Annotated in this window: 52 protein-coding genes and 1 pseudogene (2 of these 53 only partly in view); 23 read left to right on the forward strand and 30 right to left on the reverse strand. The window is 63.2% G+C overall.

Features of this window, described 5'->3' with window-relative positions:
- The 3 genes from cpaB to M1D43_RS12810 form a co-directional block, all read right to left on the reverse strand.
- On the reverse strand, positions 1-781 hold the 5' portion of the coding sequence (gene cpaB, locus M1D43_RS12800) for a Flp pilus assembly protein CpaB (protein ID WP_017269038.1). Its footprint begins 29 nt before the window's first position; only the first 781 of its 810 coding nucleotides appear in the window; its start codon is at positions 779-781; its stop codon lies beyond the left edge, outside the window.
- Positions 782-902: 121 nt separating this feature from the next.
- Positions 903-1,412, reverse strand: coding sequence for an A24 family peptidase (locus tag M1D43_RS12805; protein ID WP_107607859.1), 510 nt, complete (start codon positions 1,410-1,412; stop codon positions 903-905).
- 103 nt (positions 1,413-1,515) lie between these two features.
- A complete protein-coding gene (locus M1D43_RS12810) occupies positions 1,516-1,704 on the reverse strand; it encodes a Flp family type IVb pilin (RefSeq protein ID WP_107607858.1) in 189 nt (62 codons plus the stop codon).
- 251 nt (positions 1,705-1,955) lie between these two features.
- Here M1D43_RS12810 and M1D43_RS12815 point away from each other — a divergent pair, with 251 nt between their 5' ends.
- The 6 genes from M1D43_RS12815 (at position 1,956) to upp (ending at position 6,977) form a co-directional block, all read left to right on the forward strand.
- Positions 1,956-2,372, forward strand: coding sequence for a pilus assembly protein N-terminal domain-containing protein (locus M1D43_RS12815; protein ID WP_003536154.1), 417 nt, complete (start codon positions 1,956-1,958; stop codon positions 2,370-2,372).
- A gap of 246 nt (positions 2,373-2,618) precedes the next feature.
- The gene (locus tag M1D43_RS12820) at positions 2,619-3,233 is read left to right on the forward strand and encodes a TadE/TadG family type IV pilus assembly protein (RefSeq protein ID WP_010968377.1); all 615 of its coding nucleotides are present in this window, start codon (positions 2,619-2,621) and stop codon (positions 3,231-3,233) included.
- Positions 3,234-3,240: 7 nt separating this feature from the next.
- Positions 3,241-3,825, forward strand: a complete 585-nt coding sequence (locus M1D43_RS12825) for a TadE/TadG family type IV pilus assembly protein (protein WP_153313485.1) — start codon at positions 3,241-3,243, stop codon at positions 3,823-3,825.
- A gap of 220 nt (positions 3,826-4,045) precedes the next feature.
- Complete coding sequence (locus M1D43_RS12830) at positions 4,046-5,266, forward strand: phosphopentomutase (RefSeq protein WP_027990561.1); 1,221 nt, start codon at positions 4,046-4,048, stop codon at positions 5,264-5,266.
- Positions 5,263-6,237: an adenosine deaminase gene (locus M1D43_RS12835; protein WP_153313484.1), complete on the forward strand. Its 975-nt coding sequence runs from the start codon at positions 5,263-5,265 to the stop codon at positions 6,235-6,237. The genes M1D43_RS12830 and M1D43_RS12835 overlap by 4 nt, the downstream gene beginning before the upstream one ends.
- A 110-nt stretch (positions 6,238-6,347) precedes the next feature.
- A complete protein-coding gene (upp, locus tag M1D43_RS12840; protein ID WP_003536149.1) occupies positions 6,348-6,977 on the forward strand; it encodes a uracil phosphoribosyltransferase in 630 nt (209 codons plus the stop codon).
- A 102-nt stretch (positions 6,978-7,079) separates the two neighbouring features.
- Here upp and deoA read toward each other — a convergent pair whose 3' ends face one another.
- From deoA to M1D43_RS12905, 13 genes are all read right to left on the reverse strand, one after another.
- On the reverse strand, positions 7,080-8,402 hold the full coding sequence (gene deoA, locus M1D43_RS12845) for a thymidine phosphorylase (RefSeq protein WP_153313483.1): 1,323 nt from the start codon (positions 8,400-8,402) through the stop codon (positions 7,080-7,082).
- Entirely contained in the window at positions 8,403-9,200 is a 798-nt protein-coding gene (locus tag M1D43_RS12850) for a purine-nucleoside phosphorylase (protein ID WP_153313482.1), read from the reverse strand.
- Positions 9,197-9,592, reverse strand: a complete 396-nt coding sequence (locus M1D43_RS12855; protein WP_003536146.1) for a cytidine deaminase — start codon at positions 9,590-9,592, stop codon at positions 9,197-9,199. The genes M1D43_RS12850 and M1D43_RS12855 overlap by 4 nt, the downstream gene beginning before the upstream one ends.
- A 66-nt stretch (positions 9,593-9,658) precedes the next feature.
- On the reverse strand, positions 9,659-10,630 hold the full coding sequence (locus tag M1D43_RS12860; protein WP_003536145.1) for an ABC transporter permease: 972 nt from the start codon (positions 10,628-10,630) through the stop codon (positions 9,659-9,661).
- Positions 10,631-10,634: 4 nt separating this feature from the next.
- Positions 10,635-11,768 (reverse strand): ABC transporter permease, encoded by a 1,134-nt coding sequence (locus M1D43_RS12865; protein ID WP_153313481.1) that lies wholly within the window; start codon positions 11,766-11,768, stop codon positions 10,635-10,637.
- Complete coding sequence (locus M1D43_RS12870) at positions 11,765-13,300, reverse strand: ABC transporter ATP-binding protein (RefSeq protein ID WP_010968369.1); 1,536 nt, start codon at positions 13,298-13,300, stop codon at positions 11,765-11,767. Before M1D43_RS12870 ends, M1D43_RS12865 begins: the two co-directional genes overlap by 4 nt.
- Before the next feature lie 270 nt (positions 13,301-13,570).
- Entirely contained in the window at positions 13,571-15,802 is a 2,232-nt protein-coding gene (locus M1D43_RS12875) for a heavy metal translocating P-type ATPase (protein WP_153313480.1), read from the reverse strand.
- Positions 15,803-16,038: 236 nt separating this feature from the next.
- Positions 16,039-17,328 carry a Gfo/Idh/MocA family protein gene (locus M1D43_RS12880; protein WP_192923415.1) on the reverse strand — a complete coding sequence of 430 codons (1,290 nt, stop codon included), beginning with the start codon at positions 17,326-17,328 and terminating at the stop codon, positions 16,039-16,041.
- 57 nt (positions 17,329-17,385) lie between these two features.
- Complete coding sequence (locus tag M1D43_RS12885) at positions 17,386-18,210, reverse strand: sugar phosphate isomerase/epimerase family protein (protein WP_003532465.1); 825 nt, start codon at positions 18,208-18,210, stop codon at positions 17,386-17,388.
- A gap of 17 nt (positions 18,211-18,227) precedes the next feature.
- The gene (locus M1D43_RS12890) at positions 18,228-19,643 is read right to left on the reverse strand and encodes an enolase C-terminal domain-like protein (protein WP_153313478.1); all 1,416 of its coding nucleotides are present in this window, start codon (positions 19,641-19,643) and stop codon (positions 18,228-18,230) included.
- A gap of 10 nt (positions 19,644-19,653) precedes the next feature.
- Positions 19,654-20,817, reverse strand: coding sequence for a dihydrodipicolinate synthase family protein (locus tag M1D43_RS12895; RefSeq protein WP_153313477.1), 1,164 nt, complete (start codon positions 20,815-20,817; stop codon positions 19,654-19,656).
- A 3-nt stretch (positions 20,818-20,820) separates the two neighbouring features.
- Entirely contained in the window at positions 20,821-21,969 is a 1,149-nt protein-coding gene (locus tag M1D43_RS12900) for a Gfo/Idh/MocA family protein (RefSeq protein WP_027990572.1), read from the reverse strand.
- A 123-nt stretch (positions 21,970-22,092) separates the two neighbouring features.
- Entirely contained in the window at positions 22,093-22,770 is a 678-nt protein-coding gene (locus M1D43_RS12905; RefSeq protein WP_003532480.1) for a TetR/AcrR family transcriptional regulator, read from the reverse strand.
- Positions 22,771-22,964: 194 nt separating this feature from the next.
- Between M1D43_RS12905 and M1D43_RS12910 the strand changes: the two genes are divergently transcribed.
- The 7 genes from M1D43_RS12910 to M1D43_RS12940 are packed head-to-tail and all read left to right on the forward strand — an operon-like array spanning position 22,965 to position 29,948.
- Complete coding sequence (locus M1D43_RS12910) at positions 22,965-24,248, forward strand: ABC transporter substrate-binding protein (protein ID WP_107607847.1); 1,284 nt, start codon at positions 22,965-22,967, stop codon at positions 24,246-24,248.
- Between the two features lie 5 nt (positions 24,249-24,253).
- Positions 24,254-25,210, forward strand: a complete 957-nt coding sequence (locus M1D43_RS12915; protein WP_014529984.1) for a carbohydrate ABC transporter permease — start codon at positions 24,254-24,256, stop codon at positions 25,208-25,210.
- Entirely contained in the window at positions 25,203-26,090 is an 888-nt protein-coding gene (locus tag M1D43_RS12920; protein WP_003532486.1) for a carbohydrate ABC transporter permease, read from the forward strand. The genes M1D43_RS12915 and M1D43_RS12920 overlap by 8 nt, the downstream gene beginning before the upstream one ends.
- 22 nt (positions 26,091-26,112) lie before the next feature.
- The gene (locus M1D43_RS12925; RefSeq protein WP_013844972.1) at positions 26,113-27,129 is read left to right on the forward strand and encodes a Gfo/Idh/MocA family protein; all 1,017 of its coding nucleotides are present in this window, start codon (positions 26,113-26,115) and stop codon (positions 27,127-27,129) included.
- 1 nt (position 27,130) lies between these two features.
- Positions 27,131-28,204, forward strand: a complete 1,074-nt coding sequence (locus tag M1D43_RS12930) for a Gfo/Idh/MocA family protein (protein ID WP_127541451.1) — start codon at positions 27,131-27,133, stop codon at positions 28,202-28,204.
- 23 nt (positions 28,205-28,227) lie between these two features.
- Complete coding sequence (locus tag M1D43_RS12935; RefSeq protein ID WP_003532490.1) at positions 28,228-29,310, forward strand: ABC transporter ATP-binding protein; 1,083 nt, start codon at positions 28,228-28,230, stop codon at positions 29,308-29,310.
- Complete coding sequence (locus M1D43_RS12940; RefSeq protein ID WP_027990576.1) at positions 29,307-29,948, forward strand: glutathione S-transferase family protein; 642 nt, start codon at positions 29,307-29,309, stop codon at positions 29,946-29,948. The genes M1D43_RS12935 and M1D43_RS12940 overlap by 4 nt, the downstream gene beginning before the upstream one ends.
- A 20-nt stretch (positions 29,949-29,968) precedes the next feature.
- Here M1D43_RS12940 and M1D43_RS12945 read toward each other — a convergent pair whose 3' ends face one another.
- Positions 29,969-30,853, reverse strand: coding sequence for an SMP-30/gluconolactonase/LRE family protein (locus M1D43_RS12945; protein WP_153313476.1), 885 nt, complete (start codon positions 30,851-30,853; stop codon positions 29,969-29,971).
- A gap of 273 nt (positions 30,854-31,126) precedes the next feature.
- Positions 31,127-31,849 (reverse strand): FadR/GntR family transcriptional regulator, encoded by a 723-nt coding sequence (locus M1D43_RS12950; protein WP_003532493.1) that lies wholly within the window; start codon positions 31,847-31,849, stop codon positions 31,127-31,129.
- A gap of 77 nt (positions 31,850-31,926) precedes the next feature.
- Between M1D43_RS12950 and araD the strand changes: the two genes are divergently transcribed.
- The 3 genes from araD (at position 31,927) to M1D43_RS12965 (ending at position 37,101) form a co-directional block, all read left to right on the forward strand.
- A complete protein-coding gene (gene araD, locus M1D43_RS12955) occupies positions 31,927-33,651 on the forward strand; it encodes an L-arabinonate dehydratase (protein ID WP_153313475.1) in 1,725 nt (574 codons plus the stop codon).
- Positions 33,652-33,714: 63 nt separating this feature from the next.
- A complete protein-coding gene (locus M1D43_RS12960; protein WP_153313474.1) occupies positions 33,715-34,500 on the forward strand; it encodes an NAD-dependent epimerase/dehydratase family protein in 786 nt (261 codons plus the stop codon).
- Between the two features lie 147 nt (positions 34,501-34,647).
- Positions 34,648-37,101, forward strand: a complete 2,454-nt coding sequence (locus tag M1D43_RS12965) for a phosphoketolase family protein (protein WP_153313473.1) — start codon at positions 34,648-34,650, stop codon at positions 37,099-37,101.
- 111 nt (positions 37,102-37,212) lie between these two features.
- On the opposite strand, the gene M1D43_RS12970 is transcribed toward M1D43_RS12965, so the two are convergent.
- Positions 37,213-38,997, reverse strand: coding sequence for a trimethylamine N-oxide permease (locus M1D43_RS12970; protein WP_153313472.1), 1,785 nt, complete (start codon positions 38,995-38,997; stop codon positions 37,213-37,215).
- A gap of 234 nt (positions 38,998-39,231) precedes the next feature.
- Between M1D43_RS12970 and M1D43_RS12975 the strand changes: the two genes are divergently transcribed.
- Complete coding sequence (locus M1D43_RS12975) at positions 39,232-41,601, forward strand: trimethylamine N-oxide demethylase (RefSeq protein WP_003532499.1); 2,370 nt, start codon at positions 39,232-39,234, stop codon at positions 41,599-41,601.
- A gap of 96 nt (positions 41,602-41,697) precedes the next feature.
- On the opposite strand, the gene M1D43_RS12980 is transcribed toward M1D43_RS12975, so the two are convergent.
- From M1D43_RS12980 to M1D43_RS13010, 7 genes are all read right to left on the reverse strand, one after another.
- The gene (locus tag M1D43_RS12980; protein WP_153313471.1) at positions 41,698-43,035 is read right to left on the reverse strand and encodes a trimethylamine monooxygenase; all 1,338 of its coding nucleotides are present in this window, start codon (positions 43,033-43,035) and stop codon (positions 41,698-41,700) included.
- A 67-nt stretch (positions 43,036-43,102) separates the two neighbouring features.
- The gene (locus M1D43_RS12985) at positions 43,103-44,143 is read right to left on the reverse strand and encodes a heme-dependent oxidative N-demethylase family protein (RefSeq protein WP_010968354.1); all 1,041 of its coding nucleotides are present in this window, start codon (positions 44,141-44,143) and stop codon (positions 43,103-43,105) included.
- A gap of 108 nt (positions 44,144-44,251) precedes the next feature.
- Entirely contained in the window at positions 44,252-45,217 is a 966-nt protein-coding gene (locus M1D43_RS12990) for a PDR/VanB family oxidoreductase (protein WP_318853524.1), read from the reverse strand.
- On the reverse strand, positions 45,214-45,819 hold the full coding sequence (locus M1D43_RS12995; RefSeq protein ID WP_127541453.1) for a dimethylamine monooxygenase subunit DmmA family protein: 606 nt from the start codon (positions 45,817-45,819) through the stop codon (positions 45,214-45,216). Before M1D43_RS12995 ends, M1D43_RS12990 begins: the two co-directional genes overlap by 4 nt.
- A gap of 10 nt (positions 45,820-45,829) precedes the next feature.
- On the reverse strand, positions 45,830-46,963 hold the full coding sequence (locus M1D43_RS13000; RefSeq protein ID WP_003532509.1) for an aminomethyl transferase family protein: 1,134 nt from the start codon (positions 46,961-46,963) through the stop codon (positions 45,830-45,832).
- Positions 46,964-47,161: 198 nt separating this feature from the next.
- Positions 47,162-48,046, reverse strand: coding sequence for a formyltetrahydrofolate deformylase (purU, locus tag M1D43_RS13005; RefSeq protein ID WP_127597191.1), 885 nt, complete (start codon positions 48,044-48,046; stop codon positions 47,162-47,164).
- Positions 48,047-48,253: 207 nt separating this feature from the next.
- Positions 48,254-48,985, reverse strand: coding sequence for a helix-turn-helix domain-containing protein (locus M1D43_RS13010; protein ID WP_003532514.1), 732 nt, complete (start codon positions 48,983-48,985; stop codon positions 48,254-48,256).
- Between the two features lie 304 nt (positions 48,986-49,289).
- Between M1D43_RS13010 and M1D43_RS13015 the strand changes: the two genes are divergently transcribed.
- From M1D43_RS13015 to M1D43_RS13040, 6 genes and pseudogenes are all read left to right on the forward strand, one after another.
- Complete coding sequence (locus tag M1D43_RS13015) at positions 49,290-49,607, forward strand: hypothetical protein (RefSeq protein ID WP_003532516.1); 318 nt, start codon at positions 49,290-49,292, stop codon at positions 49,605-49,607.
- An 8-nt stretch (positions 49,608-49,615) separates the two neighbouring features.
- The gene (locus M1D43_RS13020; protein WP_003532519.1) at positions 49,616-49,999 is read left to right on the forward strand and encodes a hypothetical protein; all 384 of its coding nucleotides are present in this window, start codon (positions 49,616-49,618) and stop codon (positions 49,997-49,999) included.
- Positions 50,000-50,012: 13 nt separating this feature from the next.
- Positions 50,013-50,174: a hypothetical protein gene (locus M1D43_RS13025; RefSeq protein ID WP_003532521.1), complete on the forward strand. Its 162-nt coding sequence runs from the start codon at positions 50,013-50,015 to the stop codon at positions 50,172-50,174.
- 14 nt (positions 50,175-50,188) lie between these two features.
- Positions 50,189-51,586, forward strand: coding sequence for an APC family permease (locus tag M1D43_RS13030; RefSeq protein WP_003532523.1), 1,398 nt, complete (start codon positions 50,189-50,191; stop codon positions 51,584-51,586).
- Positions 51,587-51,691: 105 nt separating this feature from the next.
- A pseudogene (locus M1D43_RS13035) lies at positions 51,692-52,436 on the forward strand (hypothetical protein).
- A 24-nt stretch (positions 52,437-52,460) separates the two neighbouring features.
- Positions 52,461-52,724, forward strand: coding sequence for a hypothetical protein (locus tag M1D43_RS13040; protein WP_003532527.1), 264 nt, complete (start codon positions 52,461-52,463; stop codon positions 52,722-52,724).
- 103 nt (positions 52,725-52,827) lie between these two features.
- Here the strand turns inward: M1D43_RS13040 and glnT are convergent, their stop codons facing one another.
- From glnT to M1D43_RS13060, 4 genes are all read right to left on the reverse strand, one after another.
- Positions 52,828-54,135 carry a type III glutamate--ammonia ligase gene (glnT, locus tag M1D43_RS13045; protein WP_003532529.1) on the reverse strand — a complete coding sequence of 436 codons (1,308 nt, stop codon included), beginning with the start codon at positions 54,133-54,135 and terminating at the stop codon, positions 52,828-52,830.
- Between the two features lie 81 nt (positions 54,136-54,216).
- Entirely contained in the window at positions 54,217-55,545 is a 1,329-nt protein-coding gene (locus tag M1D43_RS13050; protein WP_010968347.1) for an FMN-binding glutamate synthase family protein, read from the reverse strand.
- A 14-nt stretch (positions 55,546-55,559) separates the two neighbouring features.
- Complete coding sequence (locus M1D43_RS13055; protein WP_153313503.1) at positions 55,560-56,246, reverse strand: GltB/FmdC/FwdC-like GXGXG domain-containing protein; 687 nt, start codon at positions 56,244-56,246, stop codon at positions 55,560-55,562.
- A gap of 37 nt (positions 56,247-56,283) precedes the next feature.
- Positions 56,284-57,072, reverse strand: partial view of a class II glutamine amidotransferase gene (locus M1D43_RS13060; RefSeq protein ID WP_003536328.1) — the 3' portion only. 117 nt of this gene lie beyond the right edge of the window; the window shows 789 of its 906 coding nt (coding positions 118-906); the start codon falls outside the window, past its right edge; it ends in the stop codon at positions 56,284-56,286.

The raw sequence follows: 57,072 nt of genomic DNA on the forward strand, positions 1-57,072 counted from the left end.
CACCCCTGACGATGGAGCCCGACTTGATGACCTGAATGCTCGGCCGGCCGTCGCCGTTGAGAAGGTAGTCGGCAGCCGTGGTGTCCGGCTCCTGCGCGTCGGCGACGCTGCGGAGAGCCAGCGAGATGCGGTCCGCCATCTGCTGCGCGACCGTCATGACCTTCGATTGATCCGGCGTCAGCTCCAGCGTCGCGGTCGTACCGACGACCGCTTTCGAGCCGTCTTCCTTCTCCTCGATCTGCTGGTCGATCGCGAGCACGCGGACATTGCTCAGGACGGTTTCAGTCAGATAGAGATCGCCGTCGGACTTGCGCACCATGATCACGTCGACGCGATCGTTCGGCAGGATGAAGCCGCCGGCGCCGGTCGCGACCGTGATCTCCGTGGCGACGGCGCGCTTTCCGGCCGGCAGCAGCGACGACATGATCCGGTTCGATGCGTCGGCGATCTTTTCCTGACGCACGGGCTCCCCGGTGAAGATCGGCAGGCGAACGACCGCGCCGGCAAGATCTTCGACGGCAGCGGGACGGTTTTCCTCTGTTATCATGCCCTCGGCGACACCGTCCTTCGGCCAGGCCTTCCAATGGATGGAATCGGCGCCGAGACGGGAGCCGACCGGCAGGCTCTTGCCGGCGACGAGCACGTTGATGGTCGGGGCCTGCTCTATGACGGGTTCCGCCGTCTGCGGGGCGGGCGCGCGGGTGAGCTTCATCGCCAGCAGCCCGGCCATGGCAGCCGAGCCGACGGCCACCGCCAGAATGATAATGCGCACCGGTCTCATGATCGCCCCAAACCCCCGAGAATTGCCCGGGATCAGGTTGATCAGTAATTGGTGTAATTATGGTTAACGGATTGCTTATGCAGATGGTTAACGGAAGGCGGCACCCCTTCACGAACGTACGTCAGGAGAGTTGCGCGAAGGCCAGTTGCATCAGTGGCGAAGAGGGGTAGGCGGCGAGCCCGCCGAGAGCGATGGCGATGCCGTAGGGGACTTTCTTTGCCGTGAGCAACAGTCGAGGAACCGGGATGCGAGCGGCAAGAATCAAGTTCTCTTGACTGCGCAAGAGCAGGACGAGCAGTGTCAACAGCCCGCCGAATACCGAGACATACAAAAGGAAAGCAGCGAGCGAGGCGTTGAAGCCGAACCAGACGGCACTGGCAGTCAGGAGTTTTGCATCGCCGCCGCCCATCACGTTCAGCGCGAAAAGGCAGAAACACACAGCAAATACGCTCCCGCCGGCCGCAAGGTGGAGAAGGATCTGCGTGAGATCAACTCCGTGCGGGGCGAACATAACGAACGAGACCAGCAGAACGACCGAGACACGATTTGGAATCGACATGGTGAACAAGTCGCAGAAGGCGGCAAATGCCAGGCACATCGGAAAGATTACTACGAGGAACACATTGATCATCGAGAGTCTCCCCCATTGGAGCCAACTTGCGACAACAAACGATTTCGTCGAGAGCCACCTTGCAAAGATAGCTCTCGACTCGAACTCTATGCCGGCACGACGATTACTTGGTGTAATCCTTTTGCGCCTCAGTCATTTTGGTACCCAGGGCATCGAACGTAAGGTCGAGCTGCGTCCCCAACGTCGATGCGCCGCCGATCAGAGCCACCGAGATCAAAGCTGCGATTAGGCCGTATTCGATTGCGGTTGCGCCGGACTCGTCCTTCATCAGGCGTGCAAAAATGGTCTTCATGACTATTCTCCTCAAACTTCACTTGTTGCTCAGCACGTCCGTCAAACTGTTGCCGTTGATCGGATACCCTGAATTTAGCGGGGGCTAATTGCTTTCCGCTTAAGGAATCCGGTTACCGTGACGTTAAGGGAAACTCGCTTTTTCCTGGGTAAATGTGCGGAAAATGGACGCCTTAAATTGCGCTGCATCGCCGTAACCATTCATTCACCAAAAGGCGCCAAGATGCGGCAGATAGACCGTCAGGACGCGCCATGAACATGCCCTCAGCGGCCCCGCGGGCCGCACTGCTTGCAACCACTGCACTCCTGGCGATCGCCGCACCGGGCGGAGCCCGCGCGGCTGAAGAAATGATGCGCGTCTATATGGACCACGCCCGCGTGCTGAAGCTCGACCGGCCGGTCAGCAAGGTGATCATCGGCAATGCGGAGGTTGCCGACGCGACCGTGGCGGATGCGAAGACCATCGTGCTGACCGGGCGCAATTTCGGCACCACCAATCTCGTCATCCTCGACCAGGACGGCAACGCCATGGTCGACGAGCGCATCCTGGTATCGATCGACGAGGGCAATACGGTACGCGTCTACAAGCAGACCGTCCGCACCGTTCTCTCCTGCACGCCCAATTGCGAGCGTGCGGAACGGCAGGCTTCCGCTTCGAGCGGCAATTAAGACCGGGAAATTCGCCCTGCCCCTCACCCTAACCCTCTCCCCGCAAGCGGGGAGAGGGGACTTGAGCCGCAAAGCGAGCCGCTTGTCCCTTCTCCCCGCTTGCGGGGAGAAGGTCGCGGCGGCGGGATGAGGGGCCCTTCCGGCCTCTGCTTCAGAACCACTAAAATTCTTCGGGTCCTCGAAAACGAATCTTCAACAGTCGCCGTGTATTTTTGCGCCAACCAGTTGACATGATGGAACGGCGCGATGTCGATCGACGAGAAAGCATCCACTCCCCGGGCGCCCTTGCCGCGCGGCCTGTTTCGGCGCCTCATCGGCGACCGGAAGGGCGCGACGGCGATCGAATTCGCGATCCTTGCGCTGCCCTTCTTCATCGTCGTTTTCGCCTCGATCGAGACATTCATCGCCTTTGCCGGCGAGCAATTGCTGGCCAATGCGACGGATACGCTGGCGCGGAAAATCCGCACGGGTGAAATCACCACCGATATCGGCAAGCCCGGCTTTACGACAGAAACCCAGTTCCGTCAGGCTTTCTGCGACGAAATCGCGATCATGATGACCTGTTCGGCGACCGAGGCGGAGCAAGCCTCGAAACTCCATCTCGATGTCCGCAAGCTTCCCGCCGATCTCAGCGCGTTTCCGAAAGCGGTGCCGCGGAACGGCTCGGATCTCGACACCAGCGGCTTCACTTTCGCGCCCGGCGGGCCAAACGACTACACCATGGTACGGGCCTATTACCGCTGGACCGTGATCACCGATCTCGTTCGTCCCCTGGTGACCAAGCTCAGGCCCGCCGGCGACAGCATGCCGCGCGACTATCTGATGGTCTCCACCGCCACCTTCCGCAACGAAAACTATTGAGGCTGCCATGGACCGCCTTCACACGCGCAAACAGCACCTGTGGGGAGCCTTCCACGGCCTGTTACGGGACCGCCGCGGCGCCGGTGCCGTCGAATTCGCCATTGTCGCGCCGCTTCTGATCGCGGCCTATGTCGGCGCTTTCGAGCTTTCTCTGGGGTTCACGGTCGCGCGCAAGGTCGGGCGGGCCTCGAGTGCGGTGAGCGATATCGTCACCCAGGAGCAGCAGGTGAACAAGGCCTTTCTCGACGGCATGCGAAACGTCGCGAGAAACATGCTCGTCCCCTATGACGGCTCCGACTACGACCTCAAGATCACCGGCATCCAGGTGAACGGCACGACGGAAGGCAAGGTCGCCTGGTCCCGAGGCTGGTCGGACGCGAGCGACGGTGCGACGGTTCCCTATGCGGTCAATTCCGTCGTCAGCGTTCCGGCCGATCTCGACGCGGTGAATGCCTTCGTCGTGCGCACCGAACTCGTCGTCAACCACCAGCTTTCCCTGTTCGGTTCGGACGCCGGCGGCACGATCCCGCTCTCCAGGACCTCCTATTACCGCCAGCGCTTCGGCACGACCATCAACTGCACGGATTGCTGACCGGTCTGGAGCGGGATGAGGAAAGTGTGCGCGGTCTTCCGCCCGCCTACCCCCTCTGGCCGGCAGGCCAGAGGGGGTGCGCCTCCGACGACATGCATCAATTGCAATGGACAAGGCGGCGCGCTATTTCTGCCGGATTGTGCGGCGACGGCCGCGAAAGTCTTAATGGCACCGGCTCGCCGCATATCGCGCTCGCGCCCGGGATCAGTCAGGGTGTTTCATGGCGCGTGCGTTTCTTTTCGTCCTCGATTCCTTCGGCATCGGCAATGCGCCGGATGCGGAGGCTTTCGGCGATCTCGGTGCCGATACGCTCGGACACATTGCGGAGTTCTGCGCGGCGGGAGCCGCCGACCGGGCGGGCCTCCGGGAAGGGCCGCTCCATCTGCCCAACATGTCGGCGCTCGGCCTCATGCATGCGGCGCGGCTCGCCACCGGGCGGCTGCCCGCCGGCATGGCGCTGCCGGAACGCGTCTATGGGATCTACGGCGCGGCAAGCGAAGTCTCGCGCGGCAAGGACACGCCGTCCGGTCATTGGGAAATCGCCGGCACGCCGGTGACCTTCGACTGGGGCTATTTTCCGGCCGAAGGCGACGCCTTCCCTCCCGAACTCGTCGAAGCGATCTGTCGCGAGGGCGATGTGCCCGGCATTCTCGGCAATTGCCATGCTTCGGGTACCGACATCATCGCCCGCCACGGCGAAGAGCATATGCGGAGCGGCAAGCCGATCTGCTACACCTCGTCCGATTCCGTCTTTCAGATCGCCGCGCATGAACAGACCTTCGGGTTGGAGCGCCTGCTGAACCTCTGCGAGACCGTCCGCCGGCTCGTCGACGACTACAATATCGGCCGCGTCATCGCACGGCCCTTCGTCGGCAGCGACCCGGGCAGCTTCACGCGCACCGGCAACCGTCGCGACTATTCGGTGCTGCCGCCGGAGCCGACCGTTCTCGACCGGCTGCAGGAGGCCGGGCGCACGGTGCACGCGATCGGCAAGATCGGCGATATCTTCGCCCATCAGGGTGTGACCAGGCTCACCAAGGCCAACGGCAACATGGCGCTGTTCGACGCCAGTCTGGAAGCCATCGAAGAGGCCGAAGACGGGGCGCTCGTCTTCACCAATTTCGTGGATTTCGACATGCTTTACGGCCATCGCCGCGACGTGCCCGGCTATGCCGCCGCGCTCGAAGCCTTCGACGCACGCCTGCCCGATCTCGACCGCCGGCTGAAACCGGGCGACATGGTGATCCTGACCGCCGACCACGGCTGCGATCCGACCTGGCGCGGCACCGACCACACCCGCGAGCGCGTGCCCGTCCTGATGTTCGGCCCGACGCTTCGCAGCCGCTCCTTCGGCATCGCCGACAGCTTCGCCCATATCGGCGAAACCGTCGCAAGACATCTCGGCATTGGCGCCGGCCCACATGGGAGAAGCCTCATTTGACCGCTCATCTGAAGAAAGCCGAACTGCATTGCCATATCGAAGGCGCGACGCCGCCGGAACTGGCGCTGAGGCAGGCCCGCAAATACGGCGTCGACACCAGCGCGATCATCCGCGACCGGGCCTATGTCTGGGAGGATTTCACCAGCTTCGTAAGGTGTTACGACGCCGTCGCCTCGCTTTTTCGCACCGAGGGTGATTATGCGCTTCTCGCCGAGACCTATCTGACGGAGCTTGCCGAAGCGGGTACGATCTACAGCGAGATCATCGTCTCGCCCGACCACGGCGAAACGATCGGACTCGGCGCCGATGCCTATATCGAGGGCCTCGCCGCCGGCATGGAGGCGGCGAGGGTGAAGACCGGCATCGAATCCCGCATGCTGATCACCGGCATCCGCCATCTCGGTCCCGACTCGGTCATCAGGACCGCCGAATATGCCGCGATGCGCCGGCATCCGCTCGTGACCGGCTTCAATCTTGCCGGCGAGGAGCGCATGCACAGCGTCGCGGAATTCTCCCGTGCCTTCGACATCGTCCGCGATGCCGGCATCGGCCTGACCATCCACGCCGGCGAGCTTTCCGGCGCATTCAGCGTGCGCGATGCGCTGGACCATGTCCGCCCGGCCCGCATCAGCCACGGGGTCAGGGCGATCGAGGACGACGATCTCGTGAAGCGCCTTGCCGACGAGGGCGTCGTGCTCGAAGTCTGCCCGGGCTCGAATGTCGCGCTTCAGGTGTTCCCGGACTTCGCCTCGCATCCGCTGCGGCGGCTTTACGAAGCCGGCGTCCGCGTGACGCTCAATTCCGACGATCCTCCCTTCTTCCACACGTCGCTCGCGCAGGAATACGAAATCGCCTTCCACGCGATGGGCTTCTCGGACAGCGAGATCGACCGGATGACGAAGACCGCGATTGAAGCCGCCTTCGTGGACGAGCCGACGCGAGAGAAGTTGCTGGCTGCGTTACATATCTAGTTGCGCGGATGAGAGGGCGCAGCTGCACAAGTTCCACCTACACCCTTGCGGCCCCCGCCCTTTCCATGGAAAAGAGGGTGGATAGCCAATTTTCGCGGGGAAGATGAGCCATGGACGGCGTAACGGTGATCGGTCATCCGCTGGTGCAGCACAAGCTGACCATCATGCGCAAGAAGGAAACGTCGACTGCGGGCTTTCGCCGGCTGCTCAAGGAAATCTCGACGCTGCTCTGCTACGAGGTCACGCGCGACCTGGAGCTGACGACCGAACGGATCGAAACGCCTCTCGTGGAAACCGACGCGCCGGTGCTCGAGGGCAAGAAGCTCGTCTTCGCTTCCATCCTGCGCGCCGGCAACGGCCTGCTCGAGGGCATGCTTGAACTGGTACCCTCGGCGCGCGTTGCGCATATCGGCGTCTACCGGGACCACGAGACTCTGCAGGCGGTCGAATATTTCTTCAAGGCGCCGGACAACATCAACGAACGCCTCGTCATCGTCGTCGACCCGATGCTCGCCACCGGCAATTCCGCGATCGCGGCCATCGAGAAGCTCAAGGAGCGCGGTGCGCGGAACATCCGCTTCCTCTGCCTGCTTGCCGCTCCGGAGGGTATCCGCAACTTCCAGGGCGCCCATCCGGACGTGCCGATCTTCACGGCCTCGATCGACAGCCATCTCAACGAGAAGGGCTATATCGTGCCGGGCCTCGGCGATGCGGGCGACCGCATGTACGGAACGAAGTAGGGCTGACGGCCTGCCGTCCTGTCGCCTCGGAAAACGGCGCGCATCTCGTCAACGAGTCTGATAAGTTGCGGGATGCGGGCGTAACACCGCACACACTTTTCCTCATCCCGCTCTGAGCTTCGAAACGATCACCGGCCGTCGCGCCGGCTCCTCGTCTGCGATCGCATAAAGCGTTACGACCCGTTTTGCGATCGCCTCGGCCTGGCTTCGGTCGGCAGCATGGACGAAGGCGATCGGCTCGCCCTTTTCGACTTTCGTCCCGAGCGGCCTCAGGCCGGTAAGACCGACGCGGTGATCGATCCGGTCATCCGGGCGGATGCGCCCGCCGCCGAGCTCGATGACCGCCATTCCCAGTTCGCGCGTCTCGCAGGAGGTGAGATAACCATGCCGGCCCGCCGGCACGGCAAGGATCGCGGGTGCCTTGGCAAGATAGGCGCCCGGGCGATCGACAAAGTCGGCAGGGCCGCCGAGCCGATGCACCATGAGGCCGAAGCGCTCCATCGCCTCCCCGCTCCCCAAAACGCGCCGCGCCATGGCTTCGGCTTCGGCTTCGTGAGCCGCAATACCCGCTGCAACGAGCATCTCCGCAGCCAAGGCCATCACGACCTGATCGAGGCGGGTTCCCGCTTTCTCGCCGCGCAGATAGGCCAGGCAGTTCTCGATTTCGAGCGCGTTGCCGGCCGCGTCCGCCAGCGGCTCGTTCATGTCGGTGATCAGCGCAGAGGTGCGCACGCCCGCACCATTGGCGACCTCGACAAGCGAACGCGCCAGGACTTCGGTTTCGGCAGGATCGGTCATGAAGGAGCCGTTGCCGAGCTTGACGTCGAGCACCAGCGACCGTAGCCCTGCGGCGAGCTTTTTCGACAGGATCGATGCGGTGATCAGCGGCACCGAATCGACCGTCGCCGTCACGTCGCGGATCGCATAGAGGCGCTTGTCGGCCGGCGCCAGATCGGCCGTCTGTCCGATGATCGCGCAGCCGACCTCGTCGGCCACGCGGCGGAACAGTTCCGGCGAAGGCTGGATGTCATAGCCGGGGATCGATTCGAGCTTGTCGAGCGTCCCGCCGGTGTGGCCGAGCCCCCGGCCCGAAATCATCGGCACGGCCGCACCGCAGGCGGCGACGATCGGCGCCAGCATCAGCGAGACATTGTCGCCGACGCCGCCCGTCGAGTGCTTGTCGACAATGGGGCGTGCGAGATCGCTCCAGTCGAGCGTTTCCCCGGAATCGCGCATCGCCAGCGTCAGCGCCACGCATTCGTCGCGATTCATGCCGGAGAACCAGACCGCCATGGCGAAGGCGGCCGCCTGCCCTTCCGAGACCGAGCCATCGGTCACGCCCGCGATGAAACCGGCGATCTCCGCCGGATCGAGCCGATCGCCGTCCCTTTTCTTTCGTATGATTTCCTGCGGAAGCATGGCCATTCAGCCTTCGCTCGAGATCATCTCTTTCAGGATTGCCGCCAGCCGCGTGCCGCCGAGCGGCGCCATTTGCTTGGTTTCTTCATGGCTGAGTTCCGACCCGGTCATGCCGGCGGCGAAATTGGTGACGACGGAGGCTGCGGCGACCCTGAGCCCGAAGAACCGGGCGAGAATGACCTCCGGCACCGTGGACATGCCGACCGCATCGGCACCGAGGATACGGGCCATGCGGATTTCGGCCGGCGTCTCGAAACTCGGCCCGGAGAACCACATATATACGCCGCGCGCGAGCGGGATGCCGAGGCGTTCGGCGGCCTCCTCCATCCCTATGGCCAGCGCCGCGTCATAGGCATTTGTCATGCCGACGAAACGCTCATCGCTTTCGACGCCGATCAGCGGATTGGCGCCGGCAAAGGCGATGTGATCGGCAATGCGCATGACCGAGCCCGGTGGCATGTCTTCACGAAGCGACCCGGCGGAATTGGTGAGGATCAGGTTCTCGACGCCGATCCGCTTCAGCGTTTCGATCGGCACGTGCATGGCATTGGCGTCGCCGCCTTCGTAATAATGGGCACGGCCGGAAAGCACGGCGACGGGAGTGTTGCCGATCCTGCCCGCCACGAACTCGCCGGCGTGGCCGGAAACGCTGCTCACCGGAAAGCCCGGTATGTCCGCATAGGGGATGCGCAGCGGCTCCGCCACCGCGTCGACGAGAGAGCCGAGGCCGGAACCGAGCACGATCCCGTAGCGGGGCGCAAGCGCTCCGAGCCTGCCCTTGAGGAAGTCCGCCGCCGCCGTCATCCGAGAATCTCCGTCTCGAAGCTGTGCGGCAGCAGGTCGGAGAGCGCCAGCGTCTTCCTGATCCCCGTTTCGTCGCAAAGATAGATGCGGGTGCTCGCACCGGAAAATTCCGCCAGTCGCTGGCGGCAGCCGCCGCAGGGCGGGCAGAGCGCGAGTTTCTCGGCCACCACCGCGACTTCCGTGATCTTGCGCTGGCCGGCCATCACCATGTGGCTGATCGCCGTCGTCTCGGCACACCAGCCCTCAGGAAAGGACAGGTTCTCGATGTTTGCGCCCGTATAGATCCTGCCGTCCTCGGCGCGAATGGCGGCGCCGACCGGAAACTTGGAATAGGGCGCATGCGCCTTTGCCATGGCTTCACGCGCCGCGACAAAGAGTTCGTCCTTGGACATGGGTTTTTCCTTATAGTTATGCATATCGTTATCCCAAAACCGCTGCGCACTTTCGGGCGACATGCATTAGCGCTCCTTCACATAGGGTACGCCGCCCGCCTTCGGCGGAATGGCCTTACCGATGAAGCCGGCAAGCAGGATGACGGTTAGGATATAGGGCAGCGCCTGCATGAGCTGCACCGGAACCTGGCCGACAAGCGGCAAGGGCGTGCCCTGAAGACGGATGGCGAGCGCATCGAGGAAGCCGAAGAGCAGGCAGGCAAACATGATATTGAGCGGGCGCCATTTGGCGAAGATGAGCGCCGCGAGCGCGATATAGCCCTTACCCGCCGTCATGCCCTTGACGAAGCCCGCCGTCATCGCCAGCGACAGATAGGCGCCGGCAAAGCCGCAGAGAATGCCGCAGCAGATGACCGCGCGATATCTGAGCCAGATCACCGAGATGCCGGCGGTATCGACCGCGCCCGGATTCTCGCCGACGGCGCGCAGCCTCAGGCCGAAACGGGTGCGGTAGAGAATCCACCAGCTGATCGGCACCATCGCGAAGGCGAGATAGGTGAGCAGGAAATGGCCGGACAGAAGGTCCGCATAGACCGGCCCGAGGACGGGGATCTCGCGGATCATGTCCGCGTCGGGGAAGTTGATCGTCTGGAATCGCGCGCCTTCGGCGAGCGCCGGCGTGCGGCCGCCCTGCCGGAACCAGGCCTCGCCCAGGATCACGGTGGAACCGGCGACGATGAAGTTGATCGCCACACCCGAGACGATCTGGTTGCCGCGCTGGGTGATCGAAGCATAGCCGTGGACGAGCGACAGGGCCACGGAAACGAGGATCGCCGCACCGAGCCCCACCCAGACGGACTGCGTGACGGCTGCCGCCGCACCGGCGGCAAAGGCCGCACCGAGCATCTTGCCCTCGAGGCCGATGTCGAAGACGCCGGCGCGCTCGGTGAAGAGGCCGGCAAGGGCTGCGAAGACCAGCGGCACGGAGACGCGGATCGTCGATTCCAGGAGCACGACGAGAACGTGGAAGAAATCCATGGTTTCAGGCTCCCTTGGTCTGCACGACGGCGGCCGCGCGCTGACCCCGCGCCGAAAAGGCGCGCGTGATCGCCGGCCGGAACATGTTCTCGAGCGCCCCGGCAAAAAGGATCACGAGACCCTGGATGATGACGATCATGTCCCGGGAGATCGAAGGCATCTCGAAGGCGATCTCGGCGCCGCCCTGATAGAGCACGCCGAAAAGGATCGCGGCGGGAATGATGCCGCCCGGATGCGAGCGCCCCATCAGCGCGACCGCGATGCCGACGAAGCCGGCGCCTTGCACGAAATCGAGCTGCATGCGGAACTGCTCGCCCATGATCGGGTTCAGCGCCATCATGCCGGCAAGACCGCCTGATATCATCATGGCGACGACGGTGATGCGGCTTTCGCTGATACCGGCATAGCGCGCGGCAGACGGGCTATGGCCCATGGTGCGCATCTCGTAGCCGAGCCTGGTGCGCCAGATCAGCACCCAGACCGCGAAGGCGGCCGCCAGCGCCAGGAGGAAGGAGATGTTGAACGGCGCCGTGCCTATATTGAGGCCGAAGATCGACAGCAGCCAGTCGAGCTTCGGCAATTGCCCGCCCTCGGCGAAGGTCCGCGTCTGCGGCGCCATGGAGCCGAGCGGCTTCAGCACGCGGGTCAGCAGATAGACCATCAGGCTCGACGCGATGAAATTGAACATGATGGTGGTGATGACGATATGGCTGCCGCGTTTGGCCTGCAGCCAGCCGGGCAGGAACGCCCAGAGCGCGCCGAAGAAGGCGGAGCCGACGATGGCGAGCGGGAAGACCACGTACCAGGGCATCGTCTGGTCGAGCCAGAGGCAGGCGAGCGCCACGCCGATGCCGCCGACATAGGCCTGGCCCTCGCCGCCGATGTTGAAAAGACCGGCATGAAAGGCGACCGCCACCGCGAGTCCGGTGAAGATGAAGGTCGCCGCGTAATAGAGCGTGAAGCCGATATATTCGCCGCGGCCGAAGGCACCGTTGATGAGATGATAGGCGGCTTCGAGCGGGTTTTCGCCGACGAGGAGAACGACGAGGCCGGCGACGAGGAAGGCGACGGCAAGATTGATCAGCGGGATGAGGCCATATTCCACCCATCCCGGCAGTTTCGCATAGGGCGTACTCATTCTGCGGCCTCCTTGCGGCCTTCGACGCCGGCCATCAGCAGGCCGAGCTCGCCCTCGGTCGCCTCGGGGCTGCGTTCGCCGACGACGCGTCCGGCGAACATCACGAGGATGCGGTCGGAAAGGGAACGGATCTCGTCGAGTTCGACCGAGACCAGCAGAACGGCCTTGCCCTGATCGCGCATCTCGATGATCCGCTTGTGGATGAATTCGATTGCGCCGACATCGACGCCGCGGGTCGGCTGGCCGATGATGAGGACGTCCGGATCCCGCTCCATCTCGCGCGCAAGCACGACCTTCTGCTGGTTGCCGCCGGAGAAGTTGGCCGTCCTCAGCCGCGCATTCGGCGGGCGAATATCATATTTGGCAATCTTCTCCTCGGCATCCTTGCGGATCGCATCGATGTTCAGGAACATGCCGTTGGCGAAGCGCGGGTCATGGTGGTAACCGAGGATCGCGTTTTCGCACTCCTCGAATTTGAGCACGAGCCCGACGTGATGCCGGTCTTCCGGCACATGCGCCAGTCCGCGACCCCTGAGTTCGGCCGCGTCTGCGTTGCCCGTCACGTCCACCGGCCTGCCGTTGAGGAGAACCGTCCCGGAGGCGGCCTTGCGGATGCCGGCGATCGCTTCGAGCAGTTCCGACTGACCGTTGCCGGCCACGCCGGCGATGCCGACGATCTCGCCTGCACGAACATCGAAGGAGACGTTGTCGACCATGGTCACGCCGCGGCTGTCCTTGACCGTCAGCCCCTGGACGGCGAGCTTCACGTCACCGGGATTGCTCTCGCCCTTCTCGACACGAAGCAGCACGCGCCGGCCGACCATCAGCTCGGCCAGCTCCTCGACCGAGGTTTCACGCGTCGTGCGCGTCGCCACCATCTCGCCGCGGCGCATGACCGAGACCTCGTCGGTGATCGCCATGATCTCGCGCAGCTTATGGGTGATGAGGATGATCGTCTTTCCCTGAGCCTTGAGCTGGCCGAGGATGCGGAACAGGTGGTCCGCCTCGGCCGGCGTCAGGACGCCGGTCGGCTCGTCGAGGATCAGGATATCGGCCCGGCGATAAAGCGCCTTCAGGATCTCCACGCGCTGCTGCAGGCCGACCGGCAGCTCCTCGATCAGGGCGTCCGGATTGACCTCGAGGGCATATTCCTTCTCGAGCCGTTTCAGCTCCTGCCGCGCCTTGGCGATGCCCTTGTTGAGGATCTGGCTGTCTTCGGCGCCCAACATGACGTTTTCGAGCACGGTGAAGTTCTCGACCAGCATGAAGTGCTGGTGGACCATGCCGATCCCCACGGAGATCGCCGCATTCGGATCGCGAATGGAAACAGGCTTGCCGTCGACCAGGATCTCACCGTTGTCGGCCTGATAGAAACCATAAAGGATCGACATCAGCGTCGACTTGCCGGCACCGTTTTCCCCGATGATGCCGTGGATCGTGCCCTTGCGAACCCTGAGATTGATGTTCCTGTTGGCGTGGACCAGCCCGAAGCTCTTGTCTATTCCACGCAATTCGATGGCAATATTGTTCATATTGGCCTGCGATCCCCTTTTTGCCCGCTTCGGCTCATCGCAGAAACCGTGCCGACAATTTTTTTACCATTTGGTATAAGTTTATCATCGATTTTCAGGCGCGAAAGCCTGGGCGACGAGATCTCCTTATACTTTCATAGGATCGCTGGTGAGAGTCCAGCGCGAATATACACAGGGGAGATTGCAGCCGATGGGCACGGTTGCATGGCGTGTCTCGCGCTTCCCCTCCCGCAAGGGCGGCAGGGAGGGGTCTTGTCAGCGCTTGGACAACTAGCGCAGCAGCCTCAATGCGTTGATCGTCACCAGGACAGTCGCGCCGGTATCGGCGAGGATCGCCGGCCAGAGACCCGTCACGCCGGCGATCGTCGTTGCCAGGAACACGGCCTTGAGGCCGAGCGCGATCGCGATGTTCTGGTGAATGTTGCGCATCGTCACCCGCGACAGCTTCACCATCGCGGCGACGTCCGAGACGCGGGCATGGAGGCTGGCGGCATCGGCCGTTTCCAGCGCCACATCGGTGCCGCCGCCAACGGCGATGCCGACATCCGCCGCCGCGAGAGCCGGCGCGTCGTTGATGCCGTCGCCGACCTTCGCCACCACGAGACCCTCGGCCCTGAGCCTGCTTACGATGCGCTGTTTGTCCTCCGGCAGAAGCCTGGCATGCGCCTCGATGCCCCCGATCCGGCCGGCGATCGCCTCGGCCGTCGCCCGGTTGTCGCCGGTGAGCATCACCACTCGCAAACCCTGATCGGCGAGCGCCCTCAGGCCCGCCGCGGCATCCGCACGCGGCTCGTCGCGCATGGCAAGCGCTCCGGCTGCCCTCCCGCCGACGACGAGCACGGAGACGGTCTTCCCCTCACCCTGCAGGGTTTCGATCCGAGCCAGGTCTTCCGCCGCCAGCGGCGCGCGCTCCCGGGCCGCCTCGGGCGAGCCGAGGAAAAGCTCGACGCCGTCTGCGGAGGCGGCAACACCCTTGCCGCCGATGGCCCTGGCGCCTTCGACGGGAAGGAGCGCCAAGCCATCGGCTTCGGCACGCGACAGGACGGCACGGGCCAGCGGATGGCTGGATCCCTGTTCGAGCGCAGCGGCGTAGCCGAGGATCTCCGCCTCCGATCTGCCGAAGCCGACGATGTCGGTCAGCTTCGGCCTGCCTTCGGTGAGCGTTCCGGTCTTGTCGAAGGCGACGGCTGTGATCCTGCCGAGATTTTCGAGGACGGCGCCGCCCTTGATCAGAAGACCGCGGCGTGCACCTGCCGAAAGGCTCGCGGCGATCGCGGCCGGCGTGGAGATGACGAGGGCGCAGGGGCAACCGATCAGGAGAAGCGCGAGCCCTTTATAAATCCAATCCTGCCACAGGCCGCCGAAGAAGAGCGGCGGGATGACCGCAACCAATGCCGCGACGAGCACGACGCCCGGCGTGTAATAGCGGGAGAAGCGATCGATGAAACGCTCCGTCGGCGCCTTCTTCTCCTGCGCCTCTTCGACAAGCCTGATGACGCGCGCGATGGTATTGTCGGCCGCCGCAGCGGTGACGCGCACCCGCAGCGCGCCGTCACCATTGACGGTTCCGGCAAAGACATTCGCGCCGGCTTCCTTCAGGACGGGCGTGCTCTCGCCGGTCACCGGCGCCTCGTCGACGCTGCTCTCGCCGGAGACGATGATGCCATCGGCCGGGAGCCGGTCGCCCGGACGGACGAGGACGATGGCGCCAGGGGCCAGGCTTTCGGCGGGAACCTCCACGGTCCTGCCGTTTTCTTCGAGGAGCGCCGATTTCGGCACGAGCGCCGTCAGCGCCTGTATGCTCGCCCGCGCCTTGCCCGCGGCAACGCCCTCCAGCAGTTCCCCGATCAGGAAGAGGAAGACGACCATGGCCGCTTCCTCGCCGGCGCCGATGAAGACGGCACCGGCGGCCGCAATGGTCATCAGCATCTCGATCGAGAAAGGTGTGCCGGAAAGTGCTGCCATGAGCGCACGTCTTGCGATCGGCAACAGGCCGACGAGCATGGCGAGGGTGAAAATCCAGGGCTCGGTGGCGGGAACGAACTGGCCGATCGCATAGGCTGAGGCAAGGGCAACGCCACAGGCGAGCGTGAGCTTGCCTTTTGCCGTTCGCCACCATGGCAACGGCGCCGTGAAACGGGAGGACGGCTTCGTGCTTGCCGGAAGGGCGGTTGAATGCCCGTGATCGTGGCTCGCTTCGCCATGCGCAGAGCCCGCGGCATGGTCGTGGCCGCAGCAGGCGTGCTCGCTCTGAGCCGGCTGCCGTTCCGCCGCAACGTCAAGCGGCGAAAGACCGTAGCCGAGGACACCGACCTTCCGCATCACCTGCGCGCCGATATCGTCGCGCGCCGCATGCCGGACGGTCATGGTGCCGGCGGCCACCGAGACATTGACGTCCTCGACCCCTGCAACCCGCCTTACGGCCGTGTCGATCTTGGCAGCGCAGGATGCGCAATCCATCCCATCGACGCGAAATCTCGTTTCCCGAAATATGCCTGTCATTCCATGCTCCTTACGAAACCGGAAGCAGGCTAAGTCCTCTAGCGGCTAGAGGTTCAAGAGGGAAAATGTGCAGGTCAGACTTCTGACTTTGACGCGGTTAGCGCCTGCTGCATGTTTCCTTTAATCGTATCCGATTAAAGGACAAAAACATGCAGCAGATCAAAGTGATCTAACGCACTTCCGGACGGAAAACCGTTACACACTTTTCCTGGAAGTACTCTAACCCCGACTACGCCCTACCCGGCATTCGCCGCGAGCTTGCGCATCGGCTGCGCCCCGTCGGTGAACAATTCCGGCATCAGATCGGCCAGGCGGACGATCTTGCCCGTACGCGAACTCTGAAGCGCCGCAATGCCGCAAAGGACCGACATGGCGCCGGCCCGCGCGCCGGCGCGCTGTCCCAGCGGATCCTTCGCATCCGGCTCGAAGAGCGTATTCCGCAGCCGGTCGTCGCCGCCATAGTGCCCGCCGGGAAAATGCGGCACCGTGATCCGTTCCATCGCCGGCTTGCCCTTCGGAAAGTTGCGGACGAGCAGGATCTCGTCCTCGGGCGGCGTCTCCCAGGGCTGATCCTCGTACTGGCGAAGCTCGATCCTGCCCTTCGTACCGTTGAAGGCGATGTGATGGCCCTCCATCGGCTGGAAGGTGTTGAGCGAATAGGAGACGTGGACGTCGTTGCGGTAGCGGATATTCGCGACCATCGTGTCGGGGATGTCGATGTCCTCGCGGAAGACGCAGCCGTCGCGGAAATAGCCGTCGATTTCGGAAGGTTCCTCATAGAGCGAGTCGAGAAACGGATCGGCTTCGAGATCGAGGTAGAAGTCGCACTCGCTCTTGTGAGGACAGAGCTTGCAGCGCGGCCCGCGAAACGGTCCCCTGCGGCCGTACATCTGCAGGTCGGCAAAGGCGCTGACCGCCTCCGGATCGCTGTCGAGATACCAGTTCAGGAGATCGAAATGGTGTGTCGCCTTATGCACGAAGAGGCTGCCCGAGCGTTCCGCATAGGCGTGCCAGCGGCGGAAATAATCGGCGCCGTGGCGCGTATCGAGATACCAGTGGAAGTCGACCGAGGTGACGCGTCCGATCTCGCCGGCATTGAGGAGTTCCTTGATGCGCGCTGCGGTCGGCGCGAAGCGGTAGTTGAAGGAAACGTCCACCCGCCGCCCAGTCCGCTTCTCCGCGTCGAGAATGCGGCGGATCTTCTCGACCGTGGTCGACATCGGCTTTTCGGTGATGACGTCGGCGCCGGACTCCAATGCGCGCACGACGATATCGTCATGCGTGTCGTCCGGCGTGCAGACGATGACGAGATCGGGGCGCGTTTCGGCAAGCATCGCATCGACATTGCCGTAAACAGGCGCATTGGTGGCGATCATCGTGCGGGCGCGCTCGGCCCGCAGCGCGTTGGTATCGGCAATGGCGACGAGATCGACGAGGCCGCGCCAGCCGGCCAGAAGATCCCTGCCCCACATGGTGGTTCCGCGGTTGCCGGTGCCGACCAGCGCAAAGCGACGCTTGTTGTCCATCATAACCTCACGCAATCCCTGTCATATCTTGTAGGAGAAACATCCTGCCCCAGCATATCAGCAGCAATTCCGATAGCGTTCCACACAGGTCGCGATCACCTCGTCGGCCGGGCGCTTCCACCAGTTGTCTGCGGAGAAGATCTCGACCTCCTGCGCCCCGTGGAAGCCGGCCGCCTCGATCCGGCGCCGGATGCCTTTGAGATCGATGACGCCGTCGCCCATCATGCCGCGATCCGTCAGCATGTCCTTCGTGGGCACGAGCCAATCGCAGATGTGGTGAGCGAGGATCGCCTTCATTTTGCCGGCCCGCGCGATCTGATTGGCCAGATCGGGGTCCCACCAGACGTGATAGACGTCGATCGCCACGCCGACGCCCGGACCAAGGGTCTCGCAGATGTCGAGAGCCTGGCCGAGCGTGTTCACGCAGGCGCGGTCGGCGGCATACATCGGATGCAGCGGCTCGATCGCAAGCGGCACGCCGGCCGCGCGCGCATGCGGCAGCACTGCCGCGATCCCTTCCACAACCATCCGGCGGGCTGCGTCGATGTTCTTCGAGCCGCCCGGCAGGCCGCCGGCGACCAGCACCAGACAGTCGGCGCCGAGCTCCGCTGCCTCGTCCACCGCGCGCCTGTTGTCATCGATCGCCTTCTCCCTGCCTGACGCGTCCGGCGCCGGAAAGAAGCCGCCGCGGCAGAGCCCGGTCAGCTTCAGCCCGTTGGCCCGGACGATACGCCCGGCCTCGCCGAGGCCGATCGCCGCCACCTGGTCGCGCCAGGGCGCGATCGCCGTGATGCCGTGCTTCAGACAGATATCCACGGCTTCGGCGAAGCCGCATTGCTCCCGGATCGTCGCCAGATTGATGGAAAGCCCCTCGACCTGCATATGTTCTCCTCCCGATTTCAGGATACCATCGCCGCCCAGTCCGGCTCGACGGATGAGCCGAGGCCGACGGACCGCAAGACGGTGGAAAAAGTGATTTCGCCGCCCCGGATCGCCAGCCGCGCCCGCCCGGAACCGCTTTCGTAGAGATCGCCATGATGGGCGAGATAGGCGGCCTGCTCCGCCGCCGGGGCGCCGGCCATGCCGTCGACATAGTGGTGGCCGTTGCGTTCGACGTGGCCGGCCCCGACAAGCGCTGCCAGCACGAGGTCCTGCTGGAGCGCCAAGCCCGACTGCGTCGTCAGGTCCTCGGCGGACATGAAATAGCGTGCGGCCCCGGCCTCGGCGTTCCACATCTCCACGCGAGCGCGGTTGACGAGTGCCCGGTAGAAGCCTTTGCAGGACTTCGAGGAGATGCCGGCATAACCGAGCGCGCGGGCACGGAGAAATGCGCCGATATCGCCATCGGACTCGTCGATTTCGAGCGGCATCCGCCGGGCGACCTCCGTGACCGGCCTCGACAGCGCCTCGGCGCGAGCGATCGGCTGCTCGAAGAAGAGCGCCGAGGCGCGCAATTTTTCGAGACGCGGCTCTTCGGCGATCCGGTCGAGAAGATCGGCAACGGCATCGGCATTTTCGAACTGCTCGTTGCCGTCGAGCGTCACCCGATACGCATCGACGCGCTGGTCGAGGACCGCGGCGATGGCGAGCAGACGCCGGGTGTCCTCGGCCGGGCGCCCCGAAACCTTGATCTTGAAATAACGATGGCCATAGGCGGCGATCACCTCTTCCAGCGTCTGCGGCAGTCCGTCCTCCAGCCGCTGCCCGGGCGCTAGATCGGCCGCCGTCAACGCGTCGGCAAGGCCGATCGTGTGGCGAACGGCCAGCCTCGGGCCGGGTTCGAGGCGCGAAAGGAACCGCGCAAGGTCGAAGCCTTCCAGATCGGGCGCGGTGGCGCCGGTGATGCCCGGCAGGTTGGCTCTGACCGCCCCGGCGGCGCTTGCTCCGGTCATGCGGCACAGCGCATCGAGGATGGCGCGGTCAAGAAGCGCCAGGCCGTAGGAGGCGACAAGGGCTGGCAGACCATGCCCGGCTGCCGCCCGGTGGTGATCACCCTCGGCAGCCGCATGCAGGCCAAAGGGGGTCTGCGCCTGCAGCGATGTCAGTCCTTCGATCGCCAGCAGCAGGGAGGCACGAAGCTGCTCGACATTATCCTCCGGCGAAAGGCCCGGGTTCTTGTCGAACCATTTCGGCATCATCATCTCGGCCGACCAGCCGATGGCGGACCGGCCGCGCGCATCCTCGACCCGCACCCGGACGAAGGCCTGCGGCGCGGTCGCAACGCGCGCCGATCCGAAGCGGAAGGGAAAACGGAATTCGACCGGCCGCTCGAAAACCTCCGCTTCGGCCAGCCTGACGCGCGGGGCTTCCGTCATCGCAAAGGCCTCACTCGACGCCGTGCATGGCGAGCACGCGCCGCATGCGCGCGGTCGCAAGCTCCGGATCGGCGAGGGCCCCGGCCTTGTCCGCCAGGCGGAAAAGCTCGGCGAGATGGACGAGCGATCGGGCGCTCTGCTGCCCTCCGATCATGACGAAATGGTCCTGTAGACCGTTCAGATAGGCAAGGAAGACGACGCCGGTCTTGTAGAAACGCGTCGGGGCCTTGAAGATGTGGCGCGACAGCGGCACCGTCGGCTCCAGCAATTCGAAGAATTCGCCGTTCCGCCCGCTACCCAGCGCTTCCAGCGCCGCCGAAGCCACCGGCGCGATAGCGTCGAAGATGCCGAGCAGCGCGTCCGAATGCCCTTCCTCGTCGCCGGCGATGAGCTCGGCATAATTGAAGTCGTCGCCGGTATACATGCGCACGCCTTTCGGCAGTTGCCGCCGCATCACGATCTCCTTCTCCTTGGAAAGGAGCGAAATCTTGATGCCATCGACCTTGGCGGCGTGCGCCTCGAGGACGTCGAGGCAGGTCTTCATCGCCGCCATGTGGTCGGCATTGCCCCAATAGCCTTCGAGCGCCGGATCGAACATCTCGCCGAGCCAATGGATGATCACCGGCTCCTTCACCTGGGAGAGAACGCGGTCGTAGACGCGGATATAGTCCTCCGGGCCCTTTGCCGCGGCGGCAAGCGCCCGGCTCGCCATCAGGATGATCCGGCCTCCTTCTGCCTCGATCGCCTCGATCTGGTTCTCATAGGCCGCAAGAATATCGTCGATCGACACGTCCGGCCCCGGCGCCAGATGGTCGGTGCCGGCGCCGCAGGCGATCAGCGCGTCCGGGCGGCCGCGCGCTTCGGCAAGCGAGCGGCGGATGAGTTCGCGCGCTTCCGGCCAGCCGAGGCCCATGCCGCGCTGGGCTGTATCCATCGACTCGGCGACGCCGAGACCGAGATCCCAGAGGCGGTGACGAAAGGCGAGCGTGCGCTCCCAGTCGATCGCCGGCGCCAGCCAGGGATCGTTGTCGGCGAGCGGGTCGGCGACCACATGGGCGGCGGCGAAGGCGACCCTGGAAAAGGCCTTGGCATCGCGGCTGTTGAACGGCACCGGCCGGCCGGTAAGGTCGTAGCGGGCAAGCCTGCCTTCGATTGGAAGATCGATGCTGACCATGGCTCAGAGCTCCAATTCCGGAACGTCGAGCCAGCGGCGCTCCGCCCAGGATTTGAGGCCGAGTTCCGCAAGCTGCACGCCCTTGGCGCCGGCCTCGAGCCCGTAGGGCCAGGGACCGTCCTCCGCCACGTGGCGCAGGAACATTTCCCACTGCGCCTTGAAGCCGTTGTCGAAGGCCTGCGTATCCGGCACCTCGTCCCAGGTCCTGTAGAAATCGATCGTCTGCGGCTGATCGGGATTCCAGACCGGTTTTGGGGTATTGACGCGGTGCTGCGTCCAGCACTTCGTGAGCCCGGCGACAGCGGAACCATGGGTTCCGTCGACCTGAAACGTCACCAGATCGTCGCGCCGCACGCGCACCGCCCAGGAGGAATTGATATGCGCGACGATGCCGCCCTCGAGTTCGAAGGTGGCATAGGCCGCGTCGTCGGTGTCGCAGTCGTAGGCGCGACCCTGTTCGTCGATGCGGCTTGGGATATGGGTCGCGCCGAGGCAGGAGACCGCCTTCACTTCCCCGAAGAGATTGTCGAGCACGTAGCGCCAGTGGCAGAGCATGTCGAGGATGATGCCGCCGCCGTCCTTTTTCCGGTAGTTCCATGAGGGCCGCTGGGCCGGAACGCCCCAATCGCCTTCGAACACCCAGTAGCCGAACTCGCCACGCACCGAGAGGATCTTGCCGAAGAAGCCTGAATCCCTCAGCAGGGCCAGCTTGCGAAGGCCCGGCAGGAACAGCTTGTCCTGAACGACCCCATGCTTGAGCCCGGAGGCGCGCGCCTTCCGCGCCAGTTTGACCGCCGTCCTCAGATCATCGGAGATCGGCTTCTCGCAATAGACGTGCTTGCCGGCGTCGAGCGCGCGGCCGATGAGCTCGGCACGCATCAGCGTCGTGCCGGCATCGAAGAAGATCTGGTCGTTCGGATCGGCAAGCGCCGCGTCGAGATCGGTCGACCAGCGGGCAATATCATGGCGCTTGGCCAATTGCTCCATCTTGTCGCGATTGCGGCCGACGATGATCGGATCGATCTCCAGCCTTTCGCCCGACTGGAGCGTGATCCCGCCCTGATCACGGATGGCCAGGATCGAGCGCACCAGGTGCTGGTTGTATCCCATGCGGCCGGTGACACCGTGCAATATTATACCCAAACGCGGCATGCCGTTCCTCCCTGAGAGGCCCGTGAGGGGAAAGAACCAGCCCTCCCAAGCCAGTAACTAATCGGTTACTTTGTGGCAGAGGAGAATCACACTTGTCAACAAAAAAAACGACATGTGCCTGGATCAGCGCCGGATCGATGCCAGCGTGACATGGACGATATGGCGCTGCCAGACGTCGAGATTGCTCTTGTCCATGAGGTCGCGGCCGAAGATCGTCGAGAGCGTGTATTGGTTGGAAAGGTAAAAATAGCCGAGGGCGGCGATCGTCAGATAGAGGTTCAGCGGGTCGACATCGGGCCGAAAGAGGCCACCGGCCTTGCCGCGCTGGAGAAGGTCGGAGAGCTTGTCTATGAAGCTCGAATGCAGTTCCTTTAGACGCGTCGACTGACGCAGCCAGCGGGCCCGGTGCAGGTTTTCGGTGCCGAGGAGACTGAGGAACTCCGGATGCTCCAGGAAGTAGCCCCAGGTGAACATGGCGAGCTCGGCAATTCCCTGTTCAGGTTCCAAGTCGCTGAGGTTTAAGGATTTTTCCGCCGTTCTTATGCCGACATAGGCCTCTTCCAGGACCGCGAGATAAAGCTGCTCCTTGTCGCCGAAGTAGTGGTAGAGCATGCGCTTGTTGATGCCCGCCCTCTCGGCGATGGCATCGACGCGGGCGCCGCCTATGCCGTTTTCGGCGAACTCCCGGGTCGCAGCGGCGAGGATCGAGGCACGCGTGCGCTCGGGGTCGCGCTGCAGCGTCCGTTCCGCCCGCCCCCCGGACCCGTTCCTCCCCTTCGCTCCGTCTCGCATCTTCTCCATCACACGCAACCTCCGCATCCTCTTGCCTTTAGCGGCATTCGGGTGCAACTTTGTCATAATAATTTACAAGTCAATGATAGTTCCGCACACAACTGCTTGACAGGATCATTGCTTGTCCATAACTTGTAACCAAATAGTTATTTGTTGCAAGAGGCCGGAACGTTGTGGAGGCGTTCCGAAGGGAGGAGGAACAGATGACGCATAAGATCAGCAGGCGAAATGTACTCGCGGGAGGGGCGGCACTTCTTTCGATGTCCGCACTGGCGCCCGCCTTTGCGCAGGAGGCGCGGCTGCGGGTGCTCTGGTGGGGTTCGCAGGCCCGTGCCGACCGCACGAACAAGGTCAATCAGCTCTTTCAGGAGCAGAACGCGGGCGTCGCCATCAATGGCGAATTCCTCGGCTGGAGCGACTACTGGCCACGGCTTGCGACCCAGGTCGCCGGGCGCAATGCGCCCGACATCATCCAGATGGACTATCGCTACATCGTCGAATATGCCCGGCGCGGCGCGCTCGCGCCCCTCGACGACTATCTCGGCTCCGTGCTCAAGGTCGAGGATTTCGACCAGGTGCAGATCAAGGGCGGCAGCGTCGAAGGCAAGCTCTACGGCATCAGCCTCGGCGCCAACTCGGCAGCGATGATGGTCAATGCCGCCGCTTTCGAGGAAGCCGGCATTGAACTTCCGACGCCGTCAACGACCTGGGATGAGATGGCGCGAATCGGCGCCGAGATCACCAAGGCAGGCAAGCGCAAGGGCTTCTATGGCCTCTCCGACGGCAGCGCGGTCGAGCCGCTTTTCGAAAACTGGCTGCGCCAGCGCGGCAAGGCACTGTTCACCGCGGACGGCAAGATCGCCTATGATGCGAACGATGCGGCCGAATGGTTCGCCATGTGGCAGAAGATGCGCGAGGACAAGGCCTGCGTCCCGCCGGACATCCAGGCGCTCGACCAGTACAATGTGGAGACGAGCCCGCTGTCGCTCGGCAAGGCGGCCGCTTCCTTCGCGCACTCCAACCAGTTCGTCGCCTATCAGGGCATAAACAAGGACAAGCTGGCGTTGAGAAGCCATCCGCTGATCGACAAGGATGCGAAGGGCGGCCATTACCGCAAGCCGTCGATGTTCTTCTCGGTCTCGGCCCAGACCAAGGACCCGGAACTCGGCGCCAAATACGTCAACTTCTTCGTCAAGGATCCGAAAGCCGCCGAAATCCTGGGCGTCGAGCGCGGCGTACCGGAATCGGCAGCCGTGCGCGAAAAACTGGCGTCGACGCTCGACGAGCTCGGCCGCGCCATGCTCGACTATGTCTCGGGCCTCGGAGCGCTTGCCGGCGATCTGCCGCCGCCGCCGCCCAGCGGTGCCGGCGAGGCGGAATTCGCTCTGCGCAACGTCGCCGAACAGGTCGGCTTCGGTCAGCTCGACGCCAAGCAAGGGGGCGAGACGCTGGTGAACGAGGTCAGCCAGATCCTCGCGCGGGGTTAAGGAGGATGGCGGCCGTGCAGGACACCGCTGTCGCAGTCGGCACGGGCGCGTCTTCGCGCCCGGCCGCACAGGGTCGCCTGGCCAGGATATGGGCAAGCCATGGAGCCGGCTACATGTTCCTGTTGCCATGGCTCATCGGCTTCTTCGGCCTGACGCTCGGGCCCGCCATCGCGTCACTCTATCTCTCCTTCACGAACTTCGACCTGATCCGCGCGCCGGAATGGATCGGCACCGCCAACTACGCGCGCATCGCGACGGCCGACCCGAAATTCGCCGCTGCCGTCAAGGTGACGTTTCTCTATGTCGTGCTCTCGGTGCCCTTCAAGCTCGCCTTCGCGCTGCTCGTCGCGATCCTTCTCGACCGCGGCGTCCGGGGGCTCACCGTCTATCGGGCGATCTTCTACCTGCCGTCGCTGCTTGGCGGCAGCGTCGCTATCGCCGTGCTCTGGCGACAGCTCTTTGCCGGCGACGGCCTGATCAACAGCCTGCTGGCCCAGTTCGGCATCGAGGGGCCGAGCTGGATCTCGCATCCGGACTATTCGATATGGACGCTCGTGGTCCTGAGCGTCTGGCAGTTCGGATCGCCGATGATCATCTTCCTCGCGGGCCTTCGGCAGATCCCGACGGACATGTACGAGGCGGCAAGCCTCGACGGGGCGTCCAAGTTCCGTCAGTTCTACAAGATCACGCTGCCGCTGCTGACGCCGGTCATCTTCTTCAACGCGGTCGTGCAGACGATCGACGCTTTCAAGGCCTTCACTCCCGCCTTCATCATTTCCGGCGGCACCGGCGGCCCGATCAACTCGACGCTCTTCTACACTCTTTACCTCTACCAGGAGGCCTTCGGTAATTTCCGCATGGGCTACGCCTCGGCGCTTGCCTGGATTCTCGTGCTGATCATCGGGCTGTTCACGGCCTTCTCGTTCCTCACCTCTCGCTACTGGGTGCACTACGATGACTGACGCGACCATGAGCTCGGTAACCGCCCCGCCGCCGGTCCCGACGGGCCGCCGCGGCCCTGTCGGATCGTTCCTCGTTCACGCCGCCCTGATCGCCGCCTCGATCGCCATGATCTATCCGCTCCTGTGGATGATCTCGGCCTCGGTCAGGCCGGAGGACGAGATCTTCGCCTCGACGTCGCTTTGGCCCTCCTCGGTGGACTTTTCCTCCTATGTGCGCGGCTGGTTCGGGCTCGACGTCAGCTTCGGGCGGTTCTTCTGGAACTCGCTGGTCATTGCGGTCCTCACCGTCGTCGGCAATGTCGTCGCCTGCTCGCTCGCGGCCTATGCCTTCGCGAGGCTGCGCTTCGCGGGGCGGAATTTCTGGTTCGCGATCATGCTCGGCACGATGATGATCCCCTATCACGTGACGCTCATTCCCCAATATGTGCTCTTCCTCGATCTCGGCTGGGTGAACACCTTCCTGCCGCTGGTGGTCCCGAAGTTCCTCGCCAGCGATGCCTTCTTCATCTTCCTGATGGTGCAGTTCTTCCGCGGAATACCGCGCGAACTGGACGAAGCGGCGATGATGGACGGCTGCGGCGCCTGGCGCATCTACTGGAAGATCATGCTGCCGCTATCGCTTCCCGTTCTGGCGACGGCCGCCATCTTCTCCTTCATCTGGACCTGGGACGATTTCTTCGGGCCGCTGATCTACCTCAACGACATGAACAGCTACACGATCCAGCTCGGCTTGAGGACCTTCGTCGACTCCAGCAGCACCTCCGACTGGGGCGGGCTCTTCGCCATGTCGACGCTCTCGCTCGTGCCGGTGTTCTTCTTCTTCCTCTTCTTCCAGCGCCTTCTGATCGAGGGCATCGCCACAACCGGCATGAAGCGCTGAGCGACGGAGCTTGAAAATCATCATGGACGAACTGCGTTTCGCTGCCGTCGGGCTCAACCACAACCACATCTACGGCCAGGTCAACTGCCTGCTTCGGGCCGGCGCCCGCCTCGCCGGCTTCCACGAGAAGGACGATGCGCTGGCCGCGGAATTTTCCGCCGTCTACGCAGACGCCCGGCGCATCGCGACGGCAGAGGAAATCCTCGAGGACGAGAACATCGGCCTCATCGTCTCGGCCGCCGTTTCGAGCGAGCGCGCGGAACTGGCGATCCGTGCCATGCAGCACGGCAAGGACGTGCTTGTCGACAAGCCGGGCATGACGAGCTTCGACCAGCTCGCCAAGCTGCGCCGGGTCCAGGCCGAGACGGGCCGCATCTTCTCGATCCTCTATTCGGAGCATTTCGAGAGCCCGGCCACGGTCAAGGCCGGCGAGCTCGTCGCCGCCGGCGCGATCGGCGAGGTGGTGCACATCGTCGGCCTCGGCCCGCACAGGCTGCGCCGCGAGACGCGGCCCGACTGGTTCTTCCGCCGCGCGGACTATGGCGGCATCCTGACCGACATCGCGTCGCACCAGTGCGAGCAGTTCCTGTTCTTCACCGGCGTCAACGACGCGACCGTGCTATCGGCGAGCGTCGGCAACCGGAGCGTTCCCGACGCTCCGGAACTGCAGGATACGGGCAGTATCCACCTCTCGACGGGGCGGACAACCGGCATGATCCATGTGAACTGGCTGACGCCGGAGGGAATGCCGACCTGGGGTGACGGCCGGCTCTTCATCGTCGGCACCTCCGGAACGATCGAGGTCCGCAAGACGGTCGATCTCGCCGGCCGCGAAGGCGGCAACCACCTGTTTCTCGCGGACCGCAACGGCGTCGAACATATCGACTGCTCTCGCGTCGACCTGCCCTTCGGGCGCCAGTTCCTCGCCGACATCCGCGACAGGACCGAAACCGCAATGCCGCAGGAGCGCTGCTTCAAGGCCATGGAGCTTGCGCTTCAGGCGCAGGCGATCGCCGAACAGAACGGGGACAGGAACTGACATGAGCGTGAAGACGGTCGCCATCATCGGCTGCGGCATCGGGCGTTCGCACATCGTCGAAGGCTATCAGCCGCACCCGGACAAGTTCCGGGTCCAGGCTCTCTGCGACCTCAACGAGGAGCGGCTGAACGAGGTCGGCGACGAATTCGGCATCGAGCAGCGGACCCGCTCCTTCAACGAACTGCTCGACGACGACAGCATCGACATCATCGACATCTGCACCCCGCCAGGCATCCATCTCGAACAGGTGCTCGCAGCACTTGCCGCCGGCAAGCATGTGATCTGCGAAAAGCCGCTGACCGGATCGCTCGAGGGCGTCGATGCGATCATGGAAGCCGAGAAAGAGGCCCGCGGCGTGCTGATGCCGATCTTCCAGTACCGCTATGGCGACGGCATCGAGAAAGCCAAGCGCATCATCGAGGCGGGCATCGCGGGCAAGCCCTATGTCGGCTCGGTCGAGACGTTCTGGCTGCGCACGCCCGAATATTATTCCGTCCCCTGGCGCGGCAAGTGGGCGACGGAGCTCGGCGGCGTGCTCGTCACCCACGCGCTGCATCTGCACGATATGATGCTGCATCTTCTCGGCCCGGTGGCGCGCGTATTCGGCCGCGTCGCGACCCGGGTCAACGACATCGAGGTCGAGGATTGCGCCTCGGCGAGCCTGCTCATGAAGAACGGCGCCTTCGTTTCGCTTTCCTGTACGCTCGGCTCGCAGGAGCAGATCAGCCGGCTCAGGCTGCATTTCGAGAACGTCACCTTCGAAAGCAGCCACGAACCCTATGCGCCGGGTAAGGATCCGTGGAAGATCATCGCGTCAAATGACGAAGTGCAGGCGCGGATAGACGAAGTGACCGGCGACTGGCGCCCGGTCTCGCCACGCTTTACCACCCAGATGGCGCATTTCCACGATTTCCTGAGCGGCAGGGGACCCCTGCCCGTGACGACGCAGGACGCGCGCCGCGCACTGGAACTGGTCACCGCGATCTATCAATCCGCCGATACCGGCCGCGAAATTGAGTTACCGCTTGGGCCGGACAGCCCGAAATATGCCGATTGGCGTGCGAATACCCGATAAAGGCCGCAGGGAGGGACTTTGACATGGCGACGAGCGTCGTTCTTCAGAAGGTCGAGAAGCGCTACGGCGCGCTCGACGTGATCCACGGCATCGACCTGACCATAGACCCCGGCGAGTTCGCCGTCTTCGTGGGTCCGTCCGGTTGCGGCAAGTCGACGCTGCTCAGAATGATCGCCGGACTGGAGGAGATTTCCGGCGGCACGCTGATGCTCGACAGCGACCGGATGAACGAAGTGGCACCCGCCAGACGCGGCATTGCCATGGTGTTCCAGTCCTATGCGCTCTATCCGCACATGTCGGTCTACAAAAATCTCGCTTTCGGCCTCGAAACGGCCGGCTTCAAGAAGGCCGAAATCGAGCCGAAGGTGCGCCGGGCGGCCGAGATCCTGCAGATCGAAAAGCTGCTCGACCGCAAGCCGAAGGCGCTCTCCGGCGGTCAGCGGCAGCGCGTGGCGATCGGCCGGGCGATCGTGCGCGAGCCGCGCATCTTCCTCTTCGACGAGCCGCTTTCCAACCTCGACGCCGAACTCCGCGTGCAGATGCGCGTCGAGATCTCGAGGCTTCATCGGGACCTCGGCAACACCATGATCTATGTGACGCACGATCAGGTGGAGGCCATGACCATGGCCGACAAGATCGTCGTCCTGAATTCCGGCCGAATCGAGCAGGTGGGCGCACCGCTCGATCTCTACAACAATCCCGTCAACCGCTTCGTCGCCGGCTTCATCGGCAGCCCCAAGATGAATTTCCTCAAGGCGCGGATCGCGGACGTCACCGGAAGCGAAACGGCGATCGAGGTCTGCGGCGGAACGATCCGCCTTCCCCGTCGCCTGAACGGTGCGACACAGGGACAGGACGTCACGTTCGGCATCCGGCCGGAGCATCTTTCCGCGCGCGAGGGCGGTATCGAGCTCGCTACCGTCAATGTCGAGATCGTCGAGAATCTCGGCGGCGAAACCATGCTCTACGGGATCACGCCGGATCGCCAGCAGCTGACCGTCGCGCTGGAGGGGCAGCAGAAGGTCGAGCGCGGCTCCAATCTCGCCGTCCACTTCGACCCGTCGCGCTGCCATGTCTTCGGCGCCGACGGCAGGGCCATGCGATGAAACTGTTCTACAGCCGCAATCCCAATCCGCGTCTTGCCGTCGCGGTGGCACGCCATCTCGCAGCCGAGGTCGAGTTCGAGTTCGCCTCGCCCTTCGCGCCGGGGCAGGCGGAACGGTTTCGGCCGCTCAACCCGAACCTTTCGCTGCCGATACTCGTGGAGGCCGGAAAAAGCCTTTGGGAGGCCGACGCGATCGCCTGCCGGCTTTCACGCGCGATGCAATCGGATTTCTGGCGCATCGGCGACGACGAACCCGACATGGTCCGATGGATCAGCTGGGGCAAGGAAAACTTCGTACGAGCTTGCGACATGGTGCAGTTCGAGCGCGGCACGAAGCAGCGCTATGGGCTCGGCCCGATCGACCAGCAGCTGGTCGAGGAGGGGCTGAGCATGTTCCGTACGGCAGCGGCGATACTCGATATGGAGCTTTCCGGGCGGAACTGGCTGGTCGGAGGCGCCGTGTCCCATGCGGATTTCCGAATGGCGACCTTTCTGCCCTTCAACGATGCCGCCGGGCTGCCGCTTGGCGATTATCCCAACATCTGCCGCTGGAATGACCGGCTCGAGGAGATCGATGCCTGGCGCGATCCCTTCAGGGGACTGGATGCGCCCGAACTGCCGCCTGTCCCGGAGCGCTGATCGGACCGCAGACGCCAGCCTCAAATCCAACGATCGTCGAAGCGGTGGACGGCCACACCCGCCACGGGGCTTCTTGCGACAAAAATGCCGCCGGAGCGGTTTTCCTCGCCGATGCCCGCGGGCCGCAGCGACGTGACGAGAAGCGTCTTCAAGTCCGGCCCGGCGAAGCAGGGCATGGTCGGCGCCGGCACCGGAAAGCGGTGCGTCCCGACAAGGCGGCCTTCGGGCGAGAAGCGATTGACGATCCCGGCCGACACGCCGGCGCTCCAGTATTGGGCTTCCACGTCGGTGGCGGCTCCGTCCGGCCGGCCGCTCGCCTCGTCCAGGCTTGCCAGCCGCCTGCGCCCGGAAAGCGCGCCCGTTGCGAGATCGAACTGCCAGCGGTCGATCCAGGCCACGTGCGAATCCGAGTGAAACAGAAGGGAACCGTCGCCGCTCCAGGCGAGGCCGTTGGAGCAGACCACGCCTTCCACCTTGCGTTCCACCGCGCCCTCGGGCGAGACGCGGTAGAGCGACGCGACGGGGCGGCGGTCGGGCACATCGTGCATCGTCCCCACCCAGAAGGCGCCGTCCGGTCCCACCTTGCCGTCGTTGAGACGCGTATCCGCAATGTCCGGCTCGATCGCGGCGATTTCCCTGGTGACCGCGCCGGCGTCGGGATCGAACAGAACCACGCGATCGCGCTGCGCCAGCACGAGGCGTCCGGAGCGTGCAAGGCCGGTGCTGCAGGCGCCGCCCTCGACGGTCCATTCGACGTGGCCGGCGCCTGAAAGATCGACGCGATGAAGGGCGCTGCGGCCGATATCGACGAAGAACAGGCAGTTCCGGCGCTCATCGAAAACCGGGCTTTCGGCGACGTCGCAGCGCGAATCCAGAAGACACTCAAATGTTAAATCGAAAGACATGTTTCACACCATGGGCCCGGGCCGCTGCCAGGAGAAATGCGTACAGAGGCGCTTAAAGTCCATATTTGAATTCGTTGCCGCAGGTGTTTGCTCTATCATTGCTCTTGCCCTCGCTCAACTTGTAAAATAAAAATACAAGAACCGGCCGGGAGATTTGCATGAAGACGCCCCTTGAAACCGCGATTCTGAAGGCCTGCCGCTCCGCGCGGTGCGCCGCGGCAGCGTGAGCCCGGCTATCGGCGAGCGCTTGAAGTGGATCGGAGCATGACCGGATCAGAGATCGCCATGGGAGCCGGTGATACGGGCGCGCGATTCCGTCAGATGGTAGCGCATGTAAAGGCGGGCGAGGTCCCGGTTCTGGCCCGAAATGGCAGAGTAGATCTTGCGGTGTTCTTCGAGGACACGGCGGCGGCGATCATCGGAGCCCTGCCGCGTCAGGCCGAGCGCCATGCGCATCGAGCCGCTGAGAATGTCACGCAGTTCTTCCAGAAGCCGCGGGAAAAGCTCGTTTCCCGCGGCTTCTGCCACGGCGTGGTGAAAGGCGAAATCCTCTTCCCAACCGGTTTCGCCGCGCGCGAAGGCGCCTTCCAGCGCCGCCAGCGCCTCGCCGATCTGATTGAGCTGAGCCTTTGTCCGGCGCATCGCTGCAAGCCCCGCGCATTCCGTCTCCAGCGCGAGCCGGGGCTCGAAAGCCCTGAGATAGCTCGCGATCTCGGCCGAAGCGGCGAGACTGGTGAGCTTGTCGGACGGACGCGATTTCACGAAGGTGCCGATACCCTGGCGCGAAACCACCAGGCCGTCGGCCTGCAGCCGCATCAGCGCCTCCCGCACGACCGGACGGGAAACCTGAAAGTCGCGGCAGATATGCGCTTCGGACGGCAGCTTCGCCCCCTCGGCCATCTGGCCGCTGGCGATCTGCTCGAGAATTTGCCCGTAGAGAACATCGGCAAGCCGCTCCCGCCGCGCCGGTTTCAGTTTCAACGTTACGTCGTTCAAGGGTCTGCCTTCACCTGTCATTTTTCTGTACAGGCGCAATCTAGCCGACCCGCCCGCAAATGCAAAGGAGCGTGCCGATGACCAGGCGCAAGAAGCCGGAGGAATTTCGAAGCTTTCGCTGGTTCGGCGTTAAGGACCTGCGCGCCTTCGGTCACAGGTCCCGCCTCTATCAGATGGGCTACGACCATGCGGAACTCGCAAACAAGCCCGTCATCGCGATCATCAATACCTGGAGCGACATCAATCCGTGCCACGCACATCTCAGGGCTCGGGCAGAGGAGGTCAAGCGCGGCGTCTGGCAGGCGGGCGGCTTTCCGATCGAGCTGCCGGCCATGTCGCTTGCCGAGACCTATGTGAAGCCGACGACGATGCTCTACCGCAATTTCCTGGCCATGGAGGTGGAGGAGCTCATCCGCTCGCATCCGGTCGACGGCGTCGTCCTGCTTGCCGGCTGCGACAAGACCACGCCGGGAACGATCATGGGAGCGATCCAGGTCGACCTGCCGACGATCTTCGTGCCGGCCGGGCCGATGCTGCGCGGCAATTATCGCGGCCGGATGCTGGGTTCGGGATCGGACGTCTGGAAATACTGGGCGGAAAAGGAAGCCGGCCGCGTCACCGAGAACGAATGGAGCGAAATGGAGCGCGGAATCGCCCGCTCCTTCGGCACCTGCATGACCATGGGCACGGCCTCGACCATGACGGCGCTTGCCGACACGCTGGGGCTTTCGCTGCCCGGCGCCTCCGCCATCCCCGCGGCGGATGCCGGTCATGCGCGCATGGCCGCGCTTTCCGGCGCGCGCATCGTCGAGATGGTCTTCGAGGATCTGAAGCCGTCCGACATTCTGACGGCGAAGGCATTCGAGAATGCGCTCGCGGTGCACATGGCGATGGCCGGCTCGACCAATGCGATGATCCATCTTATCGCGATCGCGCGCCGTTGCGGCGTTCCTCTGACGCTCGATGATTTCGATCGCGTATCGGCCCAAGTCCCTGTTCTCTGCAACATCCGGCCGACCGGTGAATTCCTGATGGAGGACTTCTACTATGCCGGCGGCCTGATCGCGCTCTGGAAACAATTGAAGCCGCTCCTGCATACCGGGGAACGCAATGTGATCGGCACGATCGGCGGCGCCCTCGATGAGGCGGAGGTCCATCTGCCCGAGGTGATCCGCCCGCTCGACAGGCCGGTGGCCGCGCGCGGCGGCACGGCCATTCTCAAAGGCAACCTTGCGCCGCAGGGCTGCGTCATGAAACCCGCGGCGGCCGACCCTGCCCTGCTCCAACACCGCGGTCCGGCGCTCGTCTTCGACGATTACGACGCTATGATGAAAGCGGTGAACGACGATGATCTCGACGTCACAGCCGACACGGTGATGATCCTGCGCAATGCCGGGCCGGTCGGCGGACCGGGCATGCCGGAATGGGGCATGCTGCCGATCCCGAGGAAGCTCCTCAAAGAAGGCGTGCGCGACATGGTGCGCATTTCCGACGCCCGCATGAGCGGCACCAGCTACGGCGCCTGCATCCTCCACGTAGCACCGGAGGCCTATGTCGGCGGCCCGCTGGCAGCGGTCCGCAACGGCGACATCATCGCGCTCGACGTTGCCCGCCGCACGATCACGCTCGAGGTCGATCAGGCGGAGATCGAGCGCCGGCTCGCCGAATGGAGGCCGCCGGAGCGCGATTATTCGAGGGGCTATCTGAAGATGCATGCGGAGCATATCCAGCAGGCGCCGGAAGGCTGCGACTTCACCTTCCTGCAATCGCCCCATAAGCTGCCCGAACCCGAGATTCATTGATCCCGACGACGACTGGTCATTAGACCCGAAATCATCGCGATCCGTGCCAAGCAGGTTGTACGCATGACGACGCGACTATTGATAACCGGGGCCGCGGGCGGCCTCGGCCGCTATGCCCGCGAGGGGCTGAAGGGCTGGGCCGATGTTTTGCGCCTTTCGGATGTCGCCACGCTTTCTCCCGCCGGAGAGGGCGAGGAGATCGTGCGATGCGACCTCGCCGAGCGCGAGGCTGTCGACCAACTCGTGCGCGGTTGCGATGTGATCCTGCATCTCGGTGCGATCTCGGTGGAGTCAGACTTCGACGCTCTTCTTCAGGCCAACATCCTCGGCACCTACAATCTCTACGAGGCGGCGCGAAAAGCCGGCGTGAACCGCATCCTCTTTGCGAGCACCAACCATGTGACCGGCTTCCATCCCATCGGCGAGACGCTCGACCACCTGTCGCCGCGGCGGCCGGACAGCCTTTACGGCGTCAGCAAGTGCTTCGGCGAGGACCTTTCCCGGCTCTATTTCGACAAATACGGCATGGAAACCGCCTGCCTCAGGATCGGCAGCTGCTTCGCCGAACCCACCAACCGGCGCATGCTCTCCACCTGGCTGAGCCCGCGTGATTTCCTGGCGCTTGTGCGCCGGCTTCTCGATGCCCCGAAAATCGGCCATCTGGTGCTCTACGGCGTCTCCGCCAACCGCGACGTCTGGTGGTCTAACGGGCATGCGGACTTCCTCGGCTGGCGCCCGCAGGACAGCAGCGAGCCTTACCGGCACGAGATTGAGAAGCGTGAGGAGGAGCCTTCGGACGGCGTGCGCTATCAGGGCGGGCGTCATGCGGCGGCGAAGTTGCCGGGTTGAGGCGACCGGCTCCGCAAGACCACGGTTTTCCGTCCCTGCCGCTACGCTCGGCATTGCCCTGGCGCCGCACCGCCATAGATTCTGCAGCGGCAGCTTCGGCGGCTCGTTGCACCGTCGCTATCCGAGCTCTCGCTTCAGGAGGAATACATGACTTCCCCCAGGACGGCACGTGACGTTTCCAGCCAAGAGCCTTTATCCGCCGGTCCGCTGTCTGCAGATGAACTTCAGCGGATGGACGCCTACTGGCGGGCGTCGAACTATCTCTCCGTCGGCCAGATCTACCTCCTCGACAACCCGCTTCTCAGCGAGCCGCTGAAGCGGGAGCACATCAAACCGCGGCTTCTCGGCCATTGGGGTACGTCGCCCGGCCTGAACATGCTCTATGTGCACCTGAACCGGGTGATCAAGCGCGACGATCTGGAGATGATGTATGTCATCGGCCCCGGGCATGGCGGGCCCTCGCTTGTCGCCCACGCCTATCTGGAGGGCACCTATAGCGAGGTCTATCCGGACATCAGCCAGGACGCCGAAGGCCTGCGGAAGCTGTTCAAGCAGTTCAGCTTCCCCGGCGGCATCCCGAGCCATGTCGCGCCGGAAACGCCGGGCAGCATTCACGAGGGCGGCGAGCTCGGCTATGCGTTGAGCCATGCCTACGGTGCCGCCTTCGACAATCCGGAGCTGATCGTCGCCTGCGTGGTGGGCGACGGGGAAGCCGAAACGGGCCCGCTCGCGACCGGCTGGCACGGCAACAAGTTCCTGAACCCGGCGCGCGACGGCTGCGTCCTGCCCATCCTGCACCTCAATGGATACAAGATCGCCAATCCCTGCTTTCTCGCACGCATTCCCAGAGAGGAGCTGCAGAAGTTCTTCGAGGGCATGGGCTATGCGCCGCTTTTCGTCGAGGGTCATGATCCCGCAGACGTGCATCAGCAGCTGGCGGCCGCGCTCGATACCGCGCTCGCGGATATCAGGCGCATTCAGACCGACGCCCGGGTCAACGGCAATCTGAAACGCCCTGCATGGCCCATGATCGTCTTCCGCACACCCAAGGGCTGGACCTGCCCGGCCGAGATCGACGGCAAGAAATGCGAGGATTACTGGCGATCGCATCAGGTTCCGATGGGAGACATGGACAAGCCGGAGCATATCCGCATCCTCGAAGGCTGGATGAAGAGCTATCGGCCGGAGGAGCTCTTCGACGGTGACGGGCGGCTGACGGCGGAACTGGCGGCGCTTGCCCCACCGGGACGCCGCCGGATGAGCGACAATCCGCATGCCAATGGCGGGCTGTTGCTGCGCGACCTGAAGATGCCCGACTTCCGCGATTATGCGGTTGCGGTTCAGAGCCCCGGAGCGGCCACGGCCGAGTCGGCCCGCGTGATGGGCAGCTATCTGCGCGACGTGATGAAGCTCAACCTGAAGTCCGGGAACTTCCGCCTGTTCAGTCCGGACGAAAACAACTCGAACCGCTGGCAGGACGTGCTCGAGGTCACGGATCGCTGTTTCATGGCGGACATCTATCCGGAAGACGACCACTTGTCGCCCGACGGACGGCTTATGGAGGTCCTGAGCGAGCATCAATGCCAGGGCTGGCTCGAAGGTTATCTCCTGACCGGACGCCACGGCTTCTTTTCCTGCTACGAAGCCTTCATTCACATCATCGATTCGATGTTCAACCAGCACGCCAAATGGCTGAAGGTCTGCAACGAGATCCCGTGGCGGCGCCCGATCGCTTCCCTGAACTATTTCCTGAGCTCGCATGTCTGGCGCCAGGACCATAACGGCTTCAGCCATCAGGACCCCGGCTTCATCGATCACGTGGTCAACAAGAAGGCGGACATCATCCGCGTCTATCTGCCGCCGGACGCCAATACGCTGCTGTCGGTGACGGACCATTGCCTGAGGAGCCGCAACTACATCAACGTCGTCGTCGCCGGCAAACAGCCGTCGCCGCAATGGCTGACCATGGACCAGGCGGTGAAGCATTGCACCGAGGGCCTCGGCATCTGGGAATGGGCAAGCAACGACAAAGGCTGCGAGCCGGACGTGGTCATGGCATGTTGCGGCGATGTTCCGACGCTGGAGACGCTCGCCGCGGTGCAATTGCTGCGCGAACACCTGCCGGAATTGAAGGTGCGGGTGATCAACGTCGTCAATCTGATGAAGCTGCAGCCATCGGGAGAGCACCCGCACGGCCTGCCGGACCGCGACTTCGACGCCCTGTTCACCAAGGACAAGCCGATCATCTTCGCCTTTCATGGCTATCCCTGGCTGATCCACCGCCTCACCTATCGCCGAACGAACCATGCCAATCTGCATGTCCGCGGCTACAAGGAAGAGGGGACGACGACGACACCCTTCGACATGGTGGTGCTCAACCATCTGGACCGGTTCCATCTGGTCGAGGACGTCATCGACCGGCTGCCGCAACTCGGCGCCCGCGCGGCCTATTTCAAGCAGGCGATTCACGAGCGGCTGATCGACCACAGGCACCATATCGAGAAATACGGCGAGGACATGCCGGCGATCAGCGGCTGGAAATGGGGCGCCGGCAGCGCCGGCAAGGCACAGGGAACATCGACCGAAGGCGACAATGTCTGAGAGGACGCACTTCCGCGACCGGACATACCATCACAAAAGGCCCGCCGAAGCGGGCCTTTTTCTGTGTTTCGATCGCAGGGTCTGATGCAGAACGTGCCACTGCCCCCGAGTTCAGGCCGGCAGCTGGAAGAACCAGTTGGCAAACAGCACGATGGCGAGGCCTCCGCCGAGCGCCAGATAGGGTAACATGCCCGCCTTCCTGACGCCGAGGTTCTGCCCGGAGAGGCCGAGATCCTCCATGGCTTCGAGCGGGAACCTGCCGCGATCCTGAAAGTAGTGGCGATAGGCGAAGACCGGCAGGATGAGCGCGGCGAAGATGAAGCCGACCCACAACGCATTGGAGTAGCCCCAGACCTTGGCGCCGGCGCCCAGGAAGAGCGCGTTCACGAAGGCCAGCACGGTGTTCAGGCCGATCAGCCAGGTCGGCGCCTTCCAGGGCCGCTCGATATGGCCGGAGTCGATACGGTGGATCCAGCCGGAGTTGAGGTTCAGGAAGTTGAAGATGATGTAGCCGACATTGGAGACGGCGAGCACGAAGAAGTAGCCGCCGACGTCCGAGGCGATGGCAAGCAGGAACAGATTGAAAGCGAAGTCGGTCCACATGGCCCGGGTCGGCGCGCCGTTCTCGTTCACATGGTTGAGATATTTCGGCAGCCAGCCGTCCTTCGAGCCCTGGTAAAGGGTGCGCGAGGAACCGGCCATCGCCGTCATGATGGCGAGGAAGAGCGCGAGAATCATCAGAACCACGAGAAGCTGGGTGACGATACGGCCGGCGCCGATCAGGCCCCCGAGCGCCTCGGCCACACCCGTGCCGTCGATGATGCCGGGCGCCAGCATGCCGGCATGACCAAGCACCCCCTGGAAGGCGAAGGGTACGAGGAAGAAGAACAGGCAGCAGACGAGGCCGGAATAGAAGATCGCCTTGAAGGTGTCGGTCCGCGGGTTCTTCAGTTCGCGCGTATAGCAGACCGCCGTCTCGAACCCGTAAGTCGACCAGGCGGCGATATAGAGGCCGCCGAGAAAGAGCGTCCAGCCGCCATTGCTCCAGGTGCCGTCCTCGCCGGAATAGGCGGCCGTCGGTGGCACGAGGCCGGTGACGTTGGAGGCAACGATATGGCCGCTGACGATCGGATAGATGCCGATGATCAGCAAGGGAATGAGGACGAGCATAGCGAGCCACTTCTGAACGCTGGCGGTCCCGGCGATGCCGCGATGCTGGATCGCGAAGATGATCAGCATCAGGATGCCGCCGATCAGGAATGTGGCGTTGATATTGGCCGTGGCGAGGAAGGGTATGCTGAAGCTGACCAGCGACCAGTTGCGGATCATGGGCGTCAGCGCCGCTACGCCGTCGGCTGCGAGAACCGCCTTGACGGCATCTTCCGGGGGGGGGCCGGCATGGGCCGCGATATACTCGGCGACACGGGGGCTATCGGCGGTGACGGAGGCGGCATGGGCGCCGATCCAGTCGAGCACCGCCTGCGAATCCGCCGCCGGAATCGGGAAGAGGGCATTGAGGATATAGCCCGCGGCGATCACGCAGCCGAGCGAGAGCACCGGCGACCAGGCGAACCAATTGCACCAGACGGAAAGCGGCGCGATGAATTTCGAATAGCGCAGCCATGCGGTCGCTCCATAGATCGAGGCGCCGCCGGACTTGTTGGCGAACATCCCGGCGATTTCCGCATAGGTGAAGGATTGCAGGAAGCCCATGATCATCGAAATGATCCAGACCGCGAAGGCCAGCTTGCCGGTCGTGCCGGCAATGCCGCCGATGGAGAAGAGCACGAGTGGCGGCACGCCAGCTGCCACCCAGAAAGCGCCCTTCCAGTCGAGCGCGCGTATAAGCTTCCCCTCGGTGCCGGCAGCAATGCCGGCGTTCACCACATCTGTCATCGCTGAATTCCCCTTTTATTTGTTCCGGACGTGTTCTTCGATACGTCTCCCTGAACGTGCCTCCCACGGCAGCCGGCCCGATGTCTTGGTGCCCCATTTATGCATTGAATTCAGATCCGGCCGTTTATGCATAGTGAAGAAAGTTTCTTCATAGTCAATATATCTCCTTTACTTCAGCTCGGTATTTTGCCAGCATGATCCGGGCAGGGGCCAACATTCGGCCGCGAGGGTGCTATGGAAAATCGCCGTCCTGGGATGCTTGGGGGGAGGCCCGTTTCGGCGAGCATCATCCGCTATCCGGGCATTCCGGCGCTGCCGAAGGACACTGAACGATACCGATGCAAGGGTGGCGGCTCGCTGGTCGTACGCGTCGAAGCGGGAGACCTGGTGACGGTCACCGATGCGGAGGGCGGCCAGGCATGCGAGCTTTCCTTCGTTGACGAAAGCGGCCGCTTCCAGGCGGCAGGCCTCGGCGCGGCGTTCACCAATGCCGCCGAGGGCCTCAAGACCATTCTCTCCCGCGAAGAAGCGGGCACGCTGCGCATTCGAAGCGCGCTTCGGCGCCGCGGTGCGGATCTGGCCACGGCCGGCGCGCTCCGCATCTTCGGGGAACGGTCCACGCCGGGCAGCAGGGTCGAATTCACGATCGCGGTGAAGGGGCTGCTGATCGTTGCCGCACCCGCAGAGGCGATGTCGCCCGAGGCACAGGACACGGCAACGCCCATCGAGGTCAGGGTCCGCCGCAGCAGGGTGGTCCGCGACTATTCCTCCGCCTTGCCGGAGCCGCTTGCCGATCCGATCGAAGACATCCGCATCAAGGCTGCAACCGCTTCGGCGTATTTCGTGCGGGCCGGAGAATTCATACAGATCATCGACGTCTATGGCCGCCAGTGCACGGACTTTCAGGCCTTTGCCGCCCGCAAGGTCGACAAGGGCCTCGACCTGGCTCTCGACTCAACCGTCACCCGTACCCTGCTCGGGCGCAGCTACCCGGCGCCGGGCCTGCCCTCCAAGGCTTTCGATCGCGATTTCGAGCCGCTGGTGGAGATCGTGCAGGACACGGTTGGCCGTCACGACGCTTTCGCCACCGCCTGCAATTCGCGCTATTACGATGACATGGGCTATCCCGGCCACGTCAACTGTACCGACAATTTCAACGCGGCGCTTGCGCCTTATGGCATTCCCGGCCGCAAGGGCTGGGAGGCGCTCAACTATTTCTACAACACCGATATCGACCACAACAATCAGCTCTATCTCGATGAGCCCTGGTCGCGTCCGGGCGACTACGTGCTGATGCGGGCCCTGACCGACCTCGTCTGCGTCTCCTCCTCCTGCCCCGACGATATCGACGCGGCAAACGGCTGGGATCCGACCGACATCCACGTCCGGACCTTTTCCGGAAAAGAGCAATTCTCACGAGCGGTAGCCTATCGCATGACACCCGATGCCGATCCCGAACTGACGCGTGAAACCGCCTTTCACCCCCGTTTCTCGGCGCTGACGCGAGACTACGCTGAATATCGCGGCTATTGGCTGCCGAACCGGTTTTCGTCGGCGGGGCCGGTCGAGGAATACTGGGCCTGCCGGGAAAGGGCGGCAGTGATCGATCTCTCGCCTTTGCGCAAGTTCGAGGTCACCGGTCCGGATGCCGAGGAATTGCTGCAATACTGCCTGACGCGCGACGTGCGCAAGCTTTCGACCGGGCAGGTCGTCTATTCCGCGATGTGCTACGAGCATGGCGGCATGATCGACGACGGCACCCTTTTCCGCCTCGGCGACAAGAACTTCCGCTGGATCGGCGGGGACGATTACAGCGGCATCTGGCTGCGCGAGCAGGCGGAGAAGAAAGGCTTCAGGGCCTGGGTGCGTTCCTCGACCGATCAGATGCACAATATTGCCGTTCAGGGCCCGAAGAGCCGCGACATCCTCAAGGAGATCGTCTGGACGGCACCGCGTCAGCCCACGATCGGCGAGCTCGAATGGTTCCGTTTCGCGGTCGGTCGCATCGGAGGCTTCGAGGGGGCGCCCATCGTCGTCTCGCGCACCGGCTATACCGGCGAGCTCGGCTACGAGATATTCTGTCACCCAAAAGACGCCCTGACCGTTTTCGACGCGGTCTGGCGGGCCGGCGAGCCGCATGGGCTGAGGCCGATGGGGCTGGAAGCGCTCGACATGGTCCGCATCGAGGCGGGCCTGATCTTCGCTCATTACGACTTCGACGATCAGACCGACCCGTTCGAGGCCGGTATCGGCTTCACGGTGCCACTGAAGTCCAAGCATGACGATTTCATCGGCCGCGAAGCGCTGATCCGCCGCAAGGAAAACCCGCGCCACTTGATGGTCGGCCTCGACATACAGGCGAACGAGGCGGTCGGCCACGGCGACTGCGTGCATGTCGGACGCGCGCAGATCGGCGTCATCACCAGTGCCACCCGCTCACCGGTCCTCGGCAAGACGATCGCGCTTGCCCGGATCGACGTTACGCATGCGACGGTCGGTACGCAGGTGGAGATCGGCAAGCTTGACGGCCAGCAGAAGCGCCTGCCCGCAATCGTCGTGCCGCTGTCGCACTACGATCCGCAGAAGAAGCGGCCGCGCTCCTGAACCGATTTGGGAAATCCTCTCTACGCCTTGCCGGCCGCGCAAGTGGAATTTAGCCCCTCCCACAGGTGGGAAGGGCATGCGCCGAGCCGAAGATCGTCAAGCGCGCAGATATTCCTCCAGGGAGTCGTCGAGCGCTTCCACCCAAGGCGTGTGATGCTTGGGCGACATATTGCCCGTCATCAGCGAACGATAGGCATTGTCGCGAAAACCCATGATGTTTTCCGCCTTGTGGTGCTCCCACTTCATGAAGGTCCGGTTGACCCCTTCGATATCGAAGCTCGGATAATCGGTTTCGGCCAGTAGCTCCTTCACATAGTCGCCCTGATACCAGATCATCTCCTCGGCATGCTCGAGCGTTTCCTCGCGGGCGCGCCACATGTCGAAATTGGCCTTCAGTTCCTCTTCCGGCGGCAGCGCGATGCGGCCCATCATGACGTCGCGCGCCCACCAGGCCTGCACGTCGAACATGTTGAAGGTATAGAACTGATCCTGCATACCGATGTAGAAAAGCTGCGGATTCTTGTCGAAGACCACGCCCTTGTAGAGATGGTCGGCCCAAAGGCGGTTGGCGGTCTTGAGCCTGAGTTCATCCGGCAGAAACGGAAAATGGTGCTGGTAGCCGGTGCACAGGATCAGCGCGTCCACTTCCTTCGTCGAGCCGTCCGCGAAATGAGCCGTCTTGTTTTCGAGCTTCGTCAGCAGCGGCCGTTCCTCGAAATTTTCCGGCCAGTTGAAGCCCATCGGCTTTGAGCGGTAGCTCGTCGTTACCGATTTCGCCCCATACTTCCAGCATTGCGAACCGATATCCTCGGCCGAGTAGCTCCGGCCGACGATGAGAACGTCCTTACCCTTGAATTCCAATGCATCGCGGAAATCGTGGGCGTGCAGAACGCGGCCGTTGAAGGTTTTCACGCCTTCGAAATAGGGGACGTGCGGTGTCGAGAAGTGGCCGCTCGCAACGACGACGTAGTCGAATTCCTCGTCATACATGCGGTCTTCGAGGCGGTTATGAGCGGTAACCGTGAATTTCTTCGTCTCTTCGTCGAAATGCACCATGCGCACCGGCGTATTGAAACGCACCCAGTCGCGCACATTCGCCTTCTCCACACGGCCCTTGATATAATCCCACAGCACCGCGCGCGGCGGGTAGGAGGCGATCGGCTTGCCGAAGTGCTCCTCGAAGGTGTAGTCCGCGAATTCCAGGCATTCCTTCGGACCGTTCGACCAGAGGTAGCGATACATGCTGCCATGCACCGGCTCTCCATATTCGTCCAGCCCGGTGCGCCAGGTATATTTCCACAGCCCTCCCCAATCGGACTGCTTTTCATAGCAGACGATCTCCGGAATCTCGGCACCCTTCTGGGCGGCCGACTGGAAGGCCCGCAACTGGGCGAGGCCCGATGGACCGGCACCGATGACGGCAACTCTTGTCATGACGCATTCCCCTTTTGCTTTTGTGAAGTTGCAATTGCATGCAGTCGTCTTGGCGCTGGAAACGGCGTCAATCCGGGAATGTGCCGGGACTGGTCGGCGCGCCGTCGTCGAATTTCGAAAGCCAGTCGATCGTCGTCTGGCGATAGCGCGTCAGGCCCTTGTAATCGATGAGCTCGGGCGGCAGCGTGCTGAGCACGCGCGGAAAGCGGCGCGCCCATTTAGGCACCGTCACGAGCTCGTTCATATTCATCAGATAGCAGCGGATGACGAAGAGGATGGCGTTCGAGCGCGGCAGGCGCCACAGGCTCTGCACCTCGACGCGCAGATGTACCTTCTCGCCGACGTTTTCCGGTGTGACCGTCGCGCGGTCCGGACCCCATTTATGGTAGTTTTCCGGGCTGGTATCGAGGCGCGGATTGATCGTCATCGTCCAGTTGAAACGGCGCGTAGGCTTGCCCTGCTGCAGATTCAGGAGGAATTTCAGCGCGCGGTCGAAGACGCCCATCTGATGGGCGAGCGGCACCGGGCCGTGCCATTCCATGAAGTTCATGCCGATGTCGAAATCGAGCGACCAGTCGGCCTGGGTCGTGACCATGCCGGCATCCATCCAGAGATTGCCGTCGCGCTGGTCTACGATGCAGAAATCCCCCTGCGCCTGGCGGGTGATGTATTCGAGCGGTTCATAGGGCAGCGTCGAGCGATCGCCGAAGGTGAAGGTGTCGTCGATGCCGAGCGGCCGGTTGATCCAGCGCCATTGATCGCCGTTCCTGATGAGCGTGAAATGTTCGGGGAAGCCGGCGGCCTGCTCCTCCATCAGAAGTTCCAGCGTATCCCATTGGGCCGTCATCATATGGGGCAACGCCTGGTAGCGCAGCGGGTCCTCTTTCAGGACCAGGGCCCGATCGTGCATCTCGGCGACGTAGTGCTCATCGACGTCGATCAGGCTTTCGAAGGCAGTGCCCTTCTGCCCCTTCACATGCGGTTCCATGTTGACCGCGTACATGTATTCGTCGCGGTCGAAGGGAAACGGAAAGCGCCGGATGTTTTCCGGACTGTTGCGATAGCTGAAATCGTCCCGGAACGTTTCCTGCTTGAAGGCGATTGCCATGCCCGTTCTCCTCCTGATCGGCCCGATGGATCGTTTTGTCGAACAATCCAAGTCTTTGAACTACGCATTTCTGGGCGGAAAACTGTTGGACGGTTTTCCTGGACGGCTCTAGAGGTCGAGATGCAAAGCCTTTCCCTCGAATCGGGAGACGCAGAGCATCACCTTTCGGCCGGAAGCCTTTTCTTCGTCGGTCAGATAGACGTCGTTGTGCAGCAGCTTGCCGTCGCAGAGGGCGACCATCGTTTCACACTGCCCGCAGGCACCGCCGCGACAGAGAAAGGGCGCATCGATTCCGGCCGCCTCGATCGCCTCCAGCATGCTCTCGTGATGACCGACATGGACGGTCTTGCCGGAGCGCGTCAGCTCGATCGAAAAGGGCTTGCCGGGCTGGGAGGACAGAAAGCGCTCGGAATGCAGGTTCTGCTCCGGCCAGCCAGCCTCCAGCCCGGTCTTGAGTACGCCGTCGATCATGCCCGCGGGACCGCAGACATAGAGATGCGTGCCGAGCGGCTGGCTGTCGAGCAAGCGGGCGACCGGAATGCGATTGTCTTCGGCATCGCAGTAGATCTTCACCCGATGCGGTCCGTAGCGGGCGACGAGGTCCTCGCAATATGCGCCGCGGTCGCGCGTTCGAATGGCATAATGCATTTCGAAACAGGCGCCTTCGCGGGCAAACTGCTCCATCATGGCGATGAAGGGCGTGATCCCGATGCCGCCGGCAATCAGCAGATGCTTTCGGCCGCGCCAATCCGGCTGAAACAGGTTAACGGGATGCGATACCCTCATTTCGTCGCCTTCGCGCACCTTCTCGTGCATGAAGGACGAGCCGCCGCGGGAATCCTCGACATGCAGCACGCTGATCTCGTACGCCGAGCAATCATATGGCGCCGACATCAGCGAATAGGCATTGCGCCGCACGTGACCATTGTCGTTCATCGAAACGATGACGTGGGCGCCACCGGAGAAATAGGGCATCGGCCGGCCGTCGAGGCGCTCGAAGCGAAATCGTTTGATGCGATGAGCGACCGGCGTCACGCGGGTCACTCGGACGGGAATTTCAGTACCACCGCTCACAGGAACAACTCCTCCGGATCAGGCGCGCTGCCGGGTTCCTCCGCATCGATATTGACGCCCTGGAAGGCGCCGAGGCGCCGCGAGTAATGGTCGCGTACGAGAAGCGGCAGACCGCAATGGCCGCAGGGAAAGGGGCTGTGGGTGACGTCCTCGGTGACGCCTTTGCAGTGGACACATTGCACGCGGCGCGCCAGCGAGCCGCGGTGTTCGGTGATGATCGAGGCATGGTCCATGCCGTGATCGAGCGCCACCATCATCGCCTGGCCGATGAAGCCCTCCGTGCCGGCGATATAAAGCCGCGTCCCCATATGGGCGTTCGTCAGCGTCCCCCTGAGGCGGAAGAGCAGCGTCGCGATCGTCGGGGCTGCGAAGAACATATCGGCGCCAAGCGCGCGCAGCGCCTCGTCGTTTCCCTTGCCCTGCGAGCCGCGCGCGACATAGAGGATCTCGCTGCGGGAAAGCGCCGTCTCGTCGAGTGCCGGCTTCCGGTCGAGGAGGGCATGGGCGCCCTCCCCTTCCAGTGCGAAGATGTGCCGCCGGGCGCGCGGCTGGATGGAAAGTCCCGTATAGACCGGACGGCTCTTAATGCCTTCGACAAGCATGGCCGCCTCCCTAGCCCACGGCCGTCCTCTTTTTCTTCTCCGGATCGTCGAAGGTCAGCGTGTGGGCGATCGCTCTGGCATTGAGGTTCTTGCCGTGCACCTCGAGCTTCGCGCCCTGGACGGCCTTGTCGACGTCCAAACGGGCAATCGCCATGGATCTCTTCGTCAGCGTCGAATAGCTCGGGCAGGTGATCACCCCGACCTTCTTGCCCTCGGCATAGACTTCGTCGCCGAGATCCGCTGGACCGTCGGCATCGATCAGCATGCCGAATATCTTGAAGCGTTCCCTGCCTTTCAGGCGCGCATGCTCCTCGGCACCGCGGAAGCCCGTCTTGCCGGGGCTGACCGTGAAATCGAGGCCGAGTTCCCAAAGGCTGTCGCCGGGCGGCTGGTCGGCGAAGGGATACATCTGCGAATTGTCGTAAGGATAAAAGAGCAGGTAGCTTTCGACCCGCAGCATGTCGAGCACGCTGAAACAGCAGGGGATGATGCCCGTCTCCTTGCCTTCCGCGACGATGCGATCCCAGATCATGACCGCATCCTGCCCGCGCACGAAGATTTCGTAGCCACGCTCTCCGGTATAGCCGGTGCGCGAGATCATGACGGGAGCGCCGAAGAGCGTCGTCTGCATGTGGTGGAAATATTTAAGGTCGCGGATGCCCGGCACATATTTTGCGAGATAGTCGACGGCAAGCGGGCCCTGCAGCGAAAGATCATGCAGGTCGTCGTCGAACAGGACTGCGCAGTTGCGGCCCGCAGCCTGCTTCACGATCTCCTCGTAGCCGGAGCCGGAGCCGTGGACCAGCATCCAGGAATTCGGACCGGTGCGGTACACGATGCAGTCGTCGGTGAAATGGCCGCGATCGTTCAGCATGCAGGCATAGACGGAGCGTCCGGGATAGATCTTCGTCATGTCGCGGGTGGTGATGTAGTCGAGCACGGCGATGGCATGCGGACCGACCAGGTGCACCTTCTTCAGGCCGGAAACGTCCATGATCCCGGCCTTCGTGCGGATCGCGACATGCTCTTCGGACATGTCCTTCTCGTAGGTCCAGGCGGTTCCCATGCCGCTCCAGTCCTCCAGTTTCGATCCGAGAGCGCGATGCCGATCCGCCAAGGCGGAGAAACGCCAAGATAAAGCCATTTCGTTCCCTCTTTTTTTCCCATACGGAATATTTATTTCCTGAATATATTCAGAATTCCGCGGGGAAGCAAGCCGGCCCGATTATTTTTGTCGCGCCGGTGCGGCAGCGATTCGCACGCGTTGGTGCGGCTTTCCGCTCTGACGAGATGGGCGGTAATGGCGGCGTTGGAGTAAGGCCGGTCTCGGCCTCGATCGGCCTCAGCCCATCCGTTCCGAGGCGTAGGAACCCGGGCTCGGCGGGAAGACGACGACGCGGTTGCCGTTGATGAAGCAGCGGTGATGGATATGGGCATGCACGGCGCGGGCCAGCACCTGGCTTTCGACGTCGCGGCCGATCGAGACGTAATCCTCGGCCGACTGCGCATGGGTGATGCGGGCGATATCCTGCTCGATGATCGGACCCTCGTCGAGATCGGCGGTGACGTAATGGGCCGTCGCGCCGATCAGCTTCACGCCGCGCTCATAGGCCTGCTTATAGGGGTTCGCCCCCTTGAACGACGGCAGGAAGGAGTGGTGGATGTTGATGATCTTCCCCGACATCTTCTTGCAGAGTGCATCGGAAAGCACCTGCATGTAGCGGGCAAGCACGATCAGTTCGGCGCCGGTCTGCTCGACGACGTCCATCAGCTGGGCTTCGGCCTTGGGCTTGTTCTCCTTCGTCACCTTGATGCAGTGGAAGGGGATGTCGTGGTTGACGACCACCTTCTGGTAGTCGAAGTGGTTGGAAACGACGCCGACGATATCGATCGGCAAGGCGCCGATCTTCCAGCGGTAGAGAAGATCGTTCAGGCAATGGCCGAAGCGCGACACCATGAGCAGCACCTTCATGCGCTCGGACTGTTCGTGGAGAGCCGTCTCCATCTCGAACTTCGAGGCGATCGGCTTCAGCCCTTCCTCGAGAGCCGCAAGGCCAACCCGCTCCTCCGAGATGAAGCTGGTGCGCATGAAGAACTTGCCGGTATCCAGATCGTCGAACTGCGAGCTGTCGGCAATATTGCAGCCCTGCTCGGCCAGATATCCCGATAGCGCCGCAACCACGCCGCGCGTTGACTTGCAGGACACGGTCAGAACGAAATTCTGCATGTTCATTTCTCTCCCCTCGCCGTTCGCGCGCACGGGTGTCGATCCCATCCCCGTTGTCGACGTCGCAAATTGCTACCAGAGCAGATCGACGAAATCAATCTACAGGAAAATATATTTCTCCTCAGGCAATTTTTTGCGTTCGGGGCGTGCCGGAAAACGGAGCGTGGGTGAGAAGAGATGAGGCAGAAGCGACGCTCTGCCGCGCGCTCAGTCCTCTCCGCGGCCGCGCGGATAGGAAATGATCGACAGATACCGGATCGGCAGCGTGGTCAGTTCTTCCGGCCCGTGCGGCGCGTCGGCGTCGAAGAACAGACTGTCCCCCGGAGTCATGCGGTAAAGATTGTTGCCATGCCGGTAAACCACCTCCCCTTCCAGCATGTAGAGGAACTCCAGACCATCGTGTTGAAACGTCGGAAAGACGTCCGAGTCTTCGGTCAGCGTGATGAGATAAGGCTCGACGACGACGCCGGAGGTGTTCGATCCGATATGGCCGAGGAGGTTGTACTGGTGGCCGGCGCGGGTGCCGCGCCGCTCGACGTCGACGCCTTCCCCCGCTTTGACGAACACGGCGCTATGCTCCTCCTCGAAACGGCGGAAGAAGGCGGTGATCGGCACGCCGAGCGCCCGCGACAGCGTCTGCAAAGTCGTGAGCGACGGCGATGTGTTGCCGTTCTCGATCTTCGACAGCATGCCGACCGAAATATCGGTCGCGGAGGCGACGTCGGCTACTGTGATGCCGAGCTTCTTGCGGAAGGCACGCACTTCATGGCCGATCGCGACTTCCAGCACCTTTTCACGGGTGTCGCGGATTGCATGCGGATCCTGGGTCAGCGTGACACGTGCCAACTCCGCCGCCGTCTTGCGCGCGCCGCCGGCGCTTGTCGCCGCCTTGCCGTTCTTCTTCGAGTTCCGGTGCTTTTCCGCGTTTTCCCTGCCCATGCCAATCTCGCTTTGTTTTTACTGATAGTAAATATTTCTGCGTGGTTCACAACGCTATACCCGCGTGGGCGAGGAAGTATTCCGCCCTGAGTAGAAGATCAACTCCCACTGCAGCCTATGCCTGCTCCGGCGATATGGTGCGCGTGAAGAGGCGTGGACAGCGTCACTTGACAGTGGTTTCGCTTTGCCTGACATTCCTGTTAGGCAAATATTTTTTCTAAGCAGAAAACGGCCGACTTCCCGCATCGAAATTACAAGGAACGAAAAACCACCCGGAGGAGGAAACATTGGAGGAGGAAAGCGAATGGAAGCGACACTAAGCAAGCTTGGCGAAGATGCGAGCTTCAGCCAGCGTATCGATGCAATGCACAGACGTGACCGCGTCTGCCTTACGGCCTTCGTCGTGGTCCTCTGGTGCACCCTGCTCTTCGCGCTGTTTACCGTTTGGCCCTACATCGCAACGCCCGCCATCGCCGTCATCCTGACGGTCGCCTGCGGCCTGGTGCTGCTCTTCAACACAGCCGCCATCGTTGCCATGCTGCGACATTACGAAGAAGACAAGCACTTCATCTACAGCCTCGATCTCAAGCATCTCGATGAGATGCGCCCGCAAAGCCGCTAGGAGGTATCATGGCATACGAACCTCCGAAACAGAGCTTTGCAGGCCAGATCTTCGACGTGATCACGTTGCTCGTGCTGACCATCGGAGCGCTCTACATACCGCTCTATCTCGGCCTTGCGGGCGCGGCCAAGGTGCCCGATCCGATCCCCGATCCGACCTGGGAAGCGCTCGGCCAGAACGCCACCGAGCAGCAGCAGTGGGCCGCGCTCGGCATCACCGATCCGGCGGCCGCCAACGACATCATCACCGCGCGCTTCGACTACAGCTTCAGCTGGGCCTCGCTCATCGTCATGGCCGTGCTCGTCATCGGCTATTTCGTGATGGTGGTCCGGCTTTCCGACAGGGAATACCGCGAAGTGATCGAAGAGCGCTTCGGCACGGAACGACACTAGGGAGGCGGCGGCCATGTGGGACATACTCGAATACGCGGCCTGGGCGCTTTCGGCGCTGTTCGGCGTGCTGATGCTCGCCGACCTCGTCCGCATCGACACCACTTACGACAACGAACTGCTGATCTCTTCTCGCGAAGGCGAGATCGAGGCGACGGCAGAGCGCCACGAGATCTGAGGGGAGGACGGCAAATGGACGATACTACATCCGCCGCACCCGAGCCGGACCGGCTGCGCCTGCTGAGGGTGCTGGGGCCTGCTCACGTCTGGGCACTCGGCGTCGGCATCGTGCTCGTCGGCGAATATATGGGCTGGAATTTCTCGGTGGGCAAAGGCGGCATGATCGCCGGCCTGATGGCCTGCTGGGTGGCCGGCCTGCTCTACACCTGCGTCGCCATGATCGACTCGGAAGTGACTTCGACGGTCGCCGCGGCCGGCGGCCAGTACGCTCAGGCCAAGCACATCGTCGGCCCGCTGATGGCCTTCAATGTCGGCCTCTTCCTTGTGATGGCCTATACCATGCTCGAAGCCGCCAACGCCATCACGGTCGGCTTCCTGCTCGATACCGTGGCCGGAATGCAGGGCCAGACCGGACTCAATCAGCAACCCTTCATCGTTCTCGCGATCATGTTCCTGGCGTGGCTCAACTATCGCGGCGTGCTCGCCACCCTGACCTTCAACCTGGTGATCACCGCCATCGCCTTCCTTGCGATCGTGGCGTTGTTCGTATCGGTGCAGTTCGGTGCCTCGGCGGTGCCGCTCGATTTTTCGGCCATCACCTCCGATCCGCTACCCTATGGCTGGGTGGGTATCGTGGCATCGCTGCATTTCGGGCTCTGGTACTATCTCGGCATCGAGGGTACCTGCCAGGCGGCCGAGGAGGTGCGCTCTCCTGCCCGCTCGCTTCCCTACGGCACGATGGCCGGCATCATGACGCTGCTGATCGCGGCGACCATGACCTGGTATATCTGCTCCGGCCTGATGCCGTGGGAATATCTTGGCCAGGCCGGCACGCCCTTGTTCGACGCCGCCCGCGTCACCGGCAGCACCGGACTGATGGTCCTGCTCTTCGTCGGCACGGCATTCGCCACGCTCGCCTCCGCCAACGGCTGCATCAACGACGCTTCCCGCGCCTGGTTCTCGATGAGCCGTGACCGTTATCTGCCAAGCTGGTTCGGTGCCGTCCATCCGGTCTACCGCACGCCCTATCGCGCGATCGTATTCCTGGTCCCGATCGCACTTATCTTCGCGCTCGGCGCCCCGCTCGACCAGGTCGTGACCTTCTCGATCCTGTCGGGTCTGCTCGGCTACACCTTCATGACCTTCAACATGGTGATGTTCCGAAACAAGTGGCCGCTCGGCAGGATCAAGCGCGGCTACGTGCACCCGTTTCATCCTTTACCGACGGTCGTGCTGCTCATTCTGTGCTCGACCGCCTATTTCGCCGTGTTCCTGGGCTACGGCACGCAGCTCAGCGCGATGATGTGCTTCTACATCGTGGCTTCGCTGTGGTTTCACTTCCGGCGCTACAAGTTCGTACGCCGCGGCGATCAGTTCACGATGCCGTGGCCAAAGCCACACGGCTATTGATCGGTTGGAGCGCGCCGCCCGTTTCGGATCGCGCGCTCCGGCTGCTTCTGAAACTGTCCGGAGCGCTTCCCGCGCAGAAGCCGCCGACCAAGCCAGGGCGATCGTATGATCACCACAATTGCCTTCTCTGCCTTCGCAATAGCTTCCGGCATATGGATGAGCGTTCGCGCGGTCCGCGACCACCGGGCCGCCATTGCCGAGCGCCGCGGCCTTCTGGACGACGCGGCGCAGCATTTTCCCGACGCCCGTATAACTCACGGCGCAGATCATTTTCCGATCCTCGCCGGCAGGCTGGACGACGGGCGGCAGGTAAGGGTCGAACTCGTCCCCGACACGCTGGTCTGCCGCCGATTGCCGCAACTGTGGCTGAAGCTCACTTTGCTTGAAACGAGCCCCTGTGCCAGGCCCAAGATCGGTGCGCTGGCGCGGCCGACCGGCGCCGAATTCTACTCGCTCGTGCACGAGATGCCGCATCTGTTGATCCCGCCGCCCAGCGAGGCCGCCCTCCTGATGCGCGGCGACGGCAACGCTTCGCGCCGGCAGGTCGAACGCGCCGCGGCCATGTTCGCCAAGCTGTTTGCCGATCCCACGCTCAAGGAGGCCGCGATCACTCCACGCGGCGTGCGGCTGGTCCGCCAGGCGGCGCAGGGGCAACGCGGCGCCCATCTGCTGTTGCGGCAGGCGCACTTTTCAATCACGGCCATTGCGCCCGAGGTGATACGCCGGACGATCGCCGAAGCAGAGGCCCTGAGCGGATGGCTGGCGGACGATGAGCCCGCTTATTCGCTGCCGCCGTCGGCGGGGGCATTTCCAGGAAGTATTCAGCGGTTTTCGGACCGGGAGTGCGTAGTTTCGAATTGCTGAGGAGGTCGCCGTGGCCAAGCCGATCAATCCCTATCTGGTGCTGATGCTGGCTGCGGTGTTGCCTGGGGCCGGCCATGTCGCCTTGCGCGACGCGGCTCGGGGCTTGGCCTTTGCCTTTTTCGTCGTATTCTTTTCGGTGATCACCTACATGACGGCGCCACCGGACCGTTCCTTCATCGGACGGCATGCAGGCGGCATTTTCGTCTGGGCCCTGTCGATCCCCGACGCCTACCGCCGTGCGCGCATCCGTACGGTCATGGCCCGGAAGAGCTGAAGGGACGTTAAGTTCCTCACGTGCCGCTCACGCCGCGATCGACGTCAAAAATCCCCGTGCCGAGGCACGGGGATGGCCGCAAGGCTCCTGTGGCGATTCTAGTCTACACGTCGAGTGTGGTTTGGTGTTCCCATTCGGTGAATTGCGAACAATAGGTGTTCCACTCGCCTTGCTTGAGTTTCAGATAGGCCGCGGAGAACTCTCGTCCCAAGGCCTCCTGCAGCTCCTCGTCCCGATTGTATTCCCGCAATGCGTCGAGCAGGTTCAGCGGAAGCTTCGGTGCATCGGTTACCTTGTGGCCGTCCTTGTACATGTCGATGTCGTAGTGACGGCCGGGATCGGCTTTGGAGCGAACGCCCGAAAGGCCGGCCGCAATGATGATCGCCTGCAGGAGATAGGGATTGACGGCGCCGTCCGGCAGGCGCAGCTCGAAACGGCCGGGGCCGGGAACGCGCACCATGTGGGTGCGGTTGTTGCCGGTCCAGGTCACCGAATTCGGCGCCCAGGTCGCGCCGGAGATCGTGCGCGGCGCGTTGATGCGCTTGTAGGAGTTGACCGTCGGATTGGTGACCGCGGCGAGCGCGCTTGCATGTTTCATGATGCCGCCCAGGAAGTGGCGTCCCTCGGCTGAAAGGCCGAACTCCGCCTTGTTGTCGGCAAAGGCATTCACCTCGCCCGCCAGATCCCAGACCGAAATGTGGCAATGGCAACCGTTGCCCGTCAGACCCTTGAACGGCTTCGGCATGAAGGTCGCGCGCAGCCCGTGCTTCTCGGCGATCGACTTCACCATGAACTTGAAGAAGGAGTGCTTGTCGGCGGTCCGGAGCGCGTCGTCATACTCCCAGTTCATCTCGAACTGGCCGTTCGCATCCTCATGGTCGTTCTGGTAGGGCTTCCATCCGAGTTCGAGCATGTAGTCGCAGATCTCGGCGATCACGTCGTAGCGGCGCATGATCGCCTGCTGGTCATAGCAAGGCTTTTCCGCCGTATCGAACGTGTCGGAAATCTTCGATCCATCCGGCGAGATCAGAAAGAACTCCGGTTCGACGCCGGTCTTGACGCGAAGCCCTTCCTGGGCCGCCTCGGCGACGAGCTTCTTCAGCACCACGCGCGGTGCCTGTTCCACGGGCGCGTCGTCCATGATGCAGTCTGCCGCCACCCAGGCGACGTCCTTCTTCCAGGGGAGCTGGATGACCGCGGACGCATCCGGGAGAGCGAAGAGATCGGGATGCGCAGGCGTGAGATCGAACCAGGTGGCAAAGCCTGCGAAGCCCGCGCCGCCCTTCTGCATGTCGGCGATCGCTTCCGCGGGAACCAGTTTGGCGCGCTGCCCGCCGAAGAGATCGGTGTAGCTGATCATGAAATATTTGACGCCCTTTTCGCGGGCGAATGTGGAGAGATCCAGTGTCACTTCGTTCCCCTTTTGGATTCCGACACTCAATTTCAAAAGAAAGGGCCGCACCCTCTCAAGTGCGGCCCGTCATCCTTTCATTCAAAAGGTACCTTTGCCAGGATACCAGCTCGTTCCCGCGAGCGGCACCTGCGCCATGGCTGCGGCTTCCATCGTCAGCGCGCACAGATCCTCCGGCTCGAGATTGTGGAGGTGGTTCTTGCCGCAGGCACGGGCGATGGTCTGTGCTTCGAGCGTCATCACCTTCAGATAGTTGGCCAGCCGCCGGCCGGCGGCGACCGGGTCGAGGCGCTTCATCAGTTCGGGGTCCTGCGTCGTGATGCCGGCGGGGTCCTTGCCCTCGTGCCAGTCGTCATAGGCGCCGGCCGTCGTGCCGAGCTTCTGGTATTCTTCTTCCCAGTGCGGGTCGTTGTCGCCGATGGCGACCAAGGCCGCGGTACCGATGGCCACCGCGTCGGCTCCAAGCGCCAGCGCCTTGGCGACGTCCGCGCCGGAGCGGATACCACCGGACACGACGAGCTGTACCTTGCGATGCATGCCGAGATCCTGCAGCGCCTGGACGGCTGGCCGAATGCAGGCAAGCGTCGGCATGCCGACATTCTCGATGAAGACGTCCTGCGTCGCCGCGGTCCCGCCCTGCATGCCGTCGAGCACGACGACATCCGCACCGGCCTTGACCGCGAGCGCCGTGTCGTAATAGGGCCGCGCGCCGCCGACCTTGACGTAGATCGGCTTCTCCCAGTCGGTGATCTCGCGCAGTTCGAGGATTTTGATCTCGAGGTCGTCCGGCCCGGTCCAATCCGGGTGACGGCAGGCCGAACGTTGGTCGATGCCCTTCGGCAGGTTGCGCATGTTGGCGACCCTGTCGGAGATCTTTTGGCCGAGCAGCATGCCGCCGCCACCGGGCTTGGCTCCTTGCCCGACCACCACCTCGATCGCATCCGCGCGGCGCAGGTCCTTCGGGTTCATGCCGTAACGCGACGGCAGGTACTGATACACGAGCGTCTGAGAGTGACCGCGCTCCTCATCCGTCATACCGCCGTCGCCGGTGGTGGTCGAGGTTCCCGAAGCCGTCGCACCGCGTCCGAGTGCTTCCTTGGCGGGACCGGAGAGTGCTCCGAAGCTCATGCCGGCGATGGTGATCGGAATCTTCAGATGGATCGGCTTCTTCGCGAAGCGCGTTCCCAGAACGACGGAGGTGTCGCATTTCTCGCGGTAGCCTTCGAGCGGATAGCGCGAGATCGATGCGCCGAGAAAGAGAAGGTCGTCGAAATGCGGAACCTTGCGCTTGGTGCCGGCGCCTCTGATATCATAAATGCCGGTCGCCGCCGCACGGCGGATTTCCGCAAGCGTATAGTCGTCGAAAGTCGCGGACTTGCGCGGCGGGGTATAGGGGTTGTGATAGCTCATACTGGTCCCTGCCTTTAATACGCGTCTGCGTTGTCGATGTTGAAATTGTAGAGCTTGCGTGCCGAGCCGTAGCGCTTGAACTCTTCCGGCCGGACATCCTTGACATCGGCCTTCTCCAGGAGCTCGGCCAGCTTTTGCAGGTGCTCCGTACGCATCTCCTTCTCGATGCAGTCGGCGCCGAGACTCTTGACCGTGCCGCGTACGAAGAGCTTGGCCTCGTAGAGGCTGTCACCCAGGGCATCGCCCGCATCGCCGAGCACGACGAGGTGGCCCGACTGGCCCATGAAAGCCGACATATGACCGATATTTCCGTGGACGACGATATCGATGCCTTTCATCGAGATGCCGCAGCGCGACGCCGCATTGCCCTTAATGACGAGCAGGCCGCCGCGTCCGGTAGCGCCCGCATACTGGCTGGCATCGCCTTCGATCACGACTTTGCCGGACATCATGTTTTCCGCAACGCCCGGTCCTGCCGAGCCGTGAACCGTGACCGTTCCGCCATCGTTCATGCCGGCGCAATAGTAGCCGACGGAGCCGTTCACATCGACCACGACGGGACCGTCGATCCCGACGGCGACCGCATGGCTGCCACGAGGATTGGCGACTTCGTAGGACAGATCGTTCGAGCCCTGCTGAATATTATGCAAGGACCTATTGAATTCACGCAGCGGCGTGGTGGCGAGATCAATAACAGGCATACTTGAAAATTCCTTGGAAAGGGGCCGAGATTACCCGTCAGGCGGCCTTCTGATGATCCCAGAAGTATACGGTCGCGGGCTCCGGCTCCCAGATGCGCGCGCTCTCGATATCCGGCAGGTTGACCAGCGCCCGGTATTCGGAACCGAATGCGACATAGCGATCCGTTTCGGCCATGACCGCCGGCTTGCACGCGATCGGGTCGCGCACGACGCCGAAGCCCGACTTGGTGCCGACGACGAAGGTAAAGAAGCCGTCGAGGTCGTCGAGCGCGCCGGTCAGGGCCTGTCCGAGATCCTTGCCCTTGGCCATTTCCGCCGTCAGGTACGCGGCAGCAACCTCGGTGTCGTTCTGCGTCTCGAAGGCAATGCCTTCACGGATCAGTTCCCGGCGCAGATTGTTGTGGTTCGACAACGATCCGTTATGCACGAGGCACTGATCCGACCCGGTGGAAAACGGGTGCGCGCCAAGTGTGGTCACGGCCGATTCCGTAGCCATGCGGGTATGGCCGATGCCATGCGAACCGCCCATCGAGCGTACATCGAACCGTGCGACGACATCCTTCGGCAGGCCGACTTCCTTGTAGATCTCGACGCTGTCGCCGGCACCCATGATGCGTACATCCGGACGGATGGCGGCGAGAACGGCACGGACATCCGCGAGCCTGGCAGCTGCGATCGCAACGACCGCATGAGTGCTCTTGACGGCAACGCGTGCCGGCACGCCTGCTTCAGCGAGGTCCCGTTCAAGGTCTGCGAAGTCGATCTCGGGCTTCGCAGACTGGATCGTCACCTTCGCCTTCCCCTCGGTAGCCGAGCCGTAAATGGC

The sequence above is a fragment of the Ensifer sp. R1-3 genome (genome assembly GCF_056739175.1).

Excerpts from the sequence above, each read along its gene's own strand:
- M1D43_RS12820 (WP_010968377.1), top strand. The coding sequence starts at position 2,619 with ATGTCGATCGACGAGAAAGCATCCACTCCCCGGGCGCCCTTGCCGCGC.
- M1D43_RS12815 (WP_003536154.1), top strand. The coding sequence starts at position 1,956 with ATGAACATGCCCTCAGCGGCCCCGCGGGCCGCACTGCTTGCAACCACT.
- M1D43_RS12980 (WP_153313471.1), bottom strand. The coding sequence starts at position 43,035 with ATGACAAGAGTTGCCGTCATCGGTGCCGGTCCATCGGGCCTCGCCCAG.
- upp (WP_003536149.1), top strand. The coding sequence starts at position 6,348 with ATGGACGGCGTAACGGTGATCGGTCATCCGCTGGTGCAGCACAAGCTG.
- M1D43_RS13025 (WP_003532521.1), top strand. The coding sequence starts at position 50,013 with ATGTGGGACATACTCGAATACGCGGCCTGGGCGCTTTCGGCGCTGTTC.
- M1D43_RS13020 (WP_003532519.1), top strand. The coding sequence starts at position 49,616 with ATGGCATACGAACCTCCGAAACAGAGCTTTGCAGGCCAGATCTTCGAC.
- araD (WP_153313475.1), top strand. The coding sequence starts at position 31,927 with ATGACCAGGCGCAAGAAGCCGGAGGAATTTCGAAGCTTTCGCTGGTTC.
- M1D43_RS12945 (WP_153313476.1), bottom strand. The coding sequence starts at position 30,853 with ATGTCTTTCGATTTAACATTTGAGTGTCTTCTGGATTCGCGCTGCGAC.
- M1D43_RS12930 (WP_127541451.1), top strand. The coding sequence starts at position 27,131 with ATGAGCGTGAAGACGGTCGCCATCATCGGCTGCGGCATCGGGCGTTCG.
- M1D43_RS12910 (WP_107607847.1), top strand. The coding sequence starts at position 22,965 with ATGACGCATAAGATCAGCAGGCGAAATGTACTCGCGGGAGGGGCGGCA.
- M1D43_RS12875 (WP_153313480.1), bottom strand. The coding sequence starts at position 15,802 with ATGACAGGCATATTTCGGGAAACGAGATTTCGCGTCGATGGGATGGAT.
- M1D43_RS13015 (WP_003532516.1), top strand. The coding sequence starts at position 49,290 with ATGGAAGCGACACTAAGCAAGCTTGGCGAAGATGCGAGCTTCAGCCAG.
- M1D43_RS12920 (WP_003532486.1), top strand. The coding sequence starts at position 25,203 with ATGACTGACGCGACCATGAGCTCGGTAACCGCCCCGCCGCCGGTCCCG.
- M1D43_RS12860 (WP_003536145.1), bottom strand. The coding sequence starts at position 10,630 with ATGGATTTCTTCCACGTTCTCGTCGTGCTCCTGGAATCGACGATCCGC.
- M1D43_RS12805 (WP_107607859.1), bottom strand. The coding sequence starts at position 1,412 with ATGATCAATGTGTTCCTCGTAGTAATCTTTCCGATGTGCCTGGCATTT.
- M1D43_RS12885 (WP_003532465.1), bottom strand. The coding sequence starts at position 18,210 with ATGCAGGTCGAGGGGCTTTCCATCAATCTGGCGACGATCCGGGAGCAA.
- M1D43_RS12970 (WP_153313472.1), bottom strand. The coding sequence starts at position 38,997 with ATGACAGATGTGGTGAACGCCGGCATTGCTGCCGGCACCGAGGGGAAG.
- M1D43_RS12960 (WP_153313474.1), top strand. The coding sequence starts at position 33,715 with ATGACGACGCGACTATTGATAACCGGGGCCGCGGGCGGCCTCGGCCGC.
- M1D43_RS13010 (WP_003532514.1), bottom strand. The coding sequence starts at position 48,985 with ATGGGCAGGGAAAACGCGGAAAAGCACCGGAACTCGAAGAAGAACGGC.
- M1D43_RS12825 (WP_153313485.1), top strand. The coding sequence starts at position 3,241 with ATGGACCGCCTTCACACGCGCAAACAGCACCTGTGGGGAGCCTTCCAC.
- M1D43_RS12925 (WP_013844972.1), top strand. The coding sequence starts at position 26,113 with ATGGACGAACTGCGTTTCGCTGCCGTCGGGCTCAACCACAACCACATC.
- M1D43_RS13050 (WP_010968347.1), bottom strand. The coding sequence starts at position 55,545 with ATGAGCTATCACAACCCCTATACCCCGCCGCGCAAGTCCGCGACTTTC.
- M1D43_RS12895 (WP_153313477.1), bottom strand. The coding sequence starts at position 20,817 with ATGGTCAGCATCGATCTTCCAATCGAAGGCAGGCTTGCCCGCTACGAC.
- M1D43_RS12900 (WP_027990572.1), bottom strand. The coding sequence starts at position 21,969 with ATGCCGCGTTTGGGTATAATATTGCACGGTGTCACCGGCCGCATGGGA.
- M1D43_RS12915 (WP_014529984.1), top strand. The coding sequence starts at position 24,254 with ATGGCGGCCGTGCAGGACACCGCTGTCGCAGTCGGCACGGGCGCGTCT.
- M1D43_RS12905 (WP_003532480.1), bottom strand. The coding sequence starts at position 22,770 with ATGGAGAAGATGCGAGACGGAGCGAAGGGGAGGAACGGGTCCGGGGGG.
- M1D43_RS12880 (WP_192923415.1), bottom strand. The coding sequence starts at position 17,328 with ATGGACAACAAGCGTCGCTTTGCGCTGGTCGGCACCGGCAACCGCGGA.
- M1D43_RS13030 (WP_003532523.1), top strand. The coding sequence starts at position 50,189 with ATGGACGATACTACATCCGCCGCACCCGAGCCGGACCGGCTGCGCCTG.
- purU (WP_127597191.1), bottom strand. The coding sequence starts at position 48,046 with ATGCAGAATTTCGTTCTGACCGTGTCCTGCAAGTCAACGCGCGGCGTG.
- M1D43_RS12995 (WP_127541453.1), bottom strand. The coding sequence starts at position 45,819 with ATGCTTGTCGAAGGCATTAAGAGCCGTCCGGTCTATACGGGACTTTCC.
- M1D43_RS12850 (WP_153313482.1), bottom strand. The coding sequence starts at position 9,200 with ATGACGGCGGCGGCGGACTTCCTCAAGGGCAGGCTCGGAGCGCTTGCG.
- M1D43_RS12810 (WP_107607858.1), bottom strand. The coding sequence starts at position 1,704 with ATGAAGACCATTTTTGCACGCCTGATGAAGGACGAGTCCGGCGCAACC.
- M1D43_RS12890 (WP_153313478.1), bottom strand. The coding sequence starts at position 19,643 with ATGACGGAAGCCCCGCGCGTCAGGCTGGCCGAAGCGGAGGTTTTCGAG.
- M1D43_RS12870 (WP_010968369.1), bottom strand. The coding sequence starts at position 13,300 with ATGAACAATATTGCCATCGAATTGCGTGGAATAGACAAGAGCTTCGGG.
- M1D43_RS13055 (WP_153313503.1), bottom strand. The coding sequence starts at position 56,246 with ATGCCTGTTATTGATCTCGCCACCACGCCGCTGCGTGAATTCAATAGG.
- M1D43_RS13000 (WP_003532509.1), bottom strand. The coding sequence starts at position 46,963 with ATGGCTTTATCTTGGCGTTTCTCCGCCTTGGCGGATCGGCATCGCGCT.
- M1D43_RS12830 (WP_027990561.1), top strand. The coding sequence starts at position 4,046 with ATGGCGCGTGCGTTTCTTTTCGTCCTCGATTCCTTCGGCATCGGCAAT.
- M1D43_RS12935 (WP_003532490.1), top strand. The coding sequence starts at position 28,228 with ATGGCGACGAGCGTCGTTCTTCAGAAGGTCGAGAAGCGCTACGGCGCG.
- M1D43_RS12865 (WP_153313481.1), bottom strand. The coding sequence starts at position 11,768 with ATGAGTACGCCCTATGCGAAACTGCCGGGATGGGTGGAATATGGCCTC.
- M1D43_RS12985 (WP_010968354.1), bottom strand. The coding sequence starts at position 44,143 with ATGGCAATCGCCTTCAAGCAGGAAACGTTCCGGGACGATTTCAGCTAT.
- M1D43_RS12855 (WP_003536146.1), bottom strand. The coding sequence starts at position 9,592 with ATGTCCAAGGACGAACTCTTTGTCGCGGCGCGTGAAGCCATGGCAAAG.
- M1D43_RS12940 (WP_027990576.1), top strand. The coding sequence starts at position 29,307 with ATGAAACTGTTCTACAGCCGCAATCCCAATCCGCGTCTTGCCGTCGCG.
- M1D43_RS12975 (WP_003532499.1), top strand. The coding sequence starts at position 39,232 with ATGGAAAATCGCCGTCCTGGGATGCTTGGGGGGAGGCCCGTTTCGGCG.
- deoA (WP_153313483.1), bottom strand. The coding sequence starts at position 8,402 with ATGGCCATGCTTCCGCAGGAAATCATACGAAAGAAAAGGGACGGCGAT.
- M1D43_RS12965 (WP_153313473.1), top strand. The coding sequence starts at position 34,648 with ATGACTTCCCCCAGGACGGCACGTGACGTTTCCAGCCAAGAGCCTTTA.